This window comes from Tenacibaculum soleae (assembly GCF_001693415.1).
GTDB classification, from domain to species: domain Bacteria; phylum Bacteroidota; class Bacteroidia; order Flavobacteriales; family Flavobacteriaceae; genus Polaribacter; species Polaribacter soleae.
The window spans coordinates 749,487-807,157 of sequence record NZ_MAKX01000001.1; the positions used below are offsets into that span (position 1 = coordinate 749,487).

Sequence of the window (57,671 nt, forward strand, 5' to 3'; positions counted from 1 at the left end):
CATAGCGATTGTTACCTTCTAATAAATCTTGTAATACTCCATTTGGAGTTAATGTACTTTGTACTTCTTTTGTTATTGCTGTGTTTCTCATTTTTTTAATTTTTATTTGATACATTTAATTTTACCCATGAAAGGCAATCGTTAAAGGTGTCGAAGATATGTTCTTCAGAAATTAGGTCAGGAATAATATCAATACGTTCCATCATATAACGAGGTTGTTTTAATACATCTACTAATAAAACGGTTACGCCACTTTTTTCTAAATCAACTAACATATCCTCTAAAGCATATAAACCCGACTGATCTATATACTGCATTCTTCCCATTCGAATAATTACGTTTGATGCCGTGGCAGGAATTTGTTTTGCTAATGCTTGAAAATCACTTGTTGATCCAAAAAATAAAGGTCCTTTAACATGTTTGATAAAAACTTCTTCTTTTAATTCTTTCGGAAAGTCTTTTTCATCAGCCCAAGCTTCTTCATTTAATGATTTTACATCAGAACGTTCGGCAGTTAAATCACCGATTTTTTTCATAAACATTAACGAGGCAATTACTAAACCAATACCTACAGCGTATACTAAATTCCAAAAAGTTGATAATAATAATACCACGATCATAATAATCACTTCAGAACTTACTTTAAAAGGTCCAATTTTAGCATCACGAGGTAAGTTAGGTATTGCTTTTAAGCCTTTGTAATCCATTACTCCAATACCCACGGTAATTAAAATACCGGCTAATACGGCAGCAGGAATTTTAGAAGCAATAGGGCCTAAGCCTAATAAAATTACCAATAACATAACTCCAGCAACCATACCTGATAATTTGGTTTTACCACCAGAGTTTATATTTACCACAGTACGAATAGTAGCACCAGCACCAGGAATACCTCCAAAAATAGCAGCGATACTATTTCCTATTCCTTGTCCAACAAGTTCTTTATTAGGTTTGTGCTTTGTTTTGGTCATATTATCAGCAACTACTGATGTTAATAACGAATCAATGGCACCTAATAACGATAAAGTTAATGCTGTAAAAATATATGGTGTAATACCAGATAAGCTAAAATTTGTGAAAATACCCATATTTGGTATAGGGAATCCTCCAGGGATTTCTTCAATTGGACGATAGTTTAAGCCGAAGCCTAAAGCAACTCCTGTCATTACAACTAAAGCAACAAGGGTACTTGGTACAGCTGTTGTAATTCGTTTAAAGCCGTAAATAATTATAATAGTTCCAAGTGCTAATAATAATTCTAACCAATTAATATTTGATAAAGCCCTAGGTAAAACTTTTAAGGCACCTAAAGCGCCTGAAGCTTCCTTGCCAGCCAACGTTTTACTTTCCTTTAAAATATCAGCTTGTGTAGTAGCTTCAGATCTTTTAATAGTTTCTCTAAAATCTTCTAGAACTAAAATACCTTCACCAGCTTCTTCTTTTAAGATGTTTTCTAAAATTAATTCTTCCGCTTGCGGTTTAAATTGTTGTACAAATTCAACATCTTCTTTGGCATAATAACCTACCGATGGTAAGATTTGAGTTATAAGAATTATTAAACCAATGGCAGTCATAAACCCTGATACTACAGGGTAAGGAATGTATCGGATGTATTTTCCTAAGCCTAAAATACCTAGTAAAATTTGAAATAATCCTGCTAGTAAAAATACGGTTAAAATAGCTGGTAAAGCTTTATTAATATCACCATCGTTGGTAGCAAGTATTCCTGCAACGACAACCATACTTACGGCTGTCATTGGAGCCGTTGGTCCAGATATTTGTGTATCTGTACCTCCAAAAAGAGCAGCGAAGAAAGCAATAAAAATTGCACCATACAAACCAGCACTTGGTCCTAACCCTGAAGATACCCCAAAAGCTAAGGCTAAGGGAAGTGCAACAATACCGGCAGTGATACCACCAAATAAATCTCCTTTGAAATTTGAGAATAATTTTTTCATAAATTAAATGTAATAATAAATTTTAACCTTCCTGTAATGAAAAGGTTATGAAATGTGTTTTGCAATTTTATATAAATAAATTACGAGTAATAAAAAGTGTATTATGCTAAAGTAACTCGGGAGGTGGAGTTAATATTTTTGAGAATTCAGATATGTAGTTTTTGGATTTAAAACGTACATTTTTCTTTTTTTGAATATTTTTAAAAAATATAGAAGTATTGTATTCGTTAACTTGTGTTTTTAGAGCAAAAATTTTTATTGCCTTTTGTCCTTTATTCTCTTCTTCTTCATTCAACTCAAAAAAAATAGTAATATCTTGATTTTTATCAATCAAAGACACTACTGTAGGGGTAATAATTATACCTACAAATAAAATAGTGAAAAAAAGAGCTATTTTAGGTTTCAAATGGAAATCAGTTTTTAAAGAAAAACAAAAATAATTAATTTTACAGACTTTAAATGTTATAATGGCTTTAAATTTTTAGATAACATCCACCCTGTTTTTCCATCTACTAGCTTTATTTTATTCCAATCATCAACAGTGTCTAGTATATTAACTTTGGTACCTTCATGTAATGTGAAAATTTCATCAGCATCATTTGTAGGTGCGTTTTTAATTTCTATTTCTTCAGAAAAAATAATAGCTTCAATGTTTTTTATTGATTGATTATATTGTGAATAAGTGATTATAAGGCTAATTATTACTAATAAAAAAGATAAAATACTTGTAGTGAAAAATAATCTTTTTTTACCTGGTGCATATGAAAAATAGTAAGCTAAAAATAAAAAAGAAGCTAAAAAAGAAAGTAATATTACAATAATAGCCCATGTGTTATAGGTTAATTTTTGTAAAAAATTTTCATTTATTTTTTGTAAAACAGTTTTTGGAAGCTCTTCTATTCTGTCTAAAGTTAAGCGTTTTGCAATGATTAGGTTGTTTTGAGCATCTTCATTTAAAGGGTTTAATTGGAGTGCTTTTTCATAATTATAAATAGCCGGTGCGACTTTGTTTAACTTATAATAGGTGTTTGCTAAGTTGTAATATAATTCAGAAGAAACATTTTTTGTGGTTATAATTTCTTCATACAATTTAACAGCATCAACATATTTGCCATCTTTGTATAATGAATTTGCATTAACAAATAATTCATCAGTAGCTTGTGCTACAATAATGCTTGATATAAAAAACAATAATAGTGCAATAACTTGTTTCATTATAATTGTTTATCTAATTGAGTTATAACTTGTTTAGCTTTTTCGTACTCTTCTTTCATTTGTACATCGGTAATAGGCGTATATCTGGCAAAATCACAATCATTTAAAACAGCAATAAAATTTGTAGTACTTGTGTTGTCAACCTGTTTTTTTTGTAATAATTCCGTGATCTTTTCACTACTTATCTCTGCTGTTTCTACGCCTAATTTTGCTCTTAAATAATTATGTAATGCTCTTTCTAAAGCCTCATAAAAGGCCTCTTTATTTCCTAATTCTTTCTGTGCTTCTGATAAATATTTTTTGGCAAGTCTATCAGCTTTTCTTTGTTTATTACCAGCGATATCGCCATCACGTTCTTCTTTTTTCTTGTTGATAAAAATTACAACAGGAATTGTAATTATTGGCAAAAATAATAGCAAGTAAAAAAAGGTGGATTTAAAAAAGTTTGAAGTGCTTACAGAATTTAAAGAAGTTGAGGTTTGAATGTATCTAAAATCATCTCCCGTAATTTTTACAGCTTGTTTTACATTTGAATTTTGCTGCGTAGTAGTTGGTAATTCTTTACCTTCTAAAACATCAACGTATAAATCTTCAGTTGTAATGGTTTGGTATACTTTTTCTTTTGGATTAAAATACGAAAAGCTAGTTTTAGGGATCTTATATTTTCCTTTAAACTCGGGTACTACAGTATAATTATCAGTAACAGATCCTCTTAATCCGTTAGCGGTAACACTTACTTTTTCTTTTCTTTCAGGTTGATAAACTTCTAGTTCTTTTGGTGTTTCAATAGTAGGAAGTTCAAATAATTTTAAATTACCATTACCTTTTACAGCTATACTTATTGTTGATGATTCATTAGCTTTTAAAGTATTTTTACTTAATGCAACATCAAAAGAAAATTGCCCTACTGCACCGGTAAAATTAACAGGTTTATTTTCAGTTGGTAACGCTTTTGCGCGCACTATTTTTTTAGCAGAAGAAAATTCTTTTCGAACCTGTTTTGTGATTACGTTTCCAAAAAAATCAGCACGTCCAGTAGGTACAGCAACAATAATGTCCATTTTCATTGGATCTATCGTCAAACGTCCATCCTTTGTAGGTATTAAAAGTGCTTTGTGTAAAACAGCATAACGGTAGCGTTCTCCATTGTACATACCTGTTTTTACAGGAGTTCCATTTCTTTTAATCTCTTGATTCCAAAAGCCATTATACTGTGGTGCTTCTGTGATAGCATTATCATAAATACCTACGTTTTCACTAAAATATAATCGATATTCAACATAAATACCTTCGCCTACATAAGGTTGCGATTTAGAAAGCTCTGCAACTAAATGAATATTTTGTTGTGCAATATAATTAGGGTCATTTGGGTCTTTAGGAATTTCAACAGCATTTAAAACAATAATTTTTACAGAATTCGATTTTATTGTTTCTCCATCAATATCAATACTTGCTGAAGGAATTGTAAATTCACCTTTTCGTTTAGGTTGTATAATGTAAGTATAGGATTGACTAAAAGTAGCCTTACCGTTTATCCAAGATTGACTTACCGATTGGCTTGGCCCACCAACAACTTTAAAGTTTTTAAAGTTTGGGGGTGTAAAGTTATCAGCACCTTGTTTGTTAATAGAAAACTCAACACGCAAACGCTGGTTAACGCCTAGCTTGTTTTTACTAACGCTTGTTTTTAATGCAGATTCTTGCGCATTAATTGTTAGTGTTATAAAACAGATTAGTAATGAGATGTATGTTTTAAATTTCATATTAGTTTTTCGAAAAATGTAAAAATAATTAAGATTTTAATAATTGAAAAATTACCAATCTTTTTCTTGTTTTACTTTTCTTCCTTTCGATTTTTTAACATTCATTTTCTTTTGTGTCTTCTTCTCTTCGTTGTTTAAACTTTCTAACAACTGCTTCATTTGCTCAGGAGACATTTTAGCTTGTTTAGGTTGAGGCTTTTTGTCTTTCTCATCCTTTTTATTAGGTTTGTTTTGATCTTTTTTCTCCTGATTTTTCTTGTCGTCCTTTTTATCTTTGTCGTCGCCTTTTTTGTCTTTATTTTTATCGTTTTTCTGATCTTTTTTGTCCTTCTGATCTTTCTTATCCTTGTCTTTTTTATCTTTATTCTTGTCCTTGTTTTTATCCTTTTTGTCTTTTTCTTGCTGCTTTTTTAAATCTTTTTGAGCAGCCGCTAAGTTGTAACGCGTTTCATCGTCGTTAGGATTGTTTCGTAAGGCATTTTTAAAGGCGTCAACAGCAGGTTGATATTGTTTTTGTTCCATCATTGCATTACCAATATTATGGTATGCTTCTGCTTTTTCAATTTTATTTTTTGCTGTTTTTGCAGTTACTTCAAACTGCGCAACGGCCTCTTTATATTTTTTTTCTTGATATAAGGTATTCCCAAAATTATAACTAGCCTTTTCATATTGACTGTCTTTTCCTAATGCTTTTCTGTAAGCAATTGCGGCATCGCCAAATTTCTGTTTGTTATATAATTTATTTCCTTCACGTAATAAACTTCTTGCTTCACGTTGTAATTTTAACGTGTCTAACTGTGCCGATACCGTTATGGTAATTAGCATTAAAAATAAGCACAGTATATTTTGTAATTGTTTCATTCTTTATAAAATAAAATCTACGAATCTTTTTCGTTAAATAAATCAGCTTTTTTAACCCATTTTGTTTTCTTTTCAAAGAAAAATAAATCGATAATTAAAAATAATAATCCAATACCTAAAAACCATTGAAATTGATCTTTGTAATCAGAGAATTGCTTGGTTTCAAATTCACTTTTTTGTGCATTTGCAATAATATTCTGAATTGTTTCTACAGGATTGTCTGTTTTGTTACCATCCATATATTTACCATTTGATGCTTCTGCAATATCTTGTAAAACAGGAGAGATTCTTTTGGTAATTACAGTTTCACCTTTTCTATCTTTTTTATAACCAATAAGCGCGCCATTTAATTTAATCGGAATTGGTCCTCCTTTTTCAGAACCCACACCAACGGTATACACTTTTACACCTTCGTTTGCTATATTTTGCGCAATTTGTTTGGTTTCTTCTTGATGATCTTCACCATCAGAAATAATAATTAAAAAACGATTGGTTTGTTCATCATTATTATAATAGGTTTTAGCTAAGTTTAAGGCTTCATTAATAGCGGTTCCTTGGCTCGAAACCATATCTGGATTAGCATTTTGCAAAAACATTTTAGCCGCTGCATGATCGGTGGTAATTGGTAATAATGGATATGCGTTACCTGCGTAAATTATAATTCCGACTCTGTCACTACCAAGTTTATCGATTATTTTAGAAATGATTTGTTTTGATTTTTCCAATCGATTTGGTGCAATATCTTCGGCTAACATACTTTTAGAAACATCCAAGGCAAAAACTACATCAACACCTTCGCGTTTTACTGTTTTTAGTTTGGTTCCCATTTTAGGGTTTACCAATGAAATGATTAAAAATGATATTCCGATTAAAAAGAAAATCATTTTTAAAACTGCTTTAAAAGTTGATGCATTCGGCGCAATTTTTGCTAATAATACTGCGTTTGCAAATTTTTTCTGGGTACGTTTTTTCCACCATAAAGTCAGTAAAAATATAACAACTAATACAGGAATAATTGCAAATAATATAAAATATGTTGGTTCTTCTATTCTGTACATTTTTTATATAAAACTTTTAAATAAGGTGTTTTTTAATGTGAATTCTAATAATAAAAAGATACCTGCTAAAAAGACTAACAGTCTATATTTTTCGGTATAATTATAGTATTTAAATTCTTCTATTTTTGTTTTTTCAAGCTTGTCAATTTCATCATAAATAGCTTTTAATTTAGAGTTATCAGTAGCTCTAAAGTATTTTCCGGCTGTTTCATTAGCGATAAATTTTAACAATTCTTCATCAATTTCTACTTGCTGATTTTTAAAAGATATTTTACCAGTACGCGGGTCTTTTGCCCAAGGAAAAGGAGCCATTCCGTTCGTTCCAATCCCGATAGTATATACCTTTATGTTGTTTCCTTTGGCTAAATCGGTCGCTGTTTTTGGATCTACAAACCCTGCATTATTTACACCGTCGGTAAGTAAAATAATAACTTTACTTTTAGCCTTACTTTCTTTTAGCCTGTTTACTGCCGATCCCAATCCCATACCAATAGCAGTACCGCCTTCTAACTGGCCCCATTTAATTTCTGAAATGGTTCTTTTTACAATCGATTTATCGCTAGTAATAGGTGTTTGTGTAAAACTTTCACCAGCATAAACTACAATTCCAATTCGATCGTTTGGTCGACGATTTACAAAATCGCCTGCAACTCTTTTTAAGGCTTCTAGTCTGTTTGGCTTTAAATCTTTAGCTAACATACTTGCTGATACATCAATTGCCATTACAATATCAATACCTCGGTTAGATTTTGTTTTTTTACTTACAGCAACATTTCTTGGTCTAGCCAAGGCTATAATTAAACAAGTTAAAGCTGCTAAGCGTAAAAAGTAGAGTAACGGTTTTAGTTTTGATAAAATATTACCTTGTACTTTAAAACCTTTAACACTAGAAATGGTTAAATGTGCGCTGTCTTTTTTTCGAGAATAGAAATTCCAGCATGCTAATAACGGAATTAATATCAGTAACCATAAAAACTCCGGACTATGAAACTCAAAATTATTCCACTTCATCTTCTATTGCTTCTTTTTTAGGTTTTAAATTATCAATTATAAGTTTGGCATCTTTACGATCAGCTTCAATTTGATGCGCCATTGGTTTCGATTTTGCAAACTTTACTAAGTCAGACTCTTGTAATAATTTTCGTAATTTATAAATGGTTTCTTTATCAGTTTCAATCGATTTTACTTCGTTAAAATCATTCAAAATATCAACTAACTCATCAGTAGTAACCTCTAAAGCTGGAATGTTTAATTCTCTTTCAATATAGGCTCTTACAATTTCAGTTAACTCACTGTAATACTTTTTAATTTTATTGTTTTGCCACAATAATTTTTTATCTAATTCTTGTAGTTTTTCAATAGCTTCTTCATAAGGTGGTAATAACGGAACAATAACTTTTTCGACAGTTTCTTCTTTCTTTTTGAAAACAAAGAAATACAATAGTAAACCAATTATGATAAGTATAGCTAATGCCCACCAAAAGTAATTTTTAAAATCGTCAAATTGATAGGGTTCTCCTTTAATGCCTTTAATAGGAAATTTTTTGATCTTTGAAGTATCAATGGCAACAGTTGCTACGTTAATTAGCAAACTATCTGTTAAATAGGCTTGATTTTTTATAAAGACTTGTTGTTGTGGAATGTAAAACGCACCGCTATCAAAACCAGTTAAAACATATTTTTGGATTAATTTATTTTTAAGGGTATCAACTTTTAAAGTGTCTACAACTTCTAAACCTTGTAAGTTTTCTAGTTTTGGCAGAATAACATTTTCGGTTTCATTTACCGAAATTTTATATTGAAATTGCTCACCAATACGAATATTAGTGGTGTCAACTTCAATTTTTATTTTGTCAGATTGCGAAAATCCAACGTTATAAATTAGTAAGAATAGATAGAATAATTTAGCTTTCATTTGTTATTCAGTCAATTAAAATATATCGTTATTACTTTCGTTTAAAATAACCTAATAATTTTTTCACATAGCTTTCATCAACGCGTGTATTGATGGTTCCTGCACCGCTTTTCTTAAAAGTAGTTTCAAAATAATCAACCAATCGCAAAGCACTTGTTTTGTATTGTTTTCTTACAGATGAAGCACTGGTGTTTACCAAATGTGTTTCGCCTGTTTCAGCATCGGTCATAGGTACCATTCCTAAATTCGGAATTTCCTCATCGTGTTTATCATACACTCTAATACCGGTAACATCATGTTTATTACCTACAAGTTTTAGTGTACGCTCGTAATTGTCATCCATAAAATCAGAAAGCATAAAAACAATGGCTTTCTTTTTTATGATATTAGATAAAAACTTTAAGGCTTCACTAATATTTGTTTGCTTACTTTTTGGTTGAAATTCAATTAACTCTCTAATAATTCGTAGTACATGACTTTTTCCTTTTTTAGGAGGAATAAAAAGTTCTACTTGATCAGAAAATAAAATTAAACCAACTTTATCATTATTTTGAATGGCAGAAAACGCTAATGTTGCTGCAATTTCAGTAACCGTATCTTTTTTAAATTGATTTGACGTACCAAACGATTCAGAACCAGAAATATCTACCACAAGCATCATCGTAAGCTCGCGTTCTTCTTCAAAAACTTTTATATAAGGTTCGTTATAGCGTGCAGTTACATTCCAATCAATAGCTCTTATGTCATCTCCATATTGGTATTGACGAACTTCAGAAAAAGTCATACCGCGCCCTTTAAAGGTTGAGTGGTATTCTCCTCCAAAAATATGATTAGACAAACGACGTGTCTTAATTTCTATTTTACGAACTTTTTTTAGTAATTCTTTTGTATCCATTGTTCTTCAATTGTCAGTTAACAGTTTTTAAATCAGCTTAATTTTTATACTGATACTTGTTTTTTTGATAATTGATTTACGGTACTTGTACTTCGTTAATTATTGAGTTTATAATATCTAAAGAAGTAATGTTTTCTGCTTCAGCTTCATAAGTAATTCCGATTCTGTGACGTAATACATCGTTTACCACAGCTCGAACATCTTCTGGTATTACATACCCTCTTCTTTTAATAAAAGCATAACATTTAGCTGCTTTTGCTAAGTTGATACTTCCACGAGGCGAAGCTCCAAAATTAATTAAAGGTTGTAATTTTTCTAAATTATATCTTTCAGGGTAACGGGTTGCGAAAATAATGTCAAGAATATATTTTTCAATCTTCTCATCCATATATACTTCGTTAACAGCTTTACGAGCGTTTATAATTTGATCAATAGAAACTACAGGATTTACTTTACCAAAACTTCCGTTTAAATTAGCACGCATAATTGTTTGCTCGTCTTCTAACTTCGGATAATCGATAACAGTTTTTAACATAAAACGGTCAACCTGCGCTTCAGGTAAAGGGTAGGTTCCTTCTTGCTCAACCGGATTTTGAGTTGCCATCACCAAGAAAGGTTCTTGTAACTTAAAAGTTTCATCGCCAATAGTAATTTGACGTTCTTGCATCGCCTCTAAAAGAGCCGATTGCACTTTTGCAGGGGCACGATTAATTTCATCTGCTAAAACAAAGTTTGCAAAAATTGGCCCTTTTTTAATCATGAAATCATTTTCTTTCATGTTATAAATCATGGTACCAACAATATCGGCAGGTAATAAATCAGGTGTAAACTGCACACGACTAAAACTACCTTGTACTGCTTTAGATAAGGTATTAATGGCTAGAGTTTTTGCTAGTCCAGGTACACCTTCTAATAAAATATGTCCGTTACCAAGAAGTCCGATAAGTAATCGTTCGATCATATATTTTTGACCAACAATAACTTTATTCATTTCGTTTGTTAATAAATCAACAAAAGCACTTTCTCTTTCAATTTTCTCATTAATGGCTCTTACATCTACATCCATAGTAATTAAAATCTGTTTTATTTTATGAAACAAAGCTACAATAATAAGAAAATAACTGATGTTAAAGTATGGTTAAAGCTAAAAAACACATCATTTTAATTATTGTATGTGTTTTTATTTTGTGATTATTTTAACATTTTGTTTGTTGTGTTGTTTAAATATTAGTATGTTTATAGAAAATTAACTATTTCAATATGAATAAAACAATTAAAATTAAAAGTCATGCTGTAAAGCAAAAGACCTTTCTTTTTATTAGTGCCTTATTATTGTCTTTTACAACAATGTTTGGTCAAACAATTAAAGGAAAGGTAATTGATGAGAGCGGAGAGCCGCTTCCTTTTGTAAATGTTTTGAAAAAAAACACGGTAAGTGGAGTTAGTACCAACGAAAACGGAGAGTTTTCTCTTGATGTAAAAAAATTACCTGTGACCTTGGTGTTTTCATCAGTTGGGTTTACATCAATAGAACAAACTGTTTTTGAAAATTACTATGTAAACGTTGTCTTAAAAGAGGGGAATGTTTTAAATGAGGTAGTATTAACAGGTAACCGTTCGAAGCCTAGAACAATTTTAGATTCGGCAGTTCCTATTGACAATGTGAGTTTAAAAGAATTGCAGGCTACCGGACAAACTGATATAGCTAAAATGTTAACTTATGCAATTCCTTCTTACAATTCAACAAGTCAATCAATTTCTGATGGTACAGCTCACTTTGATCCAGCTGATTTAAGAGGTTTAGGACCAAGTAGAACACTTGTGTTGGTAAATGGAAAACGTAAAAATCAAAGTGCTTTAGTGTATGTAAACGATACTCCAGGTAAAGGAGAGGTTGGAGTAGATATGAAAAGTATTCCTACAGCAGCAATTGAAAGAATTGAAGTTTTACGTGATGGTGCCTCTGCACAATATGGATCTGATGCGGTTGCTGGAGTTATCAATATTATTTTAAAGAAAAATATTGACTTTACACAGGTAAATGTTAATGCAGGAGTTACCAAAGAAGGTGATGGATTTAATGCCGAAGCTGATGTTAACCATACTTTTACGTTTGGTGATGGTGGGTATGTAAATGCTACGCTTGGTATGAGTTATCAAGATAAAACAAACCGAGCAGGAGAGCCTGGTAAAGACGGATTGTTTGGGGTTGATAATCAGTGGACAAGAGATAACCCGGATTTAGGAATGAATATTGGGCAGCCAGAAATGAAAAAAGGAGATTTATTTGTAAATGCTGAATATCCTTTAAATGATAATACAAAAGTATATGCTTTTGGAGGGTTTAATATTAGACAGGGAAAAAGTTTTGCTCTTTATAGAACTCCGTATTGGGTTCAAGATCCTCATAATTTATTACACGATGCAGGAACAGAATACCAAGGTTTTCAACCGACCTTTGAAACAGATATTAAAGACTTCTTATTTACAGCAGGAACAAAGTTTAAGTTAGGCGAATTTGATGCAGATGCGAGTGCAAGTTATGGTAGGAACTCTGTAGGGTATACGATTGGTAACACATTAAATCCAAGCTTAGGAGCTAGTAGCCCTACATCTTTTGATGCAGGAGCATATGCTTTTAGTAACATTATAGGTAATTTTGATGTGAGTCGTTCTTTTGGAGAAGTGAGTGTTGGATTAGGTTTTGAGGGGCGTCAAGAAAAATTTGATGTTACCGCTGGGCAAGAAGAGTCTTATATTGATGGAGGGGCACAGTCTTTTCCAGGATTACAACCAGGAAACGCTTTAAACGAAACAAGAACAAACATCGGAGGATACGCAACATTGGATTGGGATGTGTCTGAAAAATTTTTAATTGGAGGTGCAGTTCGTTATGAAAATTATTCTGATTTTGGAGGAAACACTTCTTGGAAATTAAATTCAAGATATAAATTAGGTGAAGCTGGAGTATTACGTGCATCATACGGTACTGGTTTTAGAGCTCCTTCATTACATCAAGTATATTTAAGCAATGTACAAACATTACTTTCTGGTGGTACAATTTCTAACCAAGGTACATTTAATAACGTAAGTCCAGTAATTAAAGATTTAGGTGTGGAATCATTATTTGCAGAAACTTCTAAAAGTATTTCGGCAGGTTTAACAGTAAAGGCATCTAATAATTTTACTATTTCATTAGATTATTATAATGTAAGAATTGAGGATAGAGTTTTATTTTCTGGTGAAATTACTGGAACTGATGATAACGGAAATCCTAATGCAGCAGTGCAACAAATTTTAGATGATAATAAGGTTACAAGTATTAAGTTTTTTATAAATGCAGCAGATACTAAGACAGAAGGTATTGATTATACAATGCGTTATAAAAATATTGATTTCGCATCAGGAAAATTAGGAATAAATTTAGCTTTAAACCTTAACCGTACAAAATTAGAAGGAGAGGTGAAAACACCTTCAAAATTATCGGGTTATAAGAATGCAATTTTTAATAGAAAAGAACAATCAAGAATTATTAGTGCTAGACCGAGTAGTAAGTTTTTATTCGGAGCAGATTATAAAATCAATAAGTTTAGTGCTGGTTTAAATAACACCTATTTTGGTGAAGTAACATGGCAACATGCAACTGATCCAAATAAAGATCAAACTTTTAGTGGTAAAGTAATTACGGATTTATCTTTCGGATATGAATTTTCTGAGGTAGTTTCTTTTACAGCGCAGGTAAATAATTTATTTGATATTTACCCAGATGAGGTTGAAGCAAAAGGAGATGTTACTACTGATTTAGGAGGACGTTTTAAATATCCTTGGGAAGTAAATCAATTTGGATTTAGTGGAACAATGTTTAAAGCAGGGTTTACATTTAAATTTTAAAAAGAAACATTTATTTTATATAGAAAGCACCTGAAAAGGTGCTTTTTTTATGAATTATATTTTTTTAAAGATAGTTTTTTATCTTCAAAAACTCCGTAGGTAAAATATTGAACCCAATCACCAGTGTTTATGTACTCGCTATTTTGATTAAGTTTAATTTCTAAAGGAAGATGACGATGTCCAAAAACAAAATAATCATACTGTTTTGTTTCTAGTTTTCGTTTGCAATATTGTACTAGCCATTCATTTTCTTCGCCTAAAAACTTAGCGTCTTCATCGCCAGAAATCATTTTGTTTTTAACAGACATGTATTGTCCTAAACGAACTCCTAAGTCGGGGTGTAACCAACGGAATAGCCATTTAAAAGGCTTAAAAGTAAATACCTTTTTCATGCGTTTGTAACCTTTGTCGTGAGGTCCTAAACCATCTCCGTGCCCAATTAACAAAGTTTTTCCGTTTATGGTAAACTCTTGTGGTTTATGAAAAACAGGAATATTTAGCTCTTTTTCAAAATAATCATGCATCCATAAATCATGGTTTCCAACAAAAAAATAAATTGGGATTCCGCTATCTTTAATTTCGGCTAATTTACCTAAAACACGTACAAATCCTCTAGGGACAACGGTTTTATATTCAAACCAAAAATCAAACAAATCTCCAAGTAAAAATATAGCTTCAGCATCTTTTTTAACTTCGTTTAACCAAGCAACAAATTTTTGTTCTCGCGGGTAACTAGCTTCTAAAGTTGGCGCTCCTAAATGTTGATCGGAAGCAAAATATACTTTTTTATTTTCGGAAGTGGTAATGGAAATCAAATTGTAATTTTTGGTAAAAATAACTAATTTGAGCTACTTTTGTTAAAAACACTAAGAATACCATGGAAATAAACCCGTTTGACGATACTTATTTTATGAAAAAAGCGTTGCAAGAGGCAGAAATGGCTTTTGATAAAGGTGAGGTTCCTGTGGGTGCTGTAATTGTTTTTAAAGATAAAATAATTGCTAGAGCGCATAATTTAACAGAAATGTTAAACGATGTTACTGCGCATGCCGAGATGCAAGCTTTTACTGCTGCTGCTGATTTTTTAGGCGGAAAGTATTTAAAAGATTGTGTGTTATATGTTACACTTGAGCCTTGCCAAATGTGTGCAGGGGCAAGTTATTGGACACAGGTAGGTAAAATAGTATATGGTGCAAGTGAACCTAAATTAGGTTTTTCTGTTTTAGGAACAAAGTTACATCCGAAAACAAAAATAGTGTCGGGAGTTTTGGCTGAAGAGTGTAGTTTTTTATTAAAGAAATTCTTTGCTGAAAAACGTAATTTGAATTAGTTGTTTTTTAAAAGTATAACTAAATTGTGGGATGAACTTTATTTTTGGTAATTAAGCTTAGCCCCGATTGTAGCATTTGTTTGAGCTCCTCGCAGAGAGCGAGTGCGAAAAGCGGGAAATAGCTTCAAGTATTAATATTTAAAACAATGTTTGTTGTTTACAACCACTTTCGTGTTCTAATAGCCATTTTTTTCGCCAAATACCGCCTGCATATCCTGTAAGTGAGCCATTTGAACCTATAATTCGGTGGCAGGGAATAATTATCCAAATAGGGTTTTTACCGTTGGCAGATGCTACGGCTCTAATTGCCTTTGGGTCGCCTAATTGCTTGGCTTGTTGTAAATAACTTCGGGTTTTATTAAAAGGAATGTTTTGTAATTCGTTCCAAACGGATTGTTGAAATTTAGTGCCTTGTGGATTTAATTTTAAATGAAAGGTTGTTCGTGTGCCTGCAAAATATTCGTCTAATTGTGTAATACATTTTAGCAAAGAAGGTGGAATATTTTTGTTTTTTGTCATTTCGAGCGGAGTAGAGAAATCATCATCTAACACAGAAACTGATTGAATTCCGTTTTCATTTCCAACAATTTTTGCTGTGCCAATTGGTGTTTTGTAATAAGTTGTTTCTGTTTTCAAAACATCATTTTAAGTTAGCTCTTCTTTTTCTTTTAAAACCTTGAATATTTTTTTATCAACTTCTGAAATATTATTTAAATCGTTAAAATTTAACCATTTTATTTCTGCTATTTCATTGCTTGGCTTGGGGGTTCCTATATACGTAGCTTTATAGCAAGTCATTTTTACAAGAACACCTGTTTTGTCTCCGTCAGATTGTGCTATAAAGGTGCCGAAATAAGTAATTGATTTAGGGGCAATATCTACCTGTAACTCCTCTTTAATTTCTCGAATTAAGGTTTCTTGGTCGGTTTCGTAGCTTTCTCTTTTTCCTCCAGGAATGTAAAATTTCTTTTTTCCTTTAGAGCGTGTACTTAGTATTTTTCCGTTTGTAATTTTAATTAAAGCAATTTTGTCAATCTCTTTCATTCGCTTACACTTTAAAAATATCTTTTGAATTTTGTGTAGTTATTTCAGCAATTTCATCAAAAGAAACGCCGTAAATATCTACTAATTTATCTACCACGTTGGTAATATATGCGGTTTCATTACGTTTGCCTCTGTATGGTGTTGGTGCTAAATACGGCGAATCGGTTTCTAAAACAATGTGTTTAAGATCGATTTGATTTAAAAATTTATCTATTTTTCCGTTTTTAAAAGTAGCAACGCCTCCAATACCTAATTTCATGTTATATGAAATTGCTTTTTTTGCTTGTTCTAAAGTACCTGTAAAACAATGAAAAATACCGAATAAGTCATCTCCTTTTTCACTTTCTAACACTTCAAAAATTTCATCAAAGGCATCGCGACAGTGAATTACGATGGGTAGTTTTTTTTCTTTTGCCCATTGAATCTGTGTTTTAAAAGCTTCTTGTTGTTGAGGTAAAAATGTTTTGTCCCAATATAAATCAATTCCAATTTCGCCAATTGCATAAAAGTTACGTTTATCAATCCACTCTCTTACATGTGCCAGTTCTTCTTTGTAATTTTCTTTAACAGATGTAGGGTGTAGTCCCATCATTAAAAAAACATCATTCGGATAATTTTTTTCTAAATCAAACATTCTTTCAGTGTAAGAACTGTCTATTGCTGGAATAAAGAAACGTGAAACTCCTGCATCTTTAGCGCTCTGCATTATTTCATTTCTATCATCATCAAACTGGTCTGAGTATAAATGGGTGTGTGTATCGGTAATCATTTATTGCTGTATATTTACAGGACAAAAGTACGAGAAATGGCAAGTTTGAAAAAAGTATTAAAGAAAAAGAAGTATATAAAAATTAAACTTAAAAAAATTGTTACCAATCATTTAGAGTTAAAAGCTGAAATTAATGGTGTTAAAGGGACGTTTATTTTGGATACAGGTGCTTCAAATTCATGTGTTGGATTAGATTTAATAGAACATTTTAAATTAATATCTGAAGAGAGTGAGGTGAAGGCTGCTGGAGCTGGAGCTACGGATATGGAAACGAAAAAATCAGAAAATAATTGGTTAAAAATTGGTAAATGGCAAACCAATCAATGTAATTTAGTGTTGTTTGACTTGAGTCATGTAAATACGGCTTTAACACAGCATAAGGCTGATAAAGTAAATGGAATTATTGGTGCTGATGTTTTAGAGAACGGAAAAGCATTTATAGACTACGATAAAAAAGTATTGTATTTGAAAAAATTAAAAAAGAGAAAACGTAAAAATTTGGTAAAAGTTCCGTTTTAATTCTAAGACTTTTTTATTAAAAAGAAGCACTTATTAAGTTGAGGTAATTTATAAGTTCTAAAATTATAAGACCAAAGTTAATAAAGGTTACATAGTAGGATATGGTTTCTAGTTTGTATCGTTTACTTTTTTCTGTAGGTATTATTTTAGATAAAAAGAATAGTACAAAAAGGAAGAAACCTCCAATCATTGGTATATAGTACACAATGGTTTGTCCTTCTCCAAAAAATAGTGAAAAGGTAAGCGGTGTGCCAAATAAATAAGTAATAACCCAATTAATACTAAAAAACATAAACTGTAGTATTAGACTGCTTAAAAGAGGTGTAATAAAATCATCTTTTTCTCTTTTCTCATGTTCTTTAGAATTAAGAAAAACTATAATGTAAAAAGGGCAAAAGGAATGTATAAGTAGTCTAAGCCAGAAATTTATTTTTAGTATAGGTAGGTTTGATGTTAGTAATTTTGGGTAAGATAATATATCAAAAAAGCTAAATATGGTTAAGGTTAATATTGATAGTATAAGTAAGGGGAAAAATATAAAGCCCATAATATTACCTTCCATTCCTTTTAAATAAGCGCGTAAAGTAATAGCTGTTATTAGCCAAGTAATTGATGAAATATATAAATTTTTAGGAATAAAAACTTCCCAGAAATTAAAATCATTGTAAAAACTAAAAAGATAGGTTACACAGAGTATAGTGGTTAGATAAATTGAGTAGAAGAGTAAATAGGGTACTAATTTCAGTTTCATAACATTTGTACCCTCTTTAGTAAAGAAATACGAATCTTTTTTAAATGAAAATGAGATAAAAATTAAAAAAGAAAAAGGGTTAAAAAGTATATTAGTAATAGCAAGTAATATGTTCATTTGATGTTCAATAAAAACTTTTGAATGTTTGGTCTTCTCTAAGTTAGAGTCTTGTAAAAATATCTTAAAAGAAATAAAAAAGGGTAGTAATTTTAAAATTACTACCCTTTTTATATATAAAACGTATAAAGATTAACTTAATACTTCTTTAATTCTCTTAATAGCTTCACGTAATTGTAATTCTGACGCCGCGTAAGACATACGAATACAATCAGGAGCACCAAAGGCTTCACCTGTAACGGTTGCTACGTTGGCTTCTTCTAACAATAACATAGAAAAATCGCTTGCATTTTTAATTTCTTTACCTTTAAAGGTTTTTCCGAAGAAAGCAGAAATATCAGGGAAAACATAAAAAGCACCTTCAGGTACGTTTAGTTTAAATCCGTCTATTTCACCTAATAGCTCTAAAACCATATTTCTACGCGTTTTAAATTCATCAACCATGTATTGTACTTTAGTTGGTTCGGCTAAAACAGCAGTAATTGCAGCGCGCTGTGCAATACAGTTTGTACCCGATGTTATTTGCCCTTGCATTTTAGTACAAGCTTTAGCAATCCATTGGGGAGCGCCAATGAAACCTATTCTCCAACCAGTCATAGCAAATGCTTTAGCTAATCCGTTTACGGTAATAGTACGATCGAACATGTTTTCGATAGCAGCAAAACTAAACGGTTTTGTTCCGTAATTAATATGCTCGTAAATTTCGTCTGATAGTATGTATATCTGCGGATGTTTTTCTAATACTTTAGCCAATGCTCTGTATTCACTCTCCGAATAAATTGTTCCGCTTGGATTGTTGGGAGAGTTAAAGAAAATCATCTTTGTTTTTGGCGTAATCGCTGCTTCTAATTGTGCTGGAGTAATTTTAAAATCACTATCGATAGATGATGGAATTTCAACAAATTTAGCTTCGCATAAAGTTGCAATTGCAGAATAACTTACCCAATAAGGTGCAGGTAATAAAACTTCGTCACCAGGGTTTAATAAAACTTGTGCAATGTTTGCAATTGATTGTTTTGCCCCTGTTGATACAACAATTTGATTTGGTGTATAAGTTAAATCATTATCACGTTTAAATTTTTCGCAAATAGCTTCTTTTAATTCTACATATCCATCAACAGGAGTGTATGAATTATAATCTTGATTAATTGCTTCGATAGCAGCATCTTTAATAAAATCAGGAGTGTTAAAATCAGGCTCTCCTAAACTTAAGCTAATAATATCTTTACCAGCGGCTTTTAATTCTCTTGCTTTAGCAGCCATTGCTAAGGTTTGCGATACAGGTAAACTGTTAATTCTGTTTGATAATGGATTTGACATTGTATTGTTTAGTTGTGTGTTATTTATGCTAATTGAGGTTCTTTTCCTAAAGAGCCTAGTTGTTTAAAGTGCTCAATAAGTGCTCTTGTCATTGTTTTGTATTCGTTGTAAGGTAAATTAAATTCCTCAGCAGTTTCACGCACTATTTTTGCTAATTTATTATAATGAATGTGCGAGATGTTAGGAAAAATATGGTGTTCTACTTGATGATTTAATCCACCAGTATAAAAATTAATTAACCAGTTTTTAGGCGCAAAGTTAGAAGTGGTGTATAGTTGATGTACCGCCCACGTATGTTCTAAATTACCTTCTTTATCTGGTAAAGGCATTTTAGTATTTGGCACTACATGTGCTAATTGAAACACTACACTTAAAATCATACCAGCGGTATAATGCATAATAAAAAAACCTACTAAAACTTTCCACCAAGCAATGTTTAAAACAAGTAATGGTAATAAAATCCATAAAGAATAATAGATAACTTTAGAGATTACTAATTTTGTCCATTCTATTTTAGGGTTTGGAAATTTACCGTAGGATAATTTACGTTTTAAATAATTACTCATTTGCTTAAAGTCGGTTGTTATAGCCCAGTTAATGGTTAATAGTCCGTATAAAAATATTGAGTAAAACTTTTGAAATTTATGTATTGGTAACCATTTTGAGTGTTTAGAAAAACGAATAATTCTACCTGCATCAATATCTTCATCATGCCCTTTTATATTGGTAAACGTATGATGCAAAACATTATGTTGTACTTTCCAATTATACACATTACCAGCCAAAATATAAATACTGCTCCCCATTAATTTATTTAGCCAATTTTTGCTTGAAAAAGATTCATGATTAGCATCATGCATTACATTCATGCCCACGCCAGCCATACCAACACCAGTAATTACAATAAGTAGCGCCATTAACCATTGCGGCATGTTTACTGTTAATATTAATATAAATGGTACTAAAAAAGCGGTAAACATAACAATAGCTTTGGAGTATAGTTTCCAGTTACCAGTACGTTTTATATTATTCTCTTTAAAATAAGAATTAACTCGTTTGTTTAGAGTTCGAAAGAACTTTGCATTATTTGTTCTTGAGAAGTTTATTGTCTTCATGAATTTTGTATTACAAACCGCAAAAATAAACGTTTTTACTAGATGGTTATTGTCTAGTTTAACTTTTTAACAATAAATATATCTTTTGTTAGATAAATAACGATTACGGAATTAGTTTTTTATTTTTGCAACGAAAAAATTATTTAATGGAACTTATAAAAAAATACTTCAGCAATTTAACTGAAACACAGTTAGACCAGTTTTCTAAATTACAAGAGTTATATGAAGATTGGAATTTAAAAATTAATGTTGTTTCTCGTAAAGATATTGATGAATTGTATTTACGTCACGTATTGCATTCTCTAGGAATAGCAAAAGTAATGCAGTTTAAACCGGGATCTAGAGTAATGGATGTTGGTACTGGTGGCGGTTTTCCAGGGATTCCATTAGCTATTTTATTTCCAGAAACACAATTTCATTTGGTTGATTCTATCGGAAAAAAAATAAAAGTAGTAAACGAGGTTGCTGAAGGTTTGGGCCTACAAAATGTAAAAACAACTAACGGACGTGTTGAAGAGGTTAAAGATACATACGATTTTATTGTTAGTAGAGCTGTTGCACAAATGGAAACTTTTGTTGGTTGGACAAAAGGGAAAATATCAAAAAAGCAAAACCATGATTTAAAAAACGGAATTTTATACTTAAAAGGTGGTGATTTATCGGTAGAGCTAGAAAAATATACATCAGCAACCATTTATAATTTACCTGATTTTTTTGAAGAAGATTTTTTTGAAACTAAAAAAGTGGTGCATTTAGGGATGAAGTTTAAAGCCTAACTACCATATTTTAAACGATGATTTAAAAACTGCCTAAAACCGAATCTTGTATACTTAATGATTCAATTCTAGACAGTTTTTATTTTTTAGCAGCATCCTGAGTTTGGGGCACAAGCATTTTGTTGTTGTAATTCTGAAAATTTTAATTTTGGTTTTTCTTGAGGAATTCCACAATTATCCTTTGCTAAACAATCTGTTCTTGTAGAGGTTAGTAAGAAATTTGTACCGTCAAAATCTAATCCATATTTACCAATAGTATTTCCCTGGTATTCTACTTCGATATTTAAATCAGGAATATTTAATACTTTTTCTGAAAGTTCAATAATATGTGTTAACTTTTCTGGGTGTAACCTGTGATCGTAATCATCAGCTTCCCATAATTGAAAGTTTACTACTTCTTCGTTTCTTACGGTTCCGCCACAATCAATAAAGTTTTTGGTGATTTTTCCAACTTCCGTTACATGAAAATGGTTGGGTACTAATTGACCATTTGGTAATTGAAAAGCGATGGTTTTTAAAGAAGCTAGATGGTTTTTAATTTCTGATAATTTCATGTGTTTTTTTATTTTAATTGTAATATTACGATTAATGATTGTAAATTTTTTTAACAGCAAGTATTTGGGTTGCTGTCAAGGTTTAAAAAACTATTTAATAAGGTTTTTATGTTAGTCCAATTTTCTTGATCTATACAATAACAAACGCTGGTTCCTTCAATGTTTCCTTTGATAAGATTCAGATTTTTTAATTCTTTTAAGTGTTGGGATATTGTTGGTTGCGCCAAGCCTATTTCATTCACTAAATCGCCACATACACACGAATTTATTTTAAATAGGTATTGTAAAATAGCAATACGTGCTGGATGCCCTAGTACTTTTGCTATTTTAGCAAGGTCATTTTGTTGTGGTGTAAATATTTCTGATTTGGTAAGCCCCATTAAGATAATTATTATATTGCAATATTACGATTAATATTTGATTTAACAAAATATACCGTTTTTAGAAGGGGTTTTATTGCTTAAAAGATTTGTGAGCGTTGTTTATCGATTTGCAAAAACTTTGTAAGTTAGCTTAGCCCCGATTGCAGCATTTGTTTGAGCTCCTCGCAGAGAGCGAGTGCGTAAAGCGGGTAATAGCTTCAATTTATTTTAGTTAAAAATTTAAAAACCCCTTCGGTAGATTTGAAGAGGTTTTGAGAGTTTTACTTTTTAATACCAGCGTTTTTTCTTCTTTTTTGAAGCTTCGGATTTTCGCCCTTTTTTGTTTTTACTAATGGTATTTGGTTGCTTTTTATGTTTTGGTTTTACTAAAAGAAACGGATGATCTTCAATGATTTTTATTGGTCTCTTTAAAAATTCTTGAATTGCTTTTATGTAGCTAGTTTCATCGGCACTACAAAGTGAAAAGGCAATTCCAGATTTTCCTGCTCTACCTGTTCTACCAATTCTATGTACATAGGTTTCGGGTACATTGGGGATGTCTACATTAATAACGGCATCAATTTTATGAATGTCTATACCGCGTGCAGCAACATCGGTAGCAATTAAAATGTTTGCTTTGTTGTTTTTAAAATCTTCAATGGCTTGGTTGCGTAAAATTTGTGTTTTATCACCGTGTACACTGGTTACTTTATAGCCATTTTTTATAAGTGTTTGCTCTAATTTATCAACGCCAAATTTGGTACGCCTAAAAATAATTATGCGTCCTTGAATAGTATTACGTAGTAAGTGTAAACATAAATCTACTTTGTTTTTTTTGGGAGTGTAATATAATAATTGCCCAATTTTATTAACCGAATTGTCGGTAGGAATAACATTAACAGTTTCTGGTTTGTAAAGCATCGATTTTGCTAAATCGTTTACTTTTTCGGGCATGGTAGCCGAAAATAGGAGTGTTTGTTTTTTACGAGGACAAAGCTCTTCAATTTTTCTTACATCTTGAATAAAACCCATGTCTAACATTAAATCGGCTTCATCTAAAACAAAAGTTTTTAATAAGCGTAAATCAATGCTTCCTTGTTTGTACAAATCAATAAAACGCCCTGGTGTTGCAATTAAAATATCAACGCCTTTTGCTAAAACATCTTTTTGAGGTTTTGTTGAAATACCTCCATACACAGCAGTTGTTCGTAAATTTGTATACTTACTATAGATGGTAAAGTTATCTTGAATTTGTATGGCTAATTCTCTCGTAGGACTTATGATTAAAGCTTTTATTTTCTTTTCGCCCTTTTCTGAGTCTTGTTTTTTAGATAATTCGTTTATAATAGGCAAAGCAAAAGCGGCGGTTTTTCCTGATCCGGTTTGCGAACCAACAATTACATCTTTTCCACTTAACGCAAGTGGAATTACTTTTTGCTGCACTAATGTAGCTTTGTGATACCTTTCTTCGTTTAATGCTTTTAAAATAGCTTTGTTAAGATGTAAATCTGAAAATTGCATTGCTTCTTTATTTTTTGCAAAGATACTGTAAATGAAACGATATAGGTTGTTTAAAATATACTTTACAGGGTGGTAAAAATTTATATATAAGTTAATATGAAACCAAAAATAGATCCTTCTAAAACAATAAAAGCACTGTTTAGTTTTTTAAATCCAAATACAGTAATTAAACTAATAATGGCAATAACAATGGTTCGCCAGTCGGTTAGCGTATCTTTAGCCATGTTAAGGCAAACTGCAATAATCAATGCCACGGCAGCCACGTTAACGGCATCTAAAACTGCACGGATGATATTAGATTTTCTAATTTTTGGCATTAATGGATTTAGAATTAAAACGAAAATAAAAGAAGGTAAAAAGATTCCGATTGTAGCAACTAATGCTCCTGTTATTCCGTTTAGCTGCCACCCGATAAAAGTAGCGGTTGATAAAACGGGGCCAGGCGTAATTTGTCCGACTGCAACGGCATCAATCAATGCTTGCCTGGTTAACCAACCGTTTGCAACGAGTTCGGTATCTAAAAAAGCAAATAAAACATAGCCACTACCATATAAAATGGTTCCTATTTTTAAAAAAGTAAGTCCAATTTTTAAGTTGCTTAAGTTTAACTGTTCACTAGATTGAAATAGTAAAAATGGAATAAAGCTGTGTAGCGTATTCTTTTTTTGTTGAAAAAGATAAAAAACAAACCCAAATAAACCACAACTTAATAGCGTGATGATTTCGTTGATGCTTGATAAACATAAAATTAGCGCGATTAAACCTAGAATTGCTAATTGCATATTTTTAATAGCTTTTTTACCTAGTCGGTAAGCTGCCATAATGATTACGGCAATTACAGCTGGTTTTATGCCATAAATAAAAGGCTCAACTTTTGGTAGTTGTCCATATTCTTGATATAACCATGCAAAAATTGAAGTAATAATAACAGCAGGAAAAACAAATGAAAATCCTGCAACAATTAAGCCTTTCCAACCTGCTTTTTCATGACCGCAATGCATCGTCATTTCGGTTGAGTTTGGGCCGGGAATTAAATTGGTAGCTCCGATAAGGTCTAAAAAATGATCTTGCGTCATCCATTTTCTTTTCTTTACTACTTCATCTTCCATCATTGCAATATGAGCTGCAGGCCCACCAAAAGCGATGCTTCCTAGTTTAAAAAATAGTTTGGCAATTTCTTTTAAGTCGTTTTTTTGAGACATCAACCTTTGTTGTTAGTAATAGCGAATTTATTAAAAAGTAGCTAGATTTCTCTTTATAGCAAAAAAAACCGAGCTGTGAGGCTCGGTTTTTCATTATTGTAATGAGTTATATTATAATCCAGCTGATTTCCAAGACCAAGTAGAAACATCTACTTTTGTACCTGTTTTATAGTCAGCAGTTGTAGAAGCGTCAGCTCCATCTATTTTAACATTTGATAAATCACCATCATCTTTCATGTCGATGTTTGTATCATACCCTTCTAACCAGATATTAGTAATAGTTGCACCTGATTGTTTTTTAAACTGTAATCCTGTACCACCGGTAGTTGAAATAGCAGTTAAGTTTTCAAATTGAGGATTACCATTTACTTTATCTCCTTCAAAAGCAGTTGAAAAATTATCAATAGTATGAGAAATGTAAGTGTTAGTTACTTTACCGTTCCATCCTTCAGTCCAATCTACTGAGTCATCTTCGTTATTTACTAAGTATAAATTTTTAGCAGAAACTGTTCCTCCAAAAAATTCAACACCATCATCAGCACCGTTAATAACAGCAATGTTTTCAACAGTTGTACCAGAACCTACTGAGTAAAAAGAAACTCCGTTGTATTGAGAATTAATATTAATTTGAGCACCAGTTCCTTTAATAACTAAATATTTAACAGATCCAGAGTTGTCTGCATCGTCATTACCTCCATAGTTGAATCCACCAACTTCAGCAGTAACATCAGTTCCTGCAGAGGTAGTTGCTTTACCACAGATGGTTAATCCACCCCAATCTCCAGGTTGACCGTTAGCAGAACTCATTACAACAGGAGCATCAGCAGTACCGTTAATGTTAATTTTACCACCTTGTAAAACTGCTATGTATACATCCGTTCCTTTAGCATCAACAATGATTTTTGTTCCTGCTTCAATATTTAAAATACCTCCATCTTTAACGATGTAAGAACCTGTTAAATTGTATGTTTTATCAGCTGTTAATGTGATGTTTCCGGTAACTTCACCTACCAAAGGAGTGATTTCAACAATTTCTCCGTTAATGAATGACCAGCTAGAGATGTCTACTTTAGTACCATCCATATAGTCTTTATCAGTTTGAGCTGCACTACCGTCAATAATAACATTAGATAAAGCACCGTCATCTTTCATATCGATGTTTTTATCATATCCATCTATATGTAAATTTGTAATTGTAGCACCAGAATTCTTTTTAAATTGTAAAGCTGTACCTCCTACGATCGATTTAGCTGTAAGGTTAACTAATTTAGGGTTTCCGTTATCTTTGTCAGCCTCTACAACTGTTGAGAAATCAATTTTAGTATTAACAACATAAGAGTTTTCAATAGTACCATTCCATCCTTCTGTCCAATCAATAGCATCGTCTTCTAAATTTTCTAAGTAGATGTTCTTAGCAGAAACCGTACCTCCAAAAAACTCTACACCATCATCAGCACCATCAAAAACAGCAATATTTTCAACAGTTGTACCTGAACCTACTGAGTAAAAAGAAACTCCATTGTATTGAGCATCTATAGTTATTTGTGCTCCTGTACCTTTAATTACTAGATTTTTTATAACTCCAGAATTATCAGCGTCATCATTACCACCATAAATAAATCCACCAACTTCAGCAGTAACATCTGTTCCTGCAGTGGTAGTTGCTTTACCGCATATGGTTAAACCACCCCAATCTCCAGGTTTACCTTCAGCAGAACTCATAACAACCGGGTTGTTATTGGTTCCGTTAATGTTGATTTTACCACCTTGTAATACTGCTAAGTAGATGTCAGTTCCGCTAGCATCAGCAACAATACTTGTACCAGCAGGTATTGTTAAAGTAGCACCTTCTTTAATAATAAAAGCACTTGTTAATGCGTATGATGGGCTAGTTAATGTGTAATCTTCGGTAAGTTCACCACTCATAATACCACTCTTTAATTTTTCTACAACATTAGAAGTATCTGGAGGTAAAATTGCTGGATCATCACTACTACAATTTGTAAATGTTAAAGCAGCGATTGATAAAGCAGCAATACTTAATAATTTAAATGGTCTTTTCATTTTTATTTGTTTTGTTTAATTTCGTTATGCAAATTAAAAGCCTTCGTTTTTTGTTTCTTTTAACTAAATATTAACTGATTGTTATATAAAAAGTTAAATGTTAAATTAAGGTTTTGTGTTTGTTAGAAATTGTAGTTTAAGCTTAATGAAAGCTGTCTCCCTTTTTTATAAGACAACACAGTTTCGTTTGTTTCAATTAAAGTATTTAAATTACGAACTAGTTGTGTTTGTTTGATAGCTGGGTTTAATAGGTTTTTACCTACAAGTTTAGCTGTAAATCCTTTAAATAATTGTTTACTTATAACTAAATCAAGAGTTACAAACCCTTTTTCAATAATTTCATCATTATAAAGAGTAGCGCTGTTAGTAAAATCTTCAGGAGCTCCTAATGCGTAAATTTTATCAGATGAATAGTTACCTGTTAGTGTAGCAGAAAATTCATTTTCTTTATTATTTGAGTATCCGATAGAACCGTTAACAATAAAGTCAGAAGCGCCTTGTAACTCAGATTCGCTTTTACCTTTAAATTGGTATTTAGCATCTAAATCTTGATTGAACCACATTTTTGTTAAGTTAGCAGTAGCGTTTAAAACAGTTTCGTCTTCATCGTTTTTTAATAAATCAAATCTACCTTCAAGCTCTAAACCTATAATATCTGCTTGATCTCCGGTATTAAAAAATTTAAAGTAACCTGATGAACCTTGATCTTGAGTTAGGTTAATCGGATTGTTGATTTGCTTGTAAAAGGCAGTAGCTGAAAGTAATTCGCTTCTGCTAGGAAAAAACTCCCATTTTAAATCAAGATTATATACGTCTGATTTTTCTAAGTTTTCATTACCTCCAATAACACGACCTGTTGGAGATACATATTCGAAAGGAGATAATTCTTTAAATTCTGGTAATGTTTGTGTTACACTTGAAGCAAAACGAATAAAGTTTCTGTCGTTTAATTCGTATTTTAAGTTAACACTTGGGTATAAACTTTCGTATACTTTGTTAGTTGTTCCGTATCTCCCAGGACGATTTGATACATCCCAAGACATATCTATTTCATCTCTTTCAAAACGTAAACCAATGTTACCAGATAGTTTGTTGTCAAATTTAAAATCAAAATTAGTATATGCAGCTAAAACTAATAATTCACCTTGGTAAAAGTCAGGTTGCTGTTCTCTTAAAGTTAATCCTGAATTTGTTCCTAATTGTAAAACTTCTGAGATTTGATCGATAGAAGGGGCGGTAAAGCCTTTTGCTCTAAAACCTAAAAACAATGAGTTAAAACTTCTTTCTTTTTTACGAAAATTTAAACCGTAGTTTAATTTATAAGGTTTGGCATCATATTCGTCAGCTACTTGCCCTAAAGACCATTGGTTTTCAATGTAAGCGTTGTATTCAATATCTTCAATTTTTTGAGAAGATTTTCTTTGCTGATAATCTCCTACGTGAGCAAATTGAATTAATGGGCTTGTGGTTGGGTTTAAAATATTTACTTCATTTCTGATACGATTAGGTTCTTCGGCTAAAACGTAATTATAACCAGTAGCCCAATTTAATTGGTTGTTTTTATTCCACTTATGTTCCCCCATTAATTGGTTTATAAACATGGTGGTTTGTTTAAAGTTTTGATCTCTTACAAAAGCTCCATCTTCTTGCGGGTCTTGGTCAAACACATAGCCTTCGCCGTTTCTACCTTGTTCATACAAACCATCTTCTCCTTTGTTTACAAATAAGGTGTTGTACTTTATTTTATTGTTGTCATTTAACTTAACATCTACTCTTATGTACCCCGTACTATTTGTTTTTGAGATAAAATTTTCAACATCAGTAAATGAGTTGTTTAATACATTTGATCTGTATGATTTAAATAATCCACTTCTGTATTCAGCAGATTTTGAGTGTGAAATAGATGTTAAAACTTTCCATTGTTTGTTAAGAAAGTTGAATTTCTTAGCGCCTGATAATGAAATTCCATAATTGATAGGAGTTGCTACGTTTTTAGTGTCCCATCCTTGTAATGTCATTAAGTTTTGTAAAGCATACTTTTTTTTATGAAATCCAAAAGTTACATCATCACTAATAGTACTTTGTTTAAAATTGTCAACATCTAAAGCGTTTGAGTTTCCTCCACCGCTAATGCTAATCGAGAAAATATCTTTAGTATATTCTTTTGATGAAACATCTACATTACCTGATGCTTGGTCTGAATAACTAGAAGTAGCATACGTTTTACTAATACCAACATTTTGTATAACATTGGTGTTAAATAAACCTAAATCAACATTTTTGTTACTTACATCATCAGAAGGAATAGGGAGTCCGTTCATTGTTGTAGATAAATATCTATCGCCTAAACCACGAATATATATATTACCTGAACCTTCACTTTTATTAACTCCAGCAATTTTTGTAGTTGCTGTTGCTGCATCTGAAACACCTTTTTTAGCTAATTCTTGAGCACCAATACTTTCTTTAATTATAACAGCTTTCTTTTGCTCTAATAATAAAGCACTTGATTTTTCTTTACTAACTGTTGCGTTAATTTGAACTTCATCTAATGCAACACCTTCGTTTGCGCCAATTGCTTGATTAACAATTACTCCTTGGTTTGCCTTAATAACAATATTTTTTTCTATGGTCTGATAACCAACAAAACTGAAAACAATCGTTTGATTTCCTTCAGGTGCGCTAAGGCTATATTTACCATCTATATCTGTAGTTGCTCCTATTGAGGTTCCTTTGATAAAAACATTTGCAAAAGGTAGTGCTTCATTGTTCATTTCTTTGTCTGTAACCACACCAGAAACAGTACCTTTGCTTTGAGAAAAGGCTAAATTACATAAGCTTAAAAAAGCTACGAATAGTATTTTTTTCATTACTAAATTGAATTCTATATTATTTAAGGGCAAAATTCAATCTAAGAAGTAAAAGTAATGTTAACTAGAAATTAATGTTGCATTATCAGAATGTTTGTTTAGTGTTATGAGGTAAGGGTAATTGTTACCATATTGTTAACGGTTAAAATATTTTAATTCCTAAAGTGTAGGTTCTAGGAGTTGCAGGCCCGTATATAAAGTTGCTGTCTCGCTCGTTTCCTATATCAAATTTTGATTGATAACTATCAAAAATGTTTTTAACCCCTACTGTAAACTCAATATTTGTTTGTAGTTTTTCTAATTCGAATTTATAGCTTGAATTAATACCTACATTAAAAAATGATGGAGAAGTAAAATATTCATCCTGTATTAAGTTTTGATTAGATGCTAAATGCAAAACATTCATCTTGCCGGTATATACTAAATTTAAAGCTGTTTTAAACTTTTGATTAGGGGTATAGGTTGCAGTTGCGTAACCATAAGTATTTGGTGTACGTAAAAATTCTCTTTTTGTTTCTAATACATTAGAATTGGTTACTGCCGTATTGTATTTGCTCGACTGATAAGTAAAACCAGCATCAAACTGAAAGATACCATCGTAGTTTAAACGTGTTTCTAGTGTAATTCCTTTTACAACAGCGCCATCACCATTCTTTTTTTCAAAAACCTCTCCAAAAGCATCCTCTCCTATAGCTTCTAAAAAGAAAGCATCTTGTAAATTGGTATAAAAACTTTCAACAGTAAATCCGTAAATATAATGTTCGGTTGGTTGATCGTAATTAAAAGAAACAGTGTAGCTATTTGAACGTTCTCTTTTTAAATCATCAGCAAGTTGCACTCTTGATATTCCTCCGCCGGCAAAAGCAATGTGTAAATCGGTGTCAAAAGCTTGTGGTGCTCTAAAACCTGTACCCCAAGTTGCTCTTAATTGTCCTTTTTCAAAAGGTTTAAATAATAAAGAAACTCGTGGGCTTGCTACATTGTTAATAAGTGTTTTTTTTGTGCCATCTTTTTTCAAGGCATTTAATTTATGGTGATCATAACGAACCCCTGCAAGTAAATTCCACTTTTCGTTTATTTCCCAATCACTCTGAAAAAAGAACCCGTAATTTTGAGTAACCTGATCTACTTTGTATTGATAAGCATCAATTTCATCAAATACATCATCTTGTACAAACTCCGTTCCGATAGTTAATATATTATTCCCTTTTAAAAAATCATCTAATTTATGGTTAAACTGTAATCCTCCTTGAAAAGTAGTAGTTTCAGAATTACCATAAGGTGGATTTGCTAAATGTGCAGTGTCTTCAGTTGTTCCTGCTTCTGGGCGCACTCCAGTGTAATGATCTCTATCGGTATACTGAGAAGAAAAATAGGTGATAATTGAACTATTATCATCGTTAAAATTAATTTGATAATCAATATTACCAGCATACACATCATGTGTTCTTTCTTCAGATTGCAATGCAAAATGCGGAGCTGTTTTAATCATTTCGCCACCATAACGATATTCGTTCATTTTACTAAAGTTAATTTCTATCTTCTGATTTTCGGTAGGTAAAAAAAATAAATTAGTACCAAATGAGTTGTTTTTTAATTGTGGAAGCTCAGAATAATTATCACCATTATGATCATAAATTTCTCGAGCTCTATTGTTTATAAAAAATGAAATTCCTGCGTTTTTTTCATCATTTATAACAGTAGCGTTACCCGTAATAATATGATCAGAAGTTCCTTTAATATTTTGGTATGTGTAACCAATGCTGTACTCATTTTTTTTAGGAATATTGGTGATAACGTTTACAGTACCACCAATAGCGCTAGAACCATAAAGTGCAGAGCCTCCACCGCGAACCACTTCGATACGATTTATCATATTTGTAGGAATTTGTTCTAAACCATACAAGCCTGTTAGTGGACTAAAAATTGGGCGTCCATTAATTAATATTTGCGAATATCCCCCGGCTAATCCATTCATACGAAGTTGTGTATAGTTACAGGTTTGGCAATCGGTTTCTACTCGTAAACCTGTTTGGAATTTTAACCCTTCAGATAAATTACATGCTTGAACGTCAGCTAAAGTTTCACTGTTAATTACATTTACAATTACCGGACTGTTGGTTTGTCGTTTATCTGTTCTTGTTCCTGTAACAGTTACTTGGTCTAAAATTTCAGCAGTTTCTTTTAGTATAAAATTAACTTTTTTTTCTTCGGATGATTTTAAATTGATGTTTTTTCGTTCTGATAAATACCCTAAAGAAGAAGCAACTAAAACAAATTTATTTTTTGATGTTTCAAGTGTGTAATTTCCATTTTTATCAGTAGTTGTGCCAATGTTTGTTCCTTTTATAAGAATATTTGCAAAAGGAATTGTTTCTCCTTTAGCGTTAGTTGTTTTTCCTGTGATTATTTGTGCTTTTACAAAGGTTGTTGTAAATAAAATGATTAGAAGAATAGAATTTTTCATTGCTGATTGTTTTAATTTTTACGCAAATGTAAATAAATTTTTAGACAAGACTAAAAATTATTTTATATAAATGAAAAATTATATATTTGTAAAGTTAAAAAAATACAATGTTTAGCCAGTCAGAAGAAAATTATATAAAAACCATTTATCATTTAGCAGTAATGTCTGATAAAGGAATTAGTACAAACGCTATTGCTAAAAGTTTAAAAACAAAGGCATCTTCGGTAACAGATATGATTAAAAAATTATCTGACAAAGAAGTTGTTGTTTATAAGAAATATCAAGGAGTTACGTTAACTGATCTCGGAAAAAAAACGGCAGCGAATATTATTCGAAAACATCGTTTGTGGGAAGTTTTTTTAGTAGAAAAACTTAATTTTTCTTGGGATGAAGTGCATGAAGTTGCTGAACAATTAGAACATATAAAATCACCTAAATTAATAGATGAATTAGATGCTTTATTAGATTTTCCTACACATGATCCACATGGTGATCCGATTCCTGATAAAGAAGGAAATCTACAAATTATTGAAAAAAGTTTACTTTCGGTTTTAATAAAAGACGAGACGGGTGTTTTAGTTGGCGTAAATGATTCTTCTTCTGAGTTTTTACGTTTTTTAGACAAACAAGGTATTGCTTTAGGGCAGCAAATAACAATTATGTACAAAGAACCTTTTGATGATTCTTTTCTAGTGAAAATCAACGGAAAAGAAATGACGATTTCAAATAAAGTGGCAAACAATATTTATATACAAAAAAATTAAGATGAAGAAAGTAGCATTAGTATTGATAATCTTATTAGTAGTAAGTTGTGGTAAAAAAGCAAAAAACAAAAACGGTAAATTAAAAGTAGTTACAACCACTACGATGATTACCGATTTAGTGAAAAATATTGGAGGTGATAAATTAGAGGTTAAAGGTTTGATGGGTGCAGGAGTAGATCCGCACTTGTATAAAGCTAGCGAAGGCGATGTTTCAAAATTATTTAATGCTGATGTTGTTATCTATAACGGATTACATTTGGAAGGTAAATTAGAAGAGGTTTTTGAAAAGATGCAACATCAAAATAAAAAAACGATTATAGTTTCTGACATAATTAATAAAAATGATTTAATAAGTTCTGAATTATTTGCGTCAAATTACGATCCTCATATTTGGTTTGATATTAATAACTGGAGGAAAATAACATTATACGTCGCAGAAAAATTAGCAGAAATAGATACTAAAAATGCTGCTTTTTATCAGCAAAACGGGAAAGAATATTTAGACAAACTAGTAGCTTTAAATAAAGAGGTTGAAAGCAAAATAAACGAATTACCAATAGAGAAAAGAATTTTAGTAACCGCACACGATGCGTTTAATTATTTCGGAAACCAACATCAATTTAAGGTTGTTGGTTTACAAGGATTATCAACAGCAACAGAAGCTGGTGTTCAGGATGTTCAGAAGTTAGCGCGTTTTATTATAGATACTAATGTAAAAGCAATTTTTGTAGAAAGTTCTGTTCCGAAACGAACTATTGAAGCTTTGCAAGAAGCTGTAAAATCTAAAAATCAAGAAGTGCTAATTGGTGGAACGTTATATTCTGATGCTTTAGGAAATGCAGGAACAGAAGAAGGAACTTATATAGGCATGTACAAAGCAAATGTGAATACGATTGTTAACGCATTAAAATAATATGGAAACAAAATACGCAGTAACGGTTGATGATTTAACGGTTGCTTATAATTACAAGCCGGTACTTTGGGATATTGACTTAGCCATTCCTGAAGGGGTTTTAATGGCTATCGTTGGTCCAAATGGTGCGGGTAAATCTACCTTGATAAAATCTATTTTAGGAATTATAAAACCCATTGCAGGAAGTGTTTCTATCTATGGGAAACAATATGATAAACAACGAAAATTAGTTGCTTATGTTCCGCAAAAAGGAAGTGTAGATTGGGATTTTCCTACCACAGCTTTAGATGTTGTTATGATGGGAACTTATGGAAGTTTAGGTTGGATAAAACGACCAGGGAAATCACAAAAAAAAACAGCTTTAGAAGCGCTTGAAAAAGTAGGGATGCTAGCTTTTAAAAGTCGACAAATTTCGCAACTTTCAGGTGGGCAACAACAACGTGTTTTTTTAGCTAGAGCATTGGCACAAGATGCTTCCATCTATTTTATGGATGAACCTTTTCAGGGAGTAGATGCAACTACAGAAATTACTATTATCAATATTTTAAAAGAATTACGAAAAGCAGGAAAAACAGTAGTTGTAGTGCATCACGATTTGCAAACCGTTCCTGAATATTTTGATTGGGTAACTTTTTTAAATGTAAAGAAGATTGCAACAGGTCCTGTAAAAGAAATTTTTAACGATGATAATCTAACGAAAACATACGGAATTAACTATAAAGTAAGTGTACAGCAGTAAGTTTTTAGTAAGTAGTAGTTAGAAAAGAAAAAATCAATAAGATGAAAGAAATAAAGTTCAAGTTTGAAGATTTGAAAGTGTATCAAAAGGCACTTGAATTTGTCGACTTTTCTTATGAAATATCAAATAATTTTCCAGATATAGAACGTTTTGGATTGAAGTCTCAATTTAATAGAGCTGCTGTTTCTATTGCATTAAACATTGCTGAAGGTTCTGCAGATACAGACAAACAGTTTAATAGGTTTTTACAAATAGCACTAGGTTCTACAAATGAATGTGTAGTTTGTATTTCGGTTGCAAAAAGGCAAAAATTTATTTCTGAAAAGTCTGAAAATGAGATTCGTGAAAAACTAGAAGAACTTTCAAAGATGATTATAGGTTTGCAAAAATATTTACGTAACAAAAATACTAACCTTTAAAAACTAACGACTATCGACTTTACTGAATATTTTAAACTCGTTTTTACAGATTATACACTTCGAACAATCACTATTGGTACTGCAATTTTAGGTGCTATTTGTGGTATGCTAGGTAGTTTTGCGGTGTTAAGAAAACAAAGTTTATTAGGCGACGCAATTTCACACGCATCATTACCTGGTATTGCTATTGCGTTTTTAATTACAGGGACAAAAGATACTAATATTTTATTGTTAGGCGCCCTGATAAGTGGATTAATCGGAGCTTTTTGGGTACGTGGAATTGTAAAAAACACACATTTAAAAACAGATACTGCTTTAGGATTGATTCTTTCTGTTTTCTTCGGATTCGGAATGTTATTGTTAACTTTTATTCAAAAATTACCAAATGCAAATCAATCAGGTTTAGATAAATTTTTATTTGGTCAGGCAGCAACATTGTTAATTAAAGATGTTTGGTTTATGACAGTAGTTACAGCTATTTGTTTAGCGGTATTATTGCTATTCTGGAAAGAACTTAAACTCTTATTATTTGATGCAGATTATGCAAAAACCTTAGGTTTTAATACAAAATTTATAGATACTCTAATTACAAGTTTTATTGTCTTAGCAATTGTTTTGGGTTTGCAAACAGTGGGTGTTGTTTTAATGAGTGCCATGTTGTTGGCGCCAGCAGCAGCAGCACGTCAATGGACAAATAGTTTAAGTACCATGGTTGTTTTAGCTGCTATTTTTGGTTTGTTAGCAGGTGTTGTTGGTACTGGTATTAGTGCAAGTCAATCAAATTTATCTACGGGGCCAGTAATTGTATTAGTTGCTGCAGTATTTGTAGTGTTTTCATTTGTTTTTTCACCTTCCAGAGGTTTGCTTTTTCGTCAGATTCGTTTTTTAAAAAACAGGCGCGATATACAACTGCATAAAACCTTATCCTTTATGTTTGATTTGGTAAAGACACACGAAGATAAATCCCATCCGCATGCGGTAAAAATTTTAAATAATTTTCAAGGATATACAAGAGGAACTTTAAAAAAATTAGAAGAGAAAGAATATATAAGAGTACAAGGTAAAATGTGGTCTATGACGGAAGAAGGATATCAGTTTGCAGGTAATTTATATAATCAACATATAGAAAATGAGTAGTGCTCAGATAGAAATACAATTAATAGCAAGTTTAGTAGCAGTAGCTTGTGCAATACCTGGTGTGTTTTTGGTGTTGCGAAAAATGGCCTTAATTAGTGATGCTATAAGTCATTCGATTTTACCAGGTTTGGTAGTAGGTTTTTTTATTACACATGATTTAAATTCTCCTTTATTAATTTTAATGGGAGCTTTATCAGGAATTTTAACCGTTGTTTTGGTAGAATATATTCAGAAAACAAAATTAGTAAAAGAAGATACAGCTATTGGTTTAGTATTTCCGGCATTGTTTAGTATTGGTGTACTTTTGATATCTAAAAATGCAAACGACGTTCATTTAGATGTTGATGCTGTTTTATTGGGTGAATTAGCTTTCGCGCCGTTTGATAGATTGATGATTAACGGAACAGATATTGGGCCTAAATCATTATGGATTATAGGAACAATATTAGCAATTACCTTAAGTCTTTTAATTACTTTTTTTAAAGAGTTAAAAGTAAGTACATTCGATGCAGGTTTAACAACCGCTTTAGGTTTTTCGCCAATTGTAATTCACTACGGATTAATGAGTGTAGCTTCGGTAACAACTGTAGGAGCTTTTGATGCAGTCGGAGCAATATTAGTTGTCGCTCTAATGATTGCGCCAGCAGCCACCGCTTATTTATTAACGAATGATTTAACGAAAATGTTAGTTTTTTCAGGCCTATTTGGTGTGTTTTCGGCCATTTCGGGTTATTGGGTAGCGCATTTGTTAGATGCTTCTATATCAGGATCGATGATTAGTATGCTTGGGTTGATTTTCTTTTTTGTGTATTTATTAGCGCCCAATAGAGGATTAATTTCAGTAATTTACCGAAACAGGCAGCAACAAAAAGAAGTGCAATTACTTACTTTTTTGTTACATTTAAATAATCATACCGAAAAAAGAGAAAGACATATTAATCATTTAAATGAACATATAAATTGGCATAAAATTAAAGCAAAATCGGTAGTAGATTTAGCAGAGAAAAATAATATGATTCTTATTGAAAACCAAATTATATCACTTACCCAAAAAGGAAAAGCTTTTACAGAAAAAGCAATAGATTACATAATAACAAACGATGATTCTAAAATTGAATCGATGAAAAAAGATTTTTTCTTATTTAGAGGATAAAAGTCAATTTTTATTCTCTTAGCTTTCTTTTTTTGTCTTTAAAAAGATTATTTTGCAATAAAATAATTCTGTGCAAAACCCATCTAGTTTTCAAGTTTATAACGCATCTGCGGGAAGTGGAAAAACGTTTACCTTAGTAAAGGAGTATCTAAAAGTATTACTGAGTTCTGATGATATTTTTAAGTTTCAAAAAATTTTGGCAATTACGTTTACTAATAAAGCTGCCGGTGAAATGAAGGAGCGAGTGTTAGAGAATTTACAGGAATTTTCTGATGGGAAGGAGAATGATTTATTTAAAATTATTGCAAGCGAAATAACTATTGATAAAGCAATAATAAAAGAAAGAAGTCAACGAGTTTTAGATGCTGTTTTACAAAATTACTCCGCTTTTTCAATCACTACAATTGATAGTTTTACGCATAAAATAATTAAAAGTTTTGCCTATGATTTAGGGTTGCCTTTAAATTTTGAGGTAGAAATGGATGCAGTTTCTTTATTAAATGAAGCGGTGGATGTATTGATATCTAAAATAGGAACTGATAAAGATTTAACAAAGTTGCTGATAGATTTTTCTTTAGATAAGGCTGATGATGATAAGTCATGGGATATTTCGTTGGAGTTAAATGAGTTTTCAAGAATTTTATTAAATGAAGATGACACCAAACATTTTAGAAAACTAACTGATAAGAAATTGGCAGATTTTACCAATCTGAAAAACAAATTAGCTAAACATCAAAAGGAAATTAAAAACAAGTTTGTAAAACTTGGAAACAAAGGGTTACAAATTATAGTATCTGCTGAAATAGCACATAAAGATTTTTATAGATCGATGTTGCCAAATCATTTTTTGGCTTTGTCTCAAAATCCAGAAAAAGCAAAGTTTTTTGAAGAATCTAAACTTCGTGAACGCGTTGAAGAAAAGAACTTTTATGCAAAATCAAAATCAGACGATGTAAAAAATGCCATTGAAGGTGTTTTGCCAGAATTGTTGAACTTATACAGTCAATCAGAAGAATTGTATCAGCAATTTTTAATGAACAAATTGGCACTAAAAAGTATCATTCCATTAGCTGTTTTAAATTACGTTAATTTTGAACTAACACATATAAAGGAAGAAAATAATATTCGATTAAATGCAGAGTTTAATCAATTAATTTCTGACAATATAAAAGACCAGCCAGCACCATTTATTTACGAGCGTATTGGACAACGATTTATGCATTATTTTATTGATGAAATGCAAGATACATCGGTATTACAATGGCAAAATATAATTCCGTTAATAGATAATGCATTGGCGCAAGAAAACAGTAATTTATTGTTGGTTGGCGATGGTAAGCAAGCCATTTATCGTTGGCGAGGTGGAAAAGCAGAGCAATTTATTGCATTAGGGTCTGACATTGAAAACCCGTTTCATGTTCCGAAAGAAATAAAAACATTAGAAACCAATTATAGAAGTTTTACCGAGGTAATTGATTTTAACAATCAGTTTTTTCAACATACAGCTAACTTTTTTCAAAACGAAGAGTACAAAAAATTATTTATTGAGGGTAATAAGCAATTAACAACTGCTAAAAAAGGAGGGTTTGTATCTTTATCCTTTTTAGAAAAGGAAGAAGAAAAAGAAGATGAGGTTTTAAAATATCCGAAGAAAATTTTAGAGAAAATAAAAAGCTTAGAAACTACCTTTTCTTTAAATGAAATTTGTGTATTAGTCCGCAAGAAAAAAGACGGAATTGCCGTTGCAAATTATTTATCTGAAAACGGAATTGATATTATATCATCTGAAACATTGTTGCTGCAAAATAGCTCAAAAGTTAATTTTATTATTGATGTATTGCAGTTAATTCAACACCCTAATGATAAAGAAACGGCATTAGAATTTTTATATTTTTTACATGATCATTTACAAATAACAACCGAAAAACATTCGTTTATATCAATACTAATTCATGAGTCGAATGAGGTTATTTTTAATCAGCTAACAAACTATCAGGCGCCTTTTAATTTAAAGGCTTTTCATCAAATGCCATTTTATGAAAAGATAGAAGAAATAATAAGAAGTTTTAAATTGATAAATTCTTCAGATGCGTATGTGCAGTTTTTTTTAGATGTGGTTTTAGAACAACAACGAAAAGGAACAAGTATTCAAGAGTTTTTAGATTTTTGGGAAGAAAAAAAAGGTAGTTTAAGTATTGTGGCTCCCGAAAGCGGTAATGCAGTTCAGGTAATGACAATTCATAAATCGAAAGGGTTAGAGTTTCCTGTGGTTATTTTTCCGTACGATTTAGATGTTTACCGACAAATAAATCCAAAAGTATGGTTAGATAAATTGCCAGAAGATTTTGAGAACTTTAAAGAATTATTAGTGCCATTTAATAAAGATTTAAAGTTAGTTAATGATCGTGGTTTAGAAATATTTAATCAACAACGTGAAGAATTAGAATTAGATAATTTTAATCTTTTATATGTTGCGTTAACAAGAGCTGTAGAGCAGTTGCATATAATTACCGAATATAAAATAACAGCAAAAGGTGAAGAAAATACCAATTTTTATTCGGGAATTTTCATCAATTATTTAAAAGAGAATAATATTTGGAATGATGGTGAATTAACGTATTCTTTTGGTGATGCTAATCGAGTTAGTAAAAAAGAAAAACAAGTTTCATTGGCAGAAAATCAACAAGAATTTATATCCACTTCTTGGCAAGCGCAAAATATTCATATGTTAGCAAGTGCTTCAAAACTTTGGGATACTTTGCAAGGAGAAGCTATTGAGTTCGGAAATTTAATTCATGAAATGATGGCAAAGATTATAACTGGTAATGATGTTATAAAAGTTGTAGGTCAATACAAGCAGCAAGGAGTTGTTGATGCACAACAAGCAAAATCGATTCAAATTGATATTGATAAGATTGTAAATCATCCAACATTAAAAAAATATTATGTTAACGATGTAACTATATATAATGAGCGTGAAATTGTAGATGTTGATAATCAAATTTTAATTCCAGATAGATTGGTTTTTGATGCAGATAATAATGTAACAATAATTGATTATAAAACAGGTAAGCCATCTAAAAGTTATCATCAACAATTATTGCGCTATGAACGAGTTTTAAAATCGATGAATTTTAAGGTAGCAAAAAAACTACTCATATATATTAATGAAGAAATTTTGGTTGAAGAAGTTTAACAACTAACTTTGACTTTTTAAAAACAAACACTTTCAAACATAAAATTATGTACGGAAAAATAAAAGAACAATTACAAAAAGAAATTCAGGATATTAAAGATGCTGGACTATACAAGTCAGAACGTATCATTACATCATCACAAGATGCAGTAATTAAAGTATCAACAGGTGAAGAGGTAGTTAATTTTTGTGCAAATAATTATTTAGGGTTGTCAAATAATCCAGAAGTAATTCAAGCAGCAAAAGACACTATGGATACACATGGTTTTGGAATGTCATCTGTACGTTTTATTTGTGGAACACAAGATATTCATAAGAAGTTAGAACAAAAAATTGCTGATTTCTACACAACAGAAGATACAATATTATACGCAGCAGCTTTTGATGCCAATGGAGGTGTTTTTGAACCACTATTAACAAAAGAAGACGCTATTATTTCAGATAGTTTAAATCATGCGTCTATTATAGATGGTGTTCGTTTATGTAAGGCAGCTCGTTATCGTTATAATAATAATGACATGAGTTCTCTAGAAGAACAATTAATAGAAGCGAATAAACAAGGTCATCGTTTTAAAATTATTGTTACTGATGGGGTTTTCTCCATGGATGGAATTGTTGCAAAGCTTGATGAAATTTGTGATTTAGCTGATAAATATGATGCCATGGTAATGGTTGATGAATGTCACGCAACCGGGTTTATTGGTAAAACAGGTCGTGGTACAGTTGAACTTAAAAATGTAATGGATCGTGTTGATATTGTAACAGGTACTTTAGGTAAAGCACTCGGTGGAGCAATGGGAGGTTATACAACAGGTAAAAAAGAAGTAATTGAAATACTGCGTCAACGTTCACGCCCATATTTATTTTCAAATTCATTAGCGCCATCTTTAGTAGGAGGTGCGTTAAAAGTTTTTGATATTATTTCTAATGATACATCTTTAAGAGATAAGTTAGAATGGAACACCAATTACTTTAGAACAGAAATGGAAAAGGCAGGTTTTGACCTAGTAGGATCCGATGCTGCAATTGTGCCGGTAATGTTGTACGATGCAAAACTTTCTCAAGATATGGCAGATAAGTTATTGGAGGAAGGTATTTATGTTATTGGGTTTTTCTTCCCTGTAGTGCCAAAAGAACAGGCTAGGATACGTGTGCAGTTGTCAGCAGCACATGAAAAAGAGCATCTAGATAAAGCAATTAATGCCTTTGTAAAAGTGGGTAAAGAGCTAGCAGTGCTTTAAAAATAACTATACAAAAACTTACTTTCTTGTAATTTTTTGTAGAATTATTTTTGTAAATAAGTTTTAACAACTTACATTTGCTTAATATATAAACGAACTTTTAATTTAAATTTTTTATAATGAAACAAATCAAATTAGCTGTGATAGCTTTGTTTACGTTCGCAACTGTAGGAACGGCAAACGCACAGGATTCAGACAACCCGTGGGTGGTTGGGTTTGGAGTTAACGCTGTAGACGTTAGAATTCCAACTGAATTTGGAGATTATGCAAAAGATTATATCGGTACTAGTGACTGGAATGTTTTGCCATCAATTTCAAGAATATCTGTAGAGAAGTATTTAAACGATGGTTTTACATTACAATTAGCAGGGTCTTTAAATAAGATTAAAACTTTTGCTACTGAAAACGATATGGATGAACTATATTGGGCTATTGATGCAAATGTAAAATATGATTTAAATAATTTATTTGGAGAAACTTCTTGGTTTGATCCTTATGTATATTTAGGTGGTGGTTATACTTCATTAGCTGATCAAGGAGAAGGAATGTTAAACGCAGGTTTAGGATTCAACACTTGGTTTAATGATAATTTAGGTTTAAACTTCCAGTCAGGAGGAAAGAAAGAATTTGGAGATAAAGTACAAGATCATTTTCAACATTCTGTTGGTTTAGTATTTAAATTCGGAGGAACTGATACAGATGGTGATGGTGTTTTTGATAAGCACGATGCATGTCCAGAGGTTGCAGGTTTAGAAGAGTTTAATGGTTGTCCTGATACTGATGGTGACGGGATAAAAGATGCTGATGATGCATGTCCAGAAGTTGCTGGTTTAGCTGCTTTAAATGGATGTCCTGATACTGATGAAGATGGTATTGCTGATAAAGATGATGCATGTCCTACTGAAAAAGGAACTAAAGCTAACAACGGATGTCCTGATGCTGATGGAGATGGTGTAGTTGATGGTAAAGATAAATGCCCTTCTGTGGCAGGTCCTGTTGCAAATGCAGGTTGTCCTTGGCCAGATACTGATGGAGATAGCGTTTTAGATAAAGACGATAAATGTCCTACTGTTGCAGGTGTTGTTTCTAACAACGGTTGTCCTGAAGTATTAATTACTAAAGAAGCAGAAAAGAAATTAAATGATTTCGCTAGAGCTATTTACTTTAACTCAGGAAGAACTTCTTTCAGACCTGGAGTTTCTGGTAAATTAGATTTAATTGCTGCGATTATGAAAGAATACTCTAAAGCAAACTTTAGTATTCAAGGTCATACAGATAGTCAAGGTAGAGCTTCTACTAACAAAAGATTATCTGAAAAAAGAGCAAAAGCTGTTTTAGACTATTTAGTTTCTAAAGCTGGTGTTGCTGCTTCAAGATTATCATCTGCAGGATTTGGAGAAGACTACCCAATCGCTGATAACAAAACAAGAGCTGGTAGAGCTCAAAACAGACGTGTTGAAATTAAATTAGCTAAATAATTTAACTAAACATAAATAATATTAAAGGCTTCACATATGTGAAGCCTTTTTTTTGCTTATTTTTTTAGCAAAAATACTACGAAACCCTTTTTAAATTCCACTAAAAAAATTACCTTTGCACTTTGAAAAAAAGAGCTAAAGCTCACATAGCAAATTAAATAACTTTAATTACATATATAGTAATGTCTACAATAACAGGTAAAGTTTCTCAAATTATTGGTCCAGTTATCGATGTTGAGTTTGATACAAAAAGTGCTGAACTACCAAAAATTTACGATTCATTAGAAATTAAAAAAGCTGATGGTTCAGTTTTAGTATTAGAAGTTCAACAACATGTTGGTGAAGATACGGTGCGTACAATATCTATGGATGCAACTGATGGATTAAGTAGAGGTACAGAAGTGATCGCTACTGGTAATCCAATTCAAATGCCAATAGGGAATGATATTTATGGTCGTTTATTTAACGTAACAGGTGAGGCTATCGATGGTTTAGGAGATTTACCTAAAACAGGTGATGCAGGTTTATCTATTCACCGTCAAGCACCTAAATTCGAAGACTTATCTGTATCAACAGAAGTTTTATTTACAGGAATTAAAGTAATCGATTTAATTGAGCCGTATGCAAAAGGAGGTAAAATTGGATTATTTGGTGGAGCAGGAGTTGGTAAAACCGTATTAATTCAAGAGTTAATTAACAACATCGCAAAAGGACACGGAGGTTTATCTGTATTTGCTGGTGTAGGAGAAAGAACTCGTGAAGGAAACGATTTATTAAGAGAGATGTTAGAGTCTGGAATTATCAAATATGGTGATGATTTTATGCACTCTATGGAAGAAGGAGGATGGGATTTATCTAAAGTAGATAAGCCTGGAATGAGAGACTCTAAAGCTACTTTCGTATTCGGACAAATGAACGAACCACCTGGAGCAAGAGCACGTGTTGCATTATCTGGTTTAACAATTGCAGAGTATTTCCGTGATGGAGCAGGAGAAGCACAAGGAAAAGACGTTCTTTTCTTCGTTGATAATATCTTCCGTTTTACACAAGCAGGTTCTGAGGTGTCAGCATTATTAGGTCGTATGCCATCGGCAGTAGGTTACCAGCCAACATTAGCAACAGAGATGGGAGCAATGCAAGAGCGTATTACTTCTACTAAAAAAGGTTCTATTACATCTGTACAAGCGGTTTATGTACCTGCAGATGATTTAACAGATCCAGCACCAGCAACAACGTTTGCCCATTTAGATGCAACAACAGTATTGTCTCGTAAAATTGCAGAATTAGGTATTTATCCAGCGGTAGATCCTTTAGATTCTACTTCAAGAATTTTATCTGCTGAAGTATTAGGTGATGAGCATTATAATACAGCACAAAGAGTAAAAGAAATTTTACAACGTTATAAAGAATTACAAGATATTATCGCAATTTTAGGTATGGAAGAATTATCTGAAGAAGATAAATTAGTAGTTCACAGAGCACGTCGTGTACAGCGTTTCTTATCTCAACCATTCCACGTAGCTGAGCAGTTTACTGGTATTCCAGGATGTTTAGTTGATATTAAAGATACTATTAAAGGATTTAATATGATTATGGACGGAGAGTTAGATAAATACCCTGAAGCAGCATTTAACTTAAGAGGTTCTATTCAAGAGGCTATTGATGCAGGTGAAAAAATGTTAGCTGAAGCATAATTCAATTAACAATTAACAATAATTAATTCTATTGAAATTATGTTTTTAGAAATTGTAACGCCAGAAGCTATTCTATTTTCATCAGAAGTAGATTCTGTAAATGTACCTGGTATTAATGGTGAGTTTCAGATTTTAAATAATCACGCACCAATAGTGTCTATCTTAAAAAAAGGAAGAGTTAAAATACATGTGCATACTCAAACTCATTTAGTTTTTGAGGATTTAAATGGAAGCATTGAAAGATTACCTGCAGATGATAAAGTTTTAACTTTAAATATTAAATCAGGAACCATTGAAATGAAAGATAATAAGGTTATTATTCTAGCAGATTAATTCCCTTATAACTAATAAATAAAAAAAGTCAAACGTAAAGTTTGGCTTTTTTTATTTTATAAAGATTTTACTATTGATTTTAAGTATCTTTGTAGTAATGAATGTAGTATTTTTATTTATAGGAGGGCCAGAGATTTTTGTAATCATATTAATTGTTGTTATGTTATTTGGTGCAGATAAAATTCCTGAAATAGCAAGGGGATTAGGAAAAGGAATGCGTCAAATCAAAGATGCAACCAATGATATAAAGAAAGAAATTAATGATAGTGCTAAAAATCAAGGTATCGATACTAATTTTGTAAAAGATATTAATAAAGAAGTAAATAAAGTTAAAGATGATATTGATGACTTTACAGGACCAATAAAACGACAGTTTTAAATATTATATTACACGACTAATCGTTAATCCATCTCTTATTGGTAGCAAAACAGTTTCTAGGCGATTATCTTCGTTAAGCTTCTGATTATATTCTAAAAGAATTTTTGTGTCTATATCTTTAGGATTTAACTCTTCTACCACTTTACCACTCCAAAGCACGTTGTCAGATAATATTACTCCACCAGTGTTCATTTTCTCTATAATTAAATCAAAATAGTTTAGATAATTGGATTTATCGGCATCTATAAAAACTAAGTCAAATTTGGTGTCTATTGTCGGAATAATATCAATTGCATTTCCAATGTATTGCTTAATTTGATTTTTATAAGCTGATTTTTGAAAATAAGTAGCCTGTAACTCCTCTAATTCTTCATTTTTATCAATAGTATAAAGTTTTCCATCTTCAGATAAACCTTCGGCTAAACATAGGGCAGAATAACCGGTATACGTGCCAATTTCTAAAATTGATTTAGGTTGTACTAGCTTAGAAATCATTGATAAAACCCTTCCTTGAAAAGCACCACTTAACATTCTTGGGTTTAACACTTTTTGCCAAGTTTCTTTAGTTAGTTCTTGTAATATTTTAGGCTCTTGTTGTGAGTGATTAACAGCGTAATCATCTATTTTTTCAGGAAGAAAATGCATACTTTTCAATTTTAGCTCAAAGGTATAAAAAAACGGAACTTATTTTATAATAAGTTCCGTTTCAATCTAACAAAAAATAAAAATTGATATATATAAACTAAACGATTAATTAAATTGACTTAATTGTTCCTTTAAAGCTTCTTTTTCTTTGTTTGATAAACACTTCGTTTCATTTTTGCAATTATTAGCTTTCATCTTAAAAATATCAGACATTTTTCGATTTTGCTTTGAGTACAAAGCACATATTTTACAAGTTAATAAGTGCCAATTAAGTTTTATTTTTTCGTAAAATGAAGCTTCATTGTATTGTGCTTTGTCACAAATTGAAGTTGCTTCATCACATGTTATTTTAAATCTTTTAAACATCTTCTTACTTATTAAACCAGTTCTTTTCCATACAATTTCTTAGCTGGGTTCTTGCTCTGTGAATAATTACCCATAAGTTTGACGGAGTGATATTTAATTCCTTACAAATTTCTTCTGTTTCAAATTCCTGAATTGTTTTCATTCTAAACACCATGGCATATTTTTCAGGAAGATTATCAATGCAAACGTCTAGCTGAGATTTTAATTCCTCATTTTCAATATTTTTTTCAGATTCATTCTCCCATGATTGAGGCACTCGTTCTTCAATCCAATTACCTTCATTATCTCCTTTATCATAAAAACTCATTCGAACCTCTGCCTGACCTTTGTTTGAGTTTATTTTTCGATAATGATCTATAACTTTTCGTTTTAGTATTGATACTAGCCAAGTTCTTTCGGTAGATTTTCCTTGAAAATTTTTAGCAGATTTAAGACCAGCAAAAAAAGTTTCTTGTACCAAGTCTTTAGCAATGTTAGAATCATTTACACGAGCTACAGCATAATTAAATAAATAATCAGCATAATTATCAACCCATTTATTTGGAGATAAAGCGTTGGATTTATCAGTTTGGTTCATCGCTTCAAATATAAACTATTTTTTATTTAAAATCTGCCTGATATATTCGACTTAGCCCATTAGGGGTAATATTTATATAATTGATAATTTCAGTTAATTTTTTTCTCTTTTTAAAACCTCTTGGTATACCACTTTTATTTGTGGTAAAATACAATGTTTCATTTTCTATATCTACAAATGGGCAATAATCTAACTTTTTAGAGTTAATACCATTTTTTAGAAGCTTAGCTGGTAGCCAATTATTCTCTTTATTCTTTTTACTGATATACAAATCACCTCCACCTAAACCATCTTTTCTTCCGTAAGAAGTAAATATTATAAAACTTTCATCAGGAGCAACAAAGGCATTAAATTCATATTTTTCTGAATTTATATTACTACTTAAAGAAGTTGGTTTTGTATAAGTGTTATTAATAAATCGACTTACATATATATCCTCTTTACCTTTCGAGTTATCATAAGAAGCTGTAAAATACAAATCACCTTTACTTGTTACAGAAGGATAAAACTCATCAGCAGATGAATTTATAATACTACCAATGTTTTTTGGTGCAGACCAGATATCGGTCAATGATTTTCTTGTAACATACCATATATCCATATCATTTTTAATTTCAGATGAAGTGTTATCTATTCTATTTGAAACAAAAAATAATTTTAAACCATCTGGAGATAAAAAAGGTTCTAAATCCTTATGTTGTCCAGAAAAACTTACAGTTTCAGGATTAGTCCAAGTGCCATTTATTTTTTTTGAAAAAGCAATAAATGAATATTCTTTAGCAAAGCTTTCTACAGTGAAATAAAATTCATCACCTTTCTTGTTTAGTGAAAAATCTCTTACGTTTGGTAATCCTTTAAATAAATTCGGATTAAACATTTTAGAACCCTGACTAAATGAAGTACTGGTTATGAACATAAAAAGAAGACAGTATTTTTTCATCGAATTAAATTTTTAAATTTTTACAGTTATTTTTACGTCTCATATCAATTAAATAAATGATTTCCCATTTTCCATTGTTGTTAAATAATTGAAATGAATTGGCTCCACAATGACTAAATTTATTGTTGAAATAAAACTCATAAGGTGTCCAAGCAGAAGCTAAATTACCATCAATATTAATAGTCCAGGATAATAATTTTTCAAAATAAATATGCTCAGGTTTTTTATTAGCGATTCCAGTTAAAAGTTTATTTTTATCATCAGTAATTAAAGTTTTAACACCGTCTTTATTGGTAAAAGTAGTTTGTATTTTAACCGTTGTATGTAATGTTTTACTAACAACTGTACTGTCTCCCTTATGTAATCCATCAAAAAAAGTTTCAATAGTTTTTTTGATGGCTATTTCTGCTGTACTTTTTTGTGCATTTACTACACTTGAAAAAACAAAAAGAATAAGAATCGTAATTATTTTAGGCATAATAGTTTGTTTTAAAAGTGTGAAGCTATAAAAAAAGTAGATGATCATCTTATAATTAAGATAAAATTAACAACTATAATAAAAAGTAAAAATGAATTTGTAACTTTTTTATAAGGGATAAATCAACAGAATAATTGTGTATTTTTACAAAATAGAAAACTTAAAATAATGTCTGTAGCTAAAAAACAATATAAAAGAATTACCACAAAATCATTAGTTGAAATGAAAGCTAATGGGGAAAAAATTTCAATGCTTACTGCTTATGATTATACAATGGCAAAAATTGTAGATGGAGCAGGAATAGATGTCATTTTAGTTGGTGATTCAGCGTCAAACGTAATGGCGGGTCATGAAACTACTTTACCAATTACTCTTGATCAAATGATATACCATGCAAGTTCAGTTGTTAGAGCGGTAGAGCGTTGCTTGGTGGTAGTTGATTTACCATTTGGAGCTTATCAAGGTAATTCTAAAAGTGCTTTAGACTCTGCAATAAAAGTAATGAAGGAGTCGGGTGGACATGCTGTAAAGCTAGAAGGCGGAAGTGAAATAGGAGAATCTGTATCGAGAATATTAACCGCTGGGATTCCTGTAATGGGGCATTTAGGGCTAACGCCACAATCAATCTATAAATTTGGTACATATACGGTTAGAGCTAAAGAAGAAGAAGAAGCCGATAAATTAATAGAGGACGCTAAATTATTAGAGCAATTAGGATGTTTTGCTTTGGTGTTAGAAAAAGTGCCAGCAGCTTTAGCTAAAAAAGTAGCCGAAAGTCTAACCATTCCAGTAATAGGTATCGGAGCAGGAGCTGGAGTTGATGGACAAGTATTGGTAACACACGATATGATTGGAATGACACATGAATTTAACCCACGTTTTTTACGTAGATATTTAGATTTATATTCAGAAATGACCAACGCTTTTGAAAATTATATTGCAGACGTAAAATCGAAAGATTTTCCTAACGAAAAAGAACAATATTAAACCCAAAAAATCTTCTGAAAAGAAGATTTTTTTATTTTAAGTATTATGAAAATATTACACTTAGATTCAAATCACCCATTACTTTTAAAACAATTAAATAAAGTGGGGTTTATAAACGAAACGGATTTTAATTCGTCAAAAGATGAAATAGAAACAAAAATTGATGCATATGATGGATTAATTATTAGAAGCCGATTTACCATCGATAAACAGTTTTTAGATAAAGCAATTAATCTTAAATTTATAGGGAGAGTAGGTGCAGGAGTAGAAAATATAGATGTTGATTATGCTAAAGAAAACGGAGTTCATCTAATCTCAGCCCCCGAAGGAAATAGGAATGCAGTTGGTGAGCATACTTTAGGAATGTTATTATCACTGTTTAATAAATTAAATAAGGCTGATAAAGAAGTTAGAAACGGAAAATGGTTACGTGAAGATAACCGAGGAATTGAACTCGACGGTAAAACGATTGGTTTGATAGGTTACGGAAACATGGGGAAAGCCTTTGCGAAAAAACTACGCGGTTTTGATGTAAAAGTTATCTGTTATGATATTAAACCTAATGTTGGTGATAAAAACTGTACTCAAGTTTCTTTAAAAGAACTACAAGAAAAAACGGATGTTTTAAGTTTACATACACCACAAACTGCAGAAACAAAACAAATGATAAATACGAATTTTATCAATGCTTTTACAAAGCCTTTTTGGTTGTTAAACACAGCAAGAGGAACATCGGTTGTAACCTCTGATTTAGTAAATGCTTTAAAAAAAGATAAAATTTTAGGAGCAGGATTAGATGTGCTAGAATATGAAAAAAAATCATTCGAAAATTTATTTGTAAATAAAGAAATGCCAGCAGCATTTCAATATTTAATTAAATCAGAAAATGTATTATTATCGCCGCATGTTGCAGGTTGGACAGTAGAAAGTAAAGAAAAGTTAGCGCAAACAATTGTAGATAAAATCAAAGCAAAATTTTGCTAACTTGTATGCTTTAAAACAGTGTTAAAAAATAATAACATGCAATACGAAGCAAATTCACCTGAAGAATACATAGCACAAATTCCTGAAGAACGTCAGGAAATCATGCAAAATTTACGTGTAATTATAAAAGATAATTTACCCACAGGATTTGAAGAAGGGATTAATTATAAGATGATAGGATATTATGTGCCTCATTCAATTTATCCAGATGGTTATCATTGCGATACAAGTTTACCATTACCTTTTATGAATATAGCTTCACAAAAAAACTCGATTAATTTATACCATAGCGGAATTTATGCTAAAAAAGAATTGTTAGATTGGTTTGTAGCTGAATATCCAAAACATTGTAAACGAAAGTTAGACATGGGAAAAAGCTGTATTCGACTTAAAAAAATGGATGATATTCCGTACGACTTAATAGCGGAACTTTGTACAAAAATGACAGTTGAAGAATGGATAACTATTTATGAATCTGCGATAAAAACAAAATAATGAAAAAGGGAAAAGTATTAGGTATAGGAGGTGTTTTTTTTAAAACTGAAGACACCGCTAAAACAAAAGACTGGTATAAAGAAAACTTAGGTTTTAATACAGACGATTGGGGGACTACTTTTTGGTGGAAAGATAATGATGGAAAAAAAGCTTCAACACAATGGAGCCCTTTTGCAAACGATACTAAATATTTTGAACCTTCAAAGAAAGACTTTATGTTTAACTACCGTGTAGAAAATTTAAAAGAACTATTAGAAGAGCTAAAACAAAAAGGAGTTACTGTTTTAGACAAAGTAGAAGAGTATGATTATGGTAAATTTGGATGGATTATTGATTTAGATGGAAATAAAATTGAACTTTGGGAGCCAAATGACGCAGCTTTTTTATAAATTTAGCACCAACTAATTATTAAAAACAAAAAAATGGATGTAATTGATGAAAATGGAAAAGCAGTTCCAAATCAAGAAAGTAAAAGAGTATTAGCAGGTATACTAGGTATAATTCTAGGTCCCTTAGGTGTGCATAAATTCGTGTTAGGTTATACAAAAGAAGGATTAATAATGTTATTAGGTAGTATTCTTACTTGTGGGTTTGCAGCTCCTATTTTTAGCATTATAGGTTTAATTGAAGGAATTATGTATTTAACAAAATCAGATGAAGAATTTGTGCAAACATATCAAGTAAACCAAAAAGGTTGGTTTTAAATAAAACAACTTTTTTAAAAAATATAAAGCGCCATAATTGGCGCTTTTTTTATATAATATTATTTGCTTTGTTAGTTCTAATAATAGCTTGTTTATTTTTCCAATCAATCCATTTTTGACCTTTAATTCTACGCATTAAATTATCGTAGTTACGCATTACAAAAACATTAAATAATGCTTTTCCTAAACGAGCAGGATTACGAGCAATTGCACGTAAGCTCATCGAAAAACCAGGCGTTAAATAACGCATATAATGCCAATATCCTTCAGGCATATATAATACATTTCCGTGTTCTAAATTTGTAATATGTCCTTTAGCATTTTTTAAAGCAGGCCATTTTTCAAAATCAGGGTCTGCAAAATTAATATCTTCACGAGTAATTAATGAGTGCGGAATTTTATATAAATACTTGTTTTGCTGTTGGTCAAATAAAATCACTTCTTTTTTTCCTTCAAAATGAAAATGAAAAATATTTGCCAAATCAATATCATAATGCATAAAAGTATACGAATTTGTACCACCAAAAAATAACATTGGCATTCCTTTCATTAAACGCAAACCAAAATCAGGAAATTTAAAATCTTTTTGAAGCATAGGAACCTCTTTTAAGATATTCCATAAAAAAATTCGAAACTTAGTAGGTTCTCGTTTTAATAAATCTACATATTCGCTCATTTTCATAGTAGCATGCGGCTCGTTAAAACCATCTTTATAATCTACCGGTCTATCATCATACAAAGGTACCGTTTTATCACCAGCAACTTCTTTCATATAGTCTAAAGACCATTTAGAGTACGCAGGCCAATCTTCAATAAAACGCTCAATAACCACAGGTTTTTGAGGTTTGAAGTAGTTTTTAATAAAATCTTCCTTGGTTATGGTTTTAACTCGGTCTATTTGTTGTAACTGTAATCCCATGCATTGAATTTTTCTAATAGCAAAGTTAATAAATTGTTAGGTCTATTTGTTTATATAACGGCAACAAAAAAGCACTCACATTAAATAATGAGTGCTTTTTACTGTTTTTAAAAAAAAATTATTTTTTTCTAAAAGCTAAAGCCTCTTGCTTTTTCTCTTCATTACGCTCAATTTTGTGCTCAGGACGAGACCATTTTGGCTTTTCTCCTAAGTTTTCAAACTTAGAATCAGCAGCTTCAATCGATTGTGGTTGTACTTTTTTGGTAAATGGTTTTTGAGGATTCATTCCTAGCATTTCAAACATTTTCATGTCTTCATTAACATCAGGGTTTGGAGTTGTAAGTAACTTATCTCCAGCAAAAATAGAGTTTGCTCCGGCAAAGAAACACATTGCTTGTCCTTCTCGACTCATCTGAGTTCTACCAGCCGATAAACGAACCTGAGTTTCAGGTAATACAATACGAGTAGTAGCAACCATACGAATCATATCCCAAATTTCAACAGGTTTCTCATCCTCTAAAGGTGTACCTTCAACAGCAACCAAAGCGTTAATTGGTGTTGATTCTGGTTGAGGATCTAAAGTAGATAAAGCCACTAACATTCCAGCTCTATCTTCAGCATTTTCACCCATTCCAATAATTCCACCCGAACACACCGTAACGTTTGTTTTACGCACATTATCAATCGTATCTAAACGATCTTGATAGCCACGTGTAGAAATTACTTCTTTATAATATTCTTCCGACGAATCTAAATTATGATTATAGGCATACAAACCAGCTTCAGCCAAACGTTGCGCTTGGTTTTCGGTAACCATTCCTAAAGTACAGCAAACCTCCATATCAAGTTTGTTAATAGTTCTTACCATTTCTAATACTTGATCAAATTCAGGTCCATCCTTTACATTACGCCAAGCAGCACCCATACAAACACGCGAACTTCCGCCCGATTTTGCTCGTAAAGCCTGTGCTTTTACTTGTTGTACACTCATTAAATCATTTCCATCAACATTGGTGTGGTAACGAGCTGCTTGTGGACAATATCCACAATCTTCCGAGCATCCACCAGTTTTTATAGATAATAAGGTCGAAACCTGTACTACATTCGGGTCGTGACTTTTTCTATGAATCGTTGCAGCCTCGTATAAAAGCTCCATTAACGGCTTATTATATATTTCAAGAATTTCTTCTTTCGTCCAGTTATGTCTTACTTCACTCATAAATTCAAGTTGTTTGTAGTTGTCAAAAATAAAAAAACTAATTGGGTTTTTATTTCTTTTTTTGAAGCTATTTCCTGCTTTCACTACTCGCTTTTTTTTCAGCTGTTCTCGATACAAATTTTTCATCCTTCAAAATTCACTCGATCAGACCGTAAAAAAGAGCTCAAACAAGCCGTTCAATCAGGGCTAAACCTATTTACAAAAATACCGTTTAACAGCAACTTTTTATTTTTCTTTATTAAATAAAGAAGCATCGATATTGTTGTAATATTTTAAATCACTTAATTTTAATCAAATAAATACTAAGCGTTCCGTCAACCTGAACTTATTTAAGGTTCTCGTCAAGAGCGAACACTTATTGGTATAAAAATGTGATTCTGAAATAAATTCAGAATGCCGTACCTGTATAGTGTTCTATATCAGCACAACTTATTTATTAACTATTTTTATCAGTAGAAAGTAAAGAATTGCTAAAAACAAAAATTCCGCTATGAAAGCGGAATTTTAGAATTATTAATTTAAAGAAGGTTAATTATCTTCTTTGGTTTCTTCCACAATTTCAGCCGGAATATCTTTACCTTTCAAATATTCAGGCAATTGCATACCAGCCATATTAAACATTTCTTGTAATGGCGGTACCGATTTGTACATGCCCGAAATAAAGTTAGAGGTCGATGATTTTCCATCTTTTCCGCCACCATTTTCCCAAACAGTAACTTTATCAATTTTAATATTCTTAATAGCTTCGGCTTGCGTTTTTACCAATTCTGGTAATTTATCAGCAATTAATAATAATGCAGCATTTTGTGAGTCGTTACCTGCAGCTTTTACAATTTCGTCTAAACCAGCCGCTTGTTTTGTTAATACTTCATATAAACCTTTAGCTTCGGCTTGCGCTTTTAAGAAAATTGCATCTGCTTCACCTTTTGCAATTCGTCTAATATTTTCGGCCTTTGCTTCGGCATCAATTTCAACTTTTCTTTTATCAATTTCAGCAGGTACAATAATATCTGCTAATTGAGATGAACGCTCTCTTTCAGCTCTGGCAAGTTCGGCTTCTTGTTCGGCTGCATACGATTCTTTTAAAGCGTTTGCACTTTGTACTTTTTCTGATGCAATTGCAGTACGTTCTGCTTCTGCCTCACGTTGTCTTCTTAAAGAATCTGAATTTGCAACAGCAATTTTTGCGGTATTTTCTCCTTCTACGGCTTGTGCGTTTGCAGCAGCAACTTGTGTTCTTTCATCTTGTACAGCATTTGCTTCACCAATAGAACCATCTCTAGTTTTTTCGGCAACCGATTTACGGGCAGCGTTAATTGCATGTGCAGCAGCTTCTTTACCTAAAGCCTCTATATAGCCAGATTCATCAACAATATCGGTAATATTTACGTTGATTAACTTTAAACCTACTTTTTTTAATTCAGATTCTACACTTTGTGAAATATTAGTTAAAAACTTATCTCTATCATTATTTATTTCTTCTATATCCATAGAAGCAACTACTAAACGTAACTGACCAAAAATAATTTCTTGTGCTAATTCTTGAATATTGTCTTGATTTAATCCTAACAATCTTTCAGCAGCATTTTGCATAATTCCTGGCTCAGTAGAAACTCCAATAGTAAATCTACTTGGTACGTTTACACGAATATTTTGTTTAGAAAGTGCGTTTACTAAATTTACTTCTATCGAAATAGGTGTTAAATCTAAAAACTCATAATCTTGAATTACCGGAAAAATAAATGCGGCTCCACCATGAATACATTTTGCTGATTGTCCGCCGCCAACTTTACCATAAACGACTAAAATTCTGTCTGAAGGACATCTTTTATAGCGTTTAATTAAGGTGATAAATAAGATGAAAATAAATAGAATAGCAATAATCATTCCGATAGGCCCGGCAAAGCCTTCAATTTGTAATAGTGTTAATTTTAACATAGTCAATTTTTATTTTTGAGGTTCAATAATTAATAATCCGTTTGGTGTTACTTCAATTACTTTTATTACCGTTCCTTGCGGTAAATCGGTATCGTAATTTGTTAGTGCTTCTAATTCTCGTAGTGAGTTTTGTACTTTAACGTGTACTTTTCCTATTTTAGATTTGTTGGCTCCTACGGTTAAATATACTTCGCCAATGGCATTAAGTGCATTTTCCATCTTTAAAGTTCCGCTATCAGTTAATTTACTGATGTAGTAAAATAATGCTGCCATTACTGTCATCATTAATAATCCACAGAAGATAGAAATAAATAAGGTAACAATTTTTGAATTTCCAGCATCGATGCTTGCAATTCCACTCCATCCAAAAATGGTAAAAAAAGCCACCATGTTTTTAAAGGTGAAAAACTGAAATCCAGCACCAGTATCGGCATCTATTTCTGCATCAACATCACCTACATCATCAGTGTCAGCGCCAATAAAAGTTGTTATAAGAACAAAAATAAATAGTAAGGTTGCAGCAATTGTAACAACCCAATACATTTTTTGAAAAGAAGATAATTCATTAAACCATTCCATCATAAAGCAATTGTTTTTTAGTTACTAAAAATAGCTAAATTGACTGAAATAGCAATATTATTTCGTCAATAAAACAGAAACGGCATTTCCACCAAAACCAACGGCATTTATAAGTATTTTATTTATTTTTTTTGGATGATTTTGTTGCGTAGCAAACGGAACTTCGATTGCTTTTTGATGTTGTAATATAAATACGCCTAATTCTAAACTAAGCAACCCTGAAGTTCCGAAAGTATGCCCGACTTTCCACTTATTAGTAGTTAAAAAAGGAGTTTTGTTACAAAAAATCTTTTGTATTGCATTAATTTCAGATTGGTCTCCTTTAATGGTTCCAGGAGCATGCATTACTATAACATCAATCTCATCAGGAGAAATACCACCCAAAGCCATTTTCATAGATTTTTGAAAACAATCGGCATTGGTACTTACTGAAGTATTGTGTTTTAAAACTTCAGTAGCATATCCAACCCCATTAATAGTGGCAATAGCATTTTCTTGAACTCCTTTTTCTAAACAAAAAACTGAGGCAGCTTCTCCTAAAACCATGGTATTTTTGTTTTTTTCTAAATCAAAAGCTTTACACGGATATTCATCGGTTTCTTTCGAGTATACTTTTAACGCTTGCATTTGGGCAATCGTAAAATCAGTTAAAGAGGCTTCACTAGCGCCAATCATAAACTTATCAGCCATACCAGATTGTAACCAAGCAACGCCGTTTAACAAAGAATGTAATCCTGTTGAACAAGTAATAGAATGCGAAATTTCAGGCCCGTTACTTTGTAAATCGTGGGCAATCCATGATGATATATTACCTAAAGTAGTGGTTGGAGAACTTAAGGTTGATGATTTTCCAGTTTCTAAAAATTCTTTGTGATATTTTTCAAACAAAGAAGTCGCTCCTCTTGATGAACCAATATTAATACCGAAGTTATCTTCCTGTTTCCAATTAGTTTTTTCAATAGCTTTTCTTGCAGCAAACAAAGTGTATATTACCGAATCATCTAAGTTTTTATACTTGTTATCCGAACTTCTTATTTTCTCAATAATAAGTTTATCT

General features: G+C 31.5%; 56 protein-coding genes (2 of these 56 cut by a window edge). 21 read left to right on the forward strand and 35 right to left on the reverse strand.

Translation table 11 applies throughout. From position 1 onward, the window contains the following. From BA195_RS03415 to BA195_RS03465, 11 genes are all read right to left on the reverse strand, one after another. Positions 1–91: the beginning of a carbonic anhydrase family protein gene (locus BA195_RS03415; protein ID WP_068703906.1), read on the reverse strand. It extends 539 nt beyond the left edge of the window; the window shows 91 of its 630 coding nt (coding positions 1–91); its start codon is at positions 89–91; its stop codon lies off the left edge, out of view. A 4-nt stretch (positions 92–95) separates the two neighbouring features. Further along, a complete protein-coding gene (locus tag BA195_RS03420) occupies positions 96–1,958 on the reverse strand; it encodes a SulP family inorganic anion transporter (RefSeq protein ID WP_068702451.1) in 1,863 nt (620 codons plus the stop codon). 106 nt (positions 1,959–2,064) lie between these two features. Next, on the reverse strand, positions 2,065–2,364 hold the full coding sequence (locus tag BA195_RS03425; protein WP_068702452.1) for a hypothetical protein: 300 nt from the start codon (positions 2,362–2,364) through the stop codon (positions 2,065–2,067). A gap of 56 nt (positions 2,365–2,420) precedes the next feature. After that, a complete protein-coding gene (locus BA195_RS03430; protein WP_068702454.1) occupies positions 2,421–3,173 on the reverse strand; it encodes an SH3 domain-containing protein in 753 nt (250 codons plus the stop codon). Continuing rightward, positions 3,173–4,936: a BatD family protein gene (locus BA195_RS03435; protein WP_068702456.1), complete on the reverse strand. Its 1,764-nt coding sequence runs from the start codon at positions 4,934–4,936 to the stop codon at positions 3,173–3,175. Before BA195_RS03435 ends, BA195_RS03430 begins: the two co-directional genes overlap by 1 nt. 51 nt (positions 4,937–4,987) lie before the next feature. Beyond that, entirely contained in the window at positions 4,988–5,797 is an 810-nt protein-coding gene (locus BA195_RS03440; protein WP_068702458.1) for a tetratricopeptide repeat protein, read from the reverse strand. A 17-nt stretch (positions 5,798–5,814) separates the two neighbouring features. Continuing rightward, the gene (locus BA195_RS03445) at positions 5,815–6,855 is read right to left on the reverse strand and encodes a VWA domain-containing protein (RefSeq protein WP_068702460.1); all 1,041 of its coding nucleotides are present in this window, start codon (positions 6,853–6,855) and stop codon (positions 5,815–5,817) included. 3 nt (positions 6,856–6,858) lie between these two features. Continuing rightward, complete coding sequence (locus tag BA195_RS03450) at positions 6,859–7,866, reverse strand: vWA domain-containing protein (RefSeq protein ID WP_068702462.1); 1,008 nt, start codon at positions 7,864–7,866, stop codon at positions 6,859–6,861. Further along, the gene (locus BA195_RS03455; protein ID WP_068702464.1) at positions 7,853–8,770 is read right to left on the reverse strand and encodes a hypothetical protein; all 918 of its coding nucleotides are present in this window, start codon (positions 8,768–8,770) and stop codon (positions 7,853–7,855) included. Before BA195_RS03455 ends, BA195_RS03450 begins: the two co-directional genes overlap by 14 nt. A 31-nt stretch (positions 8,771–8,801) precedes the next feature. Further along, positions 8,802–9,665 (reverse strand): DUF58 domain-containing protein, encoded by an 864-nt coding sequence (locus BA195_RS03460; protein WP_068702468.1) that lies wholly within the window; start codon positions 9,663–9,665, stop codon positions 8,802–8,804. A gap of 76 nt (positions 9,666–9,741) precedes the next feature. Next, the gene (locus BA195_RS03465; RefSeq protein ID WP_068702470.1) at positions 9,742–10,731 is read right to left on the reverse strand and encodes an AAA family ATPase; all 990 of its coding nucleotides are present in this window, start codon (positions 10,729–10,731) and stop codon (positions 9,742–9,744) included. A 194-nt stretch (positions 10,732–10,925) separates the two neighbouring features. On the opposite strand from BA195_RS03465, the gene BA195_RS03470 reads away from it, so the two are divergent. Next, entirely contained in the window at positions 10,926–13,556 is a 2,631-nt protein-coding gene (locus BA195_RS03470) for a TonB-dependent receptor (RefSeq protein WP_068702473.1), read from the forward strand. A 47-nt stretch (positions 13,557–13,603) separates the two neighbouring features. On the opposite strand, the gene BA195_RS03475 is transcribed toward BA195_RS03470, so the two are convergent. Continuing rightward, complete coding sequence (locus tag BA195_RS03475; RefSeq protein WP_068702475.1) at positions 13,604–14,371, reverse strand: UDP-2,3-diacylglucosamine diphosphatase; 768 nt, start codon at positions 14,369–14,371, stop codon at positions 13,604–13,606. A 62-nt stretch (positions 14,372–14,433) separates the two neighbouring features. Here BA195_RS03475 and BA195_RS03480 point away from each other — a divergent pair, with 62 nt between their 5' ends. Continuing rightward, positions 14,434–14,886, forward strand: a complete 453-nt coding sequence (locus tag BA195_RS03480; protein WP_068702477.1) for a nucleoside deaminase — start codon at positions 14,434–14,436, stop codon at positions 14,884–14,886. 138 nt (positions 14,887–15,024) lie between these two features. Here the strand turns inward: BA195_RS03480 and BA195_RS03485 are convergent, their stop codons facing one another. Genes BA195_RS03485 through BA195_RS03495 form a run of 3 tightly spaced genes read right to left on the reverse strand, consistent with a single transcriptional unit; the run spans position 15,025 to position 16,699 of the window. Continuing rightward, on the reverse strand, positions 15,025–15,522 hold the full coding sequence (locus tag BA195_RS03485; RefSeq protein WP_068702479.1) for a methylated-DNA--[protein]-cysteine S-methyltransferase: 498 nt from the start codon (positions 15,520–15,522) through the stop codon (positions 15,025–15,027). A gap of 9 nt (positions 15,523–15,531) precedes the next feature. Then, the gene (locus BA195_RS03490) at positions 15,532–15,930 is read right to left on the reverse strand and encodes an NUDIX hydrolase (protein WP_068702481.1); all 399 of its coding nucleotides are present in this window, start codon (positions 15,928–15,930) and stop codon (positions 15,532–15,534) included. 4 nt (positions 15,931–15,934) lie between these two features. After that, the gene (locus tag BA195_RS03495) at positions 15,935–16,699 is read right to left on the reverse strand and encodes a TatD family hydrolase (RefSeq protein WP_068702483.1); all 765 of its coding nucleotides are present in this window, start codon (positions 16,697–16,699) and stop codon (positions 15,935–15,937) included. A gap of 36 nt (positions 16,700–16,735) precedes the next feature. Here BA195_RS03495 and BA195_RS03500 point away from each other — a divergent pair, with 36 nt between their 5' ends. Then, a complete protein-coding gene (locus tag BA195_RS03500) occupies positions 16,736–17,218 on the forward strand; it encodes a retropepsin-like aspartic protease (protein WP_068702486.1) in 483 nt (160 codons plus the stop codon). 16 nt (positions 17,219–17,234) lie between these two features. Here the strand turns inward: BA195_RS03500 and BA195_RS03505 are convergent, their stop codons facing one another. From BA195_RS03505 to BA195_RS03515, 3 genes are all read right to left on the reverse strand, one after another. Then, on the reverse strand, positions 17,235–18,086 hold the full coding sequence (locus BA195_RS03505) for a hypothetical protein (RefSeq protein WP_068702488.1): 852 nt from the start codon (positions 18,084–18,086) through the stop codon (positions 17,235–17,237). A gap of 132 nt (positions 18,087–18,218) precedes the next feature. After that, on the reverse strand, positions 18,219–19,406 hold the full coding sequence (locus BA195_RS03510) for a pyridoxal phosphate-dependent aminotransferase (RefSeq protein ID WP_176714948.1): 1,188 nt from the start codon (positions 19,404–19,406) through the stop codon (positions 18,219–18,221). A gap of 23 nt (positions 19,407–19,429) precedes the next feature. Then, the gene (locus BA195_RS03515; protein WP_068702490.1) at positions 19,430–20,521 is read right to left on the reverse strand and encodes a fatty acid desaturase family protein; all 1,092 of its coding nucleotides are present in this window, start codon (positions 20,519–20,521) and stop codon (positions 19,430–19,432) included. A 146-nt stretch (positions 20,522–20,667) separates the two neighbouring features. Between BA195_RS03515 and rsmG the strand changes: the two genes are divergently transcribed. Further along, on the forward strand, positions 20,668–21,297 hold the full coding sequence (gene rsmG / locus BA195_RS03520; RefSeq protein ID WP_068702493.1) for a 16S rRNA (guanine(527)-N(7))-methyltransferase RsmG: 630 nt from the start codon (positions 20,668–20,670) through the stop codon (positions 21,295–21,297). Positions 21,298–21,383: 86 nt separating this feature from the next. Here rsmG and BA195_RS03525 read toward each other — a convergent pair whose 3' ends face one another. The 7 genes from BA195_RS03525 to BA195_RS03555 all read right to left on the reverse strand — a co-directional run bounded on the left by BA195_RS03525 (position 21,384) and on the right by BA195_RS03555 (position 32,337). After that, a complete protein-coding gene (locus BA195_RS03525) occupies positions 21,384–21,851 on the reverse strand; it encodes a DUF6428 family protein (RefSeq protein ID WP_068703910.1) in 468 nt (155 codons plus the stop codon). Positions 21,852–21,901: 50 nt separating this feature from the next. Beyond that, the gene (locus BA195_RS03530; protein ID WP_068702495.1) at positions 21,902–22,231 is read right to left on the reverse strand and encodes an ArsR/SmtB family transcription factor; all 330 of its coding nucleotides are present in this window, start codon (positions 22,229–22,231) and stop codon (positions 21,902–21,904) included. Positions 22,232–22,501: 270 nt separating this feature from the next. Then, positions 22,502–23,734, reverse strand: a complete 1,233-nt coding sequence (locus tag BA195_RS03535) for a DEAD/DEAH box helicase (RefSeq protein WP_068702497.1) — start codon at positions 23,732–23,734, stop codon at positions 22,502–22,504. Positions 23,735–23,814: 80 nt separating this feature from the next. Beyond that, entirely contained in the window at positions 23,815–24,936 is a 1,122-nt protein-coding gene (chrA, locus tag BA195_RS03540; protein ID WP_068702499.1) for a chromate efflux transporter, read from the reverse strand. Between the two features lie 111 nt (positions 24,937–25,047). Beyond that, the gene (locus BA195_RS03545; RefSeq protein ID WP_068702501.1) at positions 25,048–27,000 is read right to left on the reverse strand and encodes an autotransporter outer membrane beta-barrel domain-containing protein; all 1,953 of its coding nucleotides are present in this window, start codon (positions 26,998–27,000) and stop codon (positions 25,048–25,050) included. 122 nt (positions 27,001–27,122) lie between these two features. Continuing rightward, the gene (locus BA195_RS03550; protein ID WP_068702503.1) at positions 27,123–29,870 is read right to left on the reverse strand and encodes a TonB-dependent receptor; all 2,748 of its coding nucleotides are present in this window, start codon (positions 29,868–29,870) and stop codon (positions 27,123–27,125) included. Between the two features lie 142 nt (positions 29,871–30,012). After that, positions 30,013–32,337 (reverse strand): TonB-dependent receptor, encoded by a 2,325-nt coding sequence (locus BA195_RS03555; RefSeq protein ID WP_068702505.1) that lies wholly within the window; start codon positions 32,335–32,337, stop codon positions 30,013–30,015. Between the two features lie 107 nt (positions 32,338–32,444). Here BA195_RS03555 and BA195_RS03560 point away from each other — a divergent pair, with 107 nt between their 5' ends. From BA195_RS03560 to BA195_RS03615, 12 genes are all read left to right on the forward strand, one after another. Further along, complete coding sequence (locus tag BA195_RS03560; RefSeq protein ID WP_068702508.1) at positions 32,445–33,101, forward strand: metal-dependent transcriptional regulator; 657 nt, start codon at positions 32,445–32,447, stop codon at positions 33,099–33,101. Position 33,102: 1 nt separating this feature from the next. Further along, positions 33,103–34,014 carry a metal ABC transporter solute-binding protein, Zn/Mn family gene (locus tag BA195_RS03565; RefSeq protein WP_068702510.1) on the forward strand — a complete coding sequence of 304 codons (912 nt, stop codon included), beginning with the start codon at positions 33,103–33,105 and terminating at the stop codon, positions 34,012–34,014. 1 nt (position 34,015) lies between these two features. Continuing rightward, on the forward strand, positions 34,016–34,753 hold the full coding sequence (locus BA195_RS03570; RefSeq protein ID WP_068702512.1) for a metal ABC transporter ATP-binding protein: 738 nt from the start codon (positions 34,016–34,018) through the stop codon (positions 34,751–34,753). A gap of 41 nt (positions 34,754–34,794) precedes the next feature. Next, complete coding sequence (locus BA195_RS03575; RefSeq protein WP_068702514.1) at positions 34,795–35,172, forward strand: four helix bundle protein; 378 nt, start codon at positions 34,795–34,797, stop codon at positions 35,170–35,172. Positions 35,173–35,184: 12 nt separating this feature from the next. Next, entirely contained in the window at positions 35,185–36,309 is a 1,125-nt protein-coding gene (locus BA195_RS03580) for a metal ABC transporter permease (RefSeq protein ID WP_176714964.1), read from the forward strand. Beyond that, positions 36,302–37,462, forward strand: coding sequence for a metal ABC transporter permease (locus BA195_RS03585; protein ID WP_068702518.1), 1,161 nt, complete (start codon positions 36,302–36,304; stop codon positions 37,460–37,462). Before BA195_RS03580 ends, BA195_RS03585 begins: the two co-directional genes overlap by 8 nt. 70 nt (positions 37,463–37,532) lie before the next feature. Then, positions 37,533–40,658, forward strand: a complete 3,126-nt coding sequence (locus BA195_RS03590) for a UvrD-helicase domain-containing protein (protein ID WP_068702520.1) — start codon at positions 37,533–37,535, stop codon at positions 40,656–40,658. Positions 40,659–40,705: 47 nt separating this feature from the next. Further along, positions 40,706–41,899: a glycine C-acetyltransferase gene (gene kbl / locus BA195_RS03595; RefSeq protein ID WP_068702522.1), complete on the forward strand. Its 1,194-nt coding sequence runs from the start codon at positions 40,706–40,708 to the stop codon at positions 41,897–41,899. Positions 41,900–42,018: 119 nt separating this feature from the next. Further along, entirely contained in the window at positions 42,019–43,377 is a 1,359-nt protein-coding gene (locus BA195_RS03600; RefSeq protein WP_068702524.1) for an OmpA family protein, read from the forward strand. A 182-nt stretch (positions 43,378–43,559) separates the two neighbouring features. Next, positions 43,560–45,071: a F0F1 ATP synthase subunit beta gene (gene atpD, locus BA195_RS03605; protein WP_068702526.1), complete on the forward strand. Its 1,512-nt coding sequence runs from the start codon at positions 43,560–43,562 to the stop codon at positions 45,069–45,071. Between the two features lie 39 nt (positions 45,072–45,110). Then, positions 45,111–45,404 (forward strand): FoF1 ATP synthase subunit delta/epsilon, encoded by a 294-nt coding sequence (locus BA195_RS03610; protein WP_068702528.1) that lies wholly within the window; start codon positions 45,111–45,113, stop codon positions 45,402–45,404. A 97-nt stretch (positions 45,405–45,501) separates the two neighbouring features. Further along, on the forward strand, positions 45,502–45,783 hold the full coding sequence (locus BA195_RS03615) for a Sec-independent protein translocase subunit TatA/TatB (RefSeq protein WP_068702530.1): 282 nt from the start codon (positions 45,502–45,504) through the stop codon (positions 45,781–45,783). 3 nt (positions 45,784–45,786) lie between these two features. Here the strand turns inward: BA195_RS03615 and BA195_RS03620 are convergent, their stop codons facing one another. The 5 genes from BA195_RS03620 to BA195_RS03640 form a co-directional block, all read right to left on the reverse strand. Then, positions 45,787–46,428: an O-methyltransferase gene (locus BA195_RS03620; RefSeq protein ID WP_068702532.1), complete on the reverse strand. Its 642-nt coding sequence runs from the start codon at positions 46,426–46,428 to the stop codon at positions 45,787–45,789. 105 nt (positions 46,429–46,533) lie between these two features. After that, the gene (locus BA195_RS03625; protein ID WP_068702534.1) at positions 46,534–46,794 is read right to left on the reverse strand and encodes a hypothetical protein; all 261 of its coding nucleotides are present in this window, start codon (positions 46,792–46,794) and stop codon (positions 46,534–46,536) included. Between the two features lie 4 nt (positions 46,795–46,798). Continuing rightward, a complete protein-coding gene (locus tag BA195_RS03630) occupies positions 46,799–47,371 on the reverse strand; it encodes a sigma-70 family RNA polymerase sigma factor (RefSeq protein WP_068702536.1) in 573 nt (190 codons plus the stop codon). A 22-nt stretch (positions 47,372–47,393) separates the two neighbouring features. Beyond that, a complete protein-coding gene (locus BA195_RS03635; RefSeq protein WP_068702538.1) occupies positions 47,394–48,311 on the reverse strand; it encodes a TolB family protein in 918 nt (305 codons plus the stop codon). Between the two features lie 4 nt (positions 48,312–48,315). After that, positions 48,316–48,789 (reverse strand): nuclear transport factor 2 family protein, encoded by a 474-nt coding sequence (locus BA195_RS03640; RefSeq protein WP_068702540.1) that lies wholly within the window; start codon positions 48,787–48,789, stop codon positions 48,316–48,318. 168 nt (positions 48,790–48,957) lie between these two features. Between BA195_RS03640 and panB the strand changes: the two genes are divergently transcribed. The 5 genes from panB to BA195_RS03665 are packed head-to-tail and all read left to right on the forward strand — an operon-like array spanning position 48,958 to position 51,959. Beyond that, the gene (gene panB, locus BA195_RS03645) at positions 48,958–49,776 is read left to right on the forward strand and encodes a 3-methyl-2-oxobutanoate hydroxymethyltransferase (protein WP_068702542.1); all 819 of its coding nucleotides are present in this window, start codon (positions 48,958–48,960) and stop codon (positions 49,774–49,776) included. Between the two features lie 45 nt (positions 49,777–49,821). Beyond that, positions 49,822–50,760: a 2-hydroxyacid dehydrogenase gene (locus tag BA195_RS03650; protein ID WP_068702544.1), complete on the forward strand. Its 939-nt coding sequence runs from the start codon at positions 49,822–49,824 to the stop codon at positions 50,758–50,760. Positions 50,761–50,796: 36 nt separating this feature from the next. Further along, positions 50,797–51,255 (forward strand): DUF1801 domain-containing protein, encoded by a 459-nt coding sequence (locus BA195_RS03655; protein ID WP_068703912.1) that lies wholly within the window; start codon positions 50,797–50,799, stop codon positions 51,253–51,255. Continuing rightward, positions 51,255–51,644 carry a VOC family protein gene (locus BA195_RS03660; RefSeq protein ID WP_068702546.1) on the forward strand — a complete coding sequence of 130 codons (390 nt, stop codon included), beginning with the start codon at positions 51,255–51,257 and terminating at the stop codon, positions 51,642–51,644. The genes BA195_RS03655 and BA195_RS03660 overlap by 1 nt, the downstream gene beginning before the upstream one ends. Before the next feature lie 33 nt (positions 51,645–51,677). Then, the gene (locus BA195_RS03665; protein ID WP_068702548.1) at positions 51,678–51,959 is read left to right on the forward strand and encodes a TM2 domain-containing protein; all 282 of its coding nucleotides are present in this window, start codon (positions 51,678–51,680) and stop codon (positions 51,957–51,959) included. Between the two features lie 49 nt (positions 51,960–52,008). Here the strand turns inward: BA195_RS03665 and BA195_RS03670 are convergent, their stop codons facing one another. The 5 genes from BA195_RS03670 to BA195_RS03690 form a co-directional block, all read right to left on the reverse strand. After that, the gene (locus BA195_RS03670) at positions 52,009–52,878 is read right to left on the reverse strand and encodes a cupin-like domain-containing protein (protein WP_068702549.1); all 870 of its coding nucleotides are present in this window, start codon (positions 52,876–52,878) and stop codon (positions 52,009–52,011) included. Positions 52,879–52,996: 118 nt separating this feature from the next. Then, positions 52,997–54,097, reverse strand: coding sequence for a biotin synthase BioB (gene bioB / locus BA195_RS03675; RefSeq protein WP_068703914.1), 1,101 nt, complete (start codon positions 54,095–54,097; stop codon positions 52,997–52,999). 528 nt (positions 54,098–54,625) lie between these two features. Then, entirely contained in the window at positions 54,626–56,035 is a 1,410-nt protein-coding gene (locus tag BA195_RS03680; RefSeq protein ID WP_068702550.1) for a flotillin family protein, read from the reverse strand. A gap of 9 nt (positions 56,036–56,044) precedes the next feature. Beyond that, on the reverse strand, positions 56,045–56,617 hold the full coding sequence (locus tag BA195_RS03685) for a hypothetical protein (protein WP_068702552.1): 573 nt from the start codon (positions 56,615–56,617) through the stop codon (positions 56,045–56,047). A 54-nt stretch (positions 56,618–56,671) separates the two neighbouring features. Then, a protein-coding gene (locus tag BA195_RS03690) for a beta-ketoacyl synthase N-terminal-like domain-containing protein (RefSeq protein WP_068702554.1) crosses the window boundary here: on the reverse strand, positions 56,672–57,671 show its 3' portion. It continues 143 nt past the right edge of the window; the window shows 1,000 of its 1,143 coding nt (coding positions 144–1,143); its start codon lies beyond the right edge, outside the window — the gene reads right to left on this strand; the stop codon is at positions 56,672–56,674.

Excerpts from the sequence above, each read along its gene's own strand:
- BA195_RS03420 (WP_068702451.1), bottom strand. The coding sequence starts at position 1,958 with ATGAAAAAATTATTCTCAAATTTCAAAGGAGATTTATTTGGTGGTATC.
- BA195_RS03490 (WP_068702481.1), bottom strand. The coding sequence starts at position 15,930 with ATGAAAGAGATTGACAAAATTGCTTTAATTAAAATTACAAACGGAAAA.
- BA195_RS03550 (WP_068702503.1), bottom strand. The coding sequence starts at position 29,870 with ATGAAAAAAATACTATTCGTAGCTTTTTTAAGCTTATGTAATTTAGCC.
- BA195_RS03670 (WP_068702549.1), bottom strand. The coding sequence starts at position 52,878 with ATGGGATTACAGTTACAACAAATAGACCGAGTTAAAACCATAACCAAG.
- BA195_RS03435 (WP_068702456.1), bottom strand. The coding sequence starts at position 4,936 with ATGAAATTTAAAACATACATCTCATTACTAATCTGTTTTATAACACTA.
- BA195_RS03495 (WP_068702483.1), bottom strand. The coding sequence starts at position 16,699 with ATGATTACCGATACACACACCCATTTATACTCAGACCAGTTTGATGAT.
- BA195_RS03440 (WP_068702458.1), bottom strand. The coding sequence starts at position 5,797 with ATGAAACAATTACAAAATATACTGTGCTTATTTTTAATGCTAATTACC.
- BA195_RS03530 (WP_068702495.1), bottom strand. The coding sequence starts at position 22,231 with ATGGGGCTTACCAAATCAGAAATATTTACACCACAACAAAATGACCTT.
- BA195_RS03665 (WP_068702548.1), top strand. The coding sequence starts at position 51,678 with ATGGATGTAATTGATGAAAATGGAAAAGCAGTTCCAAATCAAGAAAGT.
- kbl (WP_068702522.1), top strand. The coding sequence starts at position 40,706 with ATGTACGGAAAAATAAAAGAACAATTACAAAAAGAAATTCAGGATATT.
- BA195_RS03610 (WP_068702528.1), top strand. The coding sequence starts at position 45,111 with ATGTTTTTAGAAATTGTAACGCCAGAAGCTATTCTATTTTCATCAGAA.
- BA195_RS03615 (WP_068702530.1), top strand. The coding sequence starts at position 45,502 with ATGAATGTAGTATTTTTATTTATAGGAGGGCCAGAGATTTTTGTAATC.
- BA195_RS03585 (WP_068702518.1), top strand. The coding sequence starts at position 36,302 with ATGAGTAGTGCTCAGATAGAAATACAATTAATAGCAAGTTTAGTAGCA.
- BA195_RS03535 (WP_068702497.1), bottom strand. The coding sequence starts at position 23,734 with ATGCAATTTTCAGATTTACATCTTAACAAAGCTATTTTAAAAGCATTA.
- BA195_RS03620 (WP_068702532.1), bottom strand. The coding sequence starts at position 46,428 with ATGCATTTTCTTCCTGAAAAAATAGATGATTACGCTGTTAATCACTCA.
- BA195_RS03455 (WP_068702464.1), bottom strand. The coding sequence starts at position 8,770 with ATGAAAGCTAAATTATTCTATCTATTCTTACTAATTTATAACGTTGGA.
- BA195_RS03430 (WP_068702454.1), bottom strand. The coding sequence starts at position 3,173 with ATGAAACAAGTTATTGCACTATTATTGTTTTTTATATCAAGCATTATT.
- rsmG (WP_068702493.1), top strand. The coding sequence starts at position 20,668 with ATGGAACTTATAAAAAAATACTTCAGCAATTTAACTGAAACACAGTTA.
- atpD (WP_068702526.1), top strand. The coding sequence starts at position 43,560 with ATGTCTACAATAACAGGTAAAGTTTCTCAAATTATTGGTCCAGTTATC.
- BA195_RS03465 (WP_068702470.1), bottom strand. The coding sequence starts at position 10,731 with ATGGATGTAGATGTAAGAGCCATTAATGAGAAAATTGAAAGAGAAAGT.
- BA195_RS03460 (WP_068702468.1), bottom strand. The coding sequence starts at position 9,665 with ATGGATACAAAAGAATTACTAAAAAAAGTTCGTAAAATAGAAATTAAG.
- BA195_RS03515 (WP_068702490.1), bottom strand. The coding sequence starts at position 20,521 with ATGAAGACAATAAACTTCTCAAGAACAAATAATGCAAAGTTCTTTCGA.
- BA195_RS03640 (WP_068702540.1), bottom strand. The coding sequence starts at position 48,789 with ATGCCTAAAATAATTACGATTCTTATTCTTTTTGTTTTTTCAAGTGTA.
- BA195_RS03680 (WP_068702550.1), bottom strand. The coding sequence starts at position 56,035 with ATGTTAAAATTAACACTATTACAAATTGAAGGCTTTGCCGGGCCTATC.
- BA195_RS03500 (WP_068702486.1), top strand. The coding sequence starts at position 16,736 with ATGGCAAGTTTGAAAAAAGTATTAAAGAAAAAGAAGTATATAAAAATT.
- BA195_RS03635 (WP_068702538.1), bottom strand. The coding sequence starts at position 48,311 with ATGAAAAAATACTGTCTTCTTTTTATGTTCATAACCAGTACTTCATTT.
- BA195_RS03600 (WP_068702524.1), top strand. The coding sequence starts at position 42,019 with ATGAAACAAATCAAATTAGCTGTGATAGCTTTGTTTACGTTCGCAACT.
- BA195_RS03545 (WP_068702501.1), bottom strand. The coding sequence starts at position 27,000 with ATGAAAAGACCATTTAAATTATTAAGTATTGCTGCTTTATCAATCGCT.
- BA195_RS03450 (WP_068702462.1), bottom strand. The coding sequence starts at position 7,866 with ATGAAGTGGAATAATTTTGAGTTTCATAGTCCGGAGTTTTTATGGTTA.
- BA195_RS03650 (WP_068702544.1), top strand. The coding sequence starts at position 49,822 with ATGAAAATATTACACTTAGATTCAAATCACCCATTACTTTTAAAACAA.
- bioB (WP_068703914.1), bottom strand. The coding sequence starts at position 54,097 with ATGAGTGAAGTAAGACATAACTGGACGAAAGAAGAAATTCTTGAAATA.
- BA195_RS03660 (WP_068702546.1), top strand. The coding sequence starts at position 51,255 with ATGAAAAAGGGAAAAGTATTAGGTATAGGAGGTGTTTTTTTTAAAACT.
- BA195_RS03505 (WP_068702488.1), bottom strand. The coding sequence starts at position 18,086 with ATGAACATATTACTTGCTATTACTAATATACTTTTTAACCCTTTTTCT.
- BA195_RS03575 (WP_068702514.1), top strand. The coding sequence starts at position 34,795 with ATGAAAGAAATAAAGTTCAAGTTTGAAGATTTGAAAGTGTATCAAAAG.
- BA195_RS03560 (WP_068702508.1), top strand. The coding sequence starts at position 32,445 with ATGTTTAGCCAGTCAGAAGAAAATTATATAAAAACCATTTATCATTTA.
- chrA (WP_068702499.1), bottom strand. The coding sequence starts at position 24,936 with ATGTCTCAAAAAAACGACTTAAAAGAAATTGCCAAACTATTTTTTAAA.
- BA195_RS03630 (WP_068702536.1), bottom strand. The coding sequence starts at position 47,371 with ATGAACCAAACTGATAAATCCAACGCTTTATCTCCAAATAAATGGGTT.
- BA195_RS03565 (WP_068702510.1), top strand. The coding sequence starts at position 33,103 with ATGAAGAAAGTAGCATTAGTATTGATAATCTTATTAGTAGTAAGTTGT.
- panB (WP_068702542.1), top strand. The coding sequence starts at position 48,958 with ATGTCTGTAGCTAAAAAACAATATAAAAGAATTACCACAAAATCATTA.
- BA195_RS03480 (WP_068702477.1), top strand. The coding sequence starts at position 14,434 with ATGGAAATAAACCCGTTTGACGATACTTATTTTATGAAAAAAGCGTTG.
- BA195_RS03470 (WP_068702473.1), top strand. The coding sequence starts at position 10,926 with ATGAATAAAACAATTAAAATTAAAAGTCATGCTGTAAAGCAAAAGACC.
- BA195_RS03555 (WP_068702505.1), bottom strand. The coding sequence starts at position 32,337 with ATGAAAAATTCTATTCTTCTAATCATTTTATTTACAACAACCTTTGTA.
- BA195_RS03570 (WP_068702512.1), top strand. The coding sequence starts at position 34,016 with ATGGAAACAAAATACGCAGTAACGGTTGATGATTTAACGGTTGCTTAT.
- BA195_RS03625 (WP_068702534.1), bottom strand. The coding sequence starts at position 46,794 with ATGTTTAAAAGATTTAAAATAACATGTGATGAAGCAACTTCAATTTGT.
- BA195_RS03525 (WP_068703910.1), bottom strand. The coding sequence starts at position 21,851 with ATGAAATTATCAGAAATTAAAAACCATCTAGCTTCTTTAAAAACCATC.
- BA195_RS03445 (WP_068702460.1), bottom strand. The coding sequence starts at position 6,855 with ATGTACAGAATAGAAGAACCAACATATTTTATATTATTTGCAATTATT.
- BA195_RS03655 (WP_068703912.1), top strand. The coding sequence starts at position 50,797 with ATGCAATACGAAGCAAATTCACCTGAAGAATACATAGCACAAATTCCT.
- BA195_RS03685 (WP_068702552.1), bottom strand. The coding sequence starts at position 56,617 with ATGATGGAATGGTTTAATGAATTATCTTCTTTTCAAAAAATGTATTGG.
- BA195_RS03510 (WP_176714948.1), bottom strand. The coding sequence starts at position 19,406 with ATGTCAAATCCATTATCAAACAGAATTAACAGTTTACCTGTATCGCAA.